Source organism: Pseudomonas sp. NPDC089569 (assembly GCF_050280625.1).
Lineage (GTDB): Bacteria > Pseudomonadota > Gammaproteobacteria > Pseudomonadales > Pseudomonadaceae > Aquipseudomonas.
Genome location: NZ_JBNNVQ010000024.1, coordinates 1 through 57,671 on the forward strand (window position 1 = coordinate 1; position 57,671 = coordinate 57,671).

Genomic DNA, 57,671 nt, shown 5'->3' on the forward strand with positions numbered 1-57,671 from the left:
TTGAATGTCGTCTGCCGATTCAAAGACGATCAGCCCGGAGGGTTTTGGCATGGGGGATGCTCGGTTGCTGGGGTTGGAGACATCTTGAACTTGGGGGCCGTCGTTACGCCTGGGTCGTGGCCCTGCGTGCCGTGGAAACCATCGACTTCATGACGGCGCGTTGGGCACACTTGCCTTACGAGCTGCTGGAAACCGTTTCCGGCCGCATCATCAATGAAATCGACGGCATCTCCCGCGTTACCTACGACGTGTCGAGCAAGCCGCCGGCGACCATTGAGTGGGAATGATCGTTGTTGAGCCTGTAAACGCCGGCTCGATGCGATAACCACAAGAAAGCCCCCGGTCGTGAGACCGGGGGCTTTTTGCATGTGGCGTAGTGGCAACAGACACTCAATCAGAGCGGCAGCCGGCCTTCGAGTGCCATGCCCATCCGGCTCAATGCCCCGGACATTTCGGCGACAGTGGGGTAATGCACCTGGTGGATATCCGTCCATGACGGGCGATTGATCAGGTAGTGGCCGTCGAGGGTGCGCTCCACCAGCGTTCGCGCGATCCGGTTGTCCCTGCCGCGATGAATCAATGTCCAGGTTTCAGCGGATTTTTCGAAGGTGAACATGCCCTGGCGCAACAATAGCCTTTCGAGCGCCTGCTCGGTTCTTTCAATGGGCGGCATTGGCATTTGCAGGCTCAGGTCTGCGTACAGGGTTTCCAGGTTTCCGCTGGGGGTGGAGGGCAGGTTGGAGTATCCACGGCCAACTTCGATTCCGCGGTCCATCTCGATCAGCAAGGAGTCTTGCGGTTGAATCTCTTCGATGCGCAAACCCACACCGCCGTGCAACTCACTGATGCCGGGCATGCCCCGAAAGGTATTGATGTTTTCCTGGTCGGTCAGCACTACCCATTTGCCTGAGTCATTGATTGATTCGTTGGCCTGCATGATCGTGTGGGTGAGGTAGTTCTTGATGGTTTGCTCCTGTCGCTCGGGATACGGTGGCCCCGGATAGCGGTAGCTTGCCAGGCAGTCGGTGGCTTGAACGCGAACCCCGTTGAGTCGGGCGGCCCTGACCACTTCCAGCGGTGTGTAGCGCCCTGACGGGTCACTCTGCAGCTGTTGCAAAAACGCTTCGAGGTCGTCGGACATTGTTCCGGTGCTGGCGAACGCGTTCAGATCAACCTGACTGAAGTCGTTGAGCAAACGATGGAAATACAGTGTCCTGACTCCGTGTCTGGACAGGACCGGCATGTTCTCGATGAGAAAACGCATGCTGGCGATTCGGTCCTGACTCTCACCCACGACCAGGCCCGGCGCCTGGTTCAAAATACGCTCGATCAGTTCCGGGGCGGTGGTCGCAGGTGTTACGACAGGCATGGCCGGGCGCGCAGGCAAGGACGCGAAAAGGTCAGTGCGAGTGAAGAAAGTGTTGGCATCACGTGACAACGCCAGACGCAGGGCAGCGACATGTTCGTCGTAAGTGGTTATTCCTTTCATCGTACCGTCGGGCAACCGCATGAGTTTGATGTGCGTTTCCCGTATGCCCAACGCCAGTTTCCTGAGGCTATAGCGTTTGGGGGCATCGTAGCGTGTGAGGGGGAAGCGCAGGGTGATGGGCGCCGAATGTTCGGCAGCGCTTGTCGACAGGCTCCCCACATCATTGCCGCCGCCCTTCAGATCACCCCGCGGTGCCAACTCCCATTCACCGTTCTCGTTCAGGCGCACCGGCAATGAGCCTGAAAAAGCGTTCGGGTTTTGCGGGTCGATGATGGCCCAGGTGCCGGCGCCGTTGGCGTCGGATTCATAGCGCACATAGAACGCCTTTTCGTCGAGCAGGATGGCCGTCGATGGATTGGAATCGAGTCGGTAGATGCCCCGGAATTTTCCGGGCTCGGTGACGGGTGTCATGCCATCGAGCACTTCATTGGCTTGCCAGTTGTCGAGAGTCGCTAGCCCTGACCCCGTCGGCGCCGGTGAACGTTCACCCGATAGCGAAGTAGGAGGCCATCCCATCGGCCGCAGGCCTTTTTCCACCAATGCCTGCTTGAGCTCGTCGAGACTGTCGACGGTCATGGAGTCGTAGGCCGGCCGCATTGGCGTGTCCAGATTGATTCGGCCGCCGGGTGTCGTGCGAATGACACTGTCCGCCATTCGATGTGCGTTGTCGCGATACACCACCAGAACGCTGTTTCGATAGCGTTGAAAGGTGAACATTCCCGGTTCCGGCAACAGCGCTCGAAGTTCTTGCGCAGTCCTGTAAGCCCAGGGTGTTTCCATCTGTACGCGCCAGTTTCCCTGGATCTGCGCATGAATGGCGTCGAAATCCGGCGTGCTTTCAACGGCGTCATAAACGGCAGAACCGGGATAATCGGAGTACTCCACCATCACACCCGGATCGGCGCTGATGGGCGCTGCCTGACCTGGCGCTACATCATCGATGCGAATGCTCAGGGCGTCGCTCTGTTCAGCGATGCCCTGGTAGCCTCTGAAGGTGGTCATGTGCTCCCGATCCACCAAGGCGACCCATTTTGCCGGGGCTTTCATTTGCTGGTTGAGACGAATGATCTGGCTGGCCAGGAATCGCCGGGTCATTGGCGCGTCCGGTTCCGAACCGAAAGGTGCCCGGTTGATGTTGTAGGTGGTGGACGTGTCCAGCGCCTGTACGCGTATGCGCTGGGTTTGGGCGGTTTTGACCAGTTGCGTGAGCGTAAAGCGGTTGTCGGGGTCGTTACCTGCCATGAAATCGAGCTTTTGCAGGTAGTGCTCCAGCTCCGTGGGCATTTCGCCGGTACGGGCGAACGTGTCCAGCCCGGACTGGTTGACGTTGACCAGCAGCTCTTGCACGTACAACGTCTTCACGCCTCGTTGGGCAAGGGCCGGCATGTTTTCGATCAGGAACTGTTTGCTGCCGATACTGCCTCGGCTCTCGCCGATGACAAGTCCCGGTTTCTCGGTAAACGCAGCATCGAACAACTCGCCGGGTGACTCGACCGGCGCCGAAGAAACGAAGGGCAGGCGCGGCGAGAGTGGATTGGCCTGATACCAGGCACGGGCATCGCGAATCAGCGTGTCCCGTTGCACTTGCTGGCTCGAGTCGAAGCGGCTCGTTACGCCTGAGGTGTCGGAGGTGCCTGGCGTGGGTTCCAGGTCATCCGCGCCGCCGAGGGCCCAGGCTCGCAATTCGGGATCTTCGATTTCCGTGACATCAATCGTTGCGCCCGTGTTGTCTGTCGGCTCGACAGGCGTGGGCTCCGTGTCTGTCGCCGGTTGCGTCGCCTCCTTCAATTCAGCCACTTCTTCGGCCTCGGCGGCGTCGATTTCGGGGCCTATTTCTTCCAGTGATCCCGGTCCCTTGAGCACCAGCACATTGAACAGCATGTCGATGCCGCTGAGCACCGCGCCGAGAATGCCCGCCTTGCGCTCTTCGGAATTTTTGCCATTGACCGCCTGATCGATGTTCAACCCCATGCTGGCGATGCTGGCGCCGATCACTGGCAACGCGACAGGCCACCCGATGACGGCCATCGGCGCGAATACTTTCACACCGGCGCTGAGGTAACCGATCCAGAGTTTTTTGCGCAAATCTGCGTTGGAGGTCAGTGCCAGCGCGGCTTCGGCGAACATCGCCGATTCGGTGGAGGTTTGCAGCCAACTGAATACGTCGCCGGCAATGACCTGGTTGGCCTGATTGATCAGGTGATGGTCGTAGTGGCCCCAAGTGCTGACCAACCGGTTCATCAGGTCGGTGATGCTGTCTTCGATCTCCTGACGTTCAGCGAGCGGGAAGTGCGCCATGAACCCTTGGCGCACTTCCTTTTTGTTCATCTTCACCAGCATCCAGAAATGCATGTCGGTGGCGGTTTCCAGTACCTGGAAAGCATCGGTTTCACCGGGCAGATAAAGGATCTGCCGCCCCTTGGGAGCAACAAAACGGAGAATGTTGGTCGCGATGTATCCACCGACATCCAGGGTTCGAACACAGTCGGCGCCAGTGGCTTTCGATTGCAGGAACTGCAAGCTGAGCGGCCAGGTGAGCGGGCCAACGGCCGCCTGGGTGACGAACCGGAAATCTTCATCGCTCAACTGCCGCTTATCCCGTGCCCGAACGGCCTCGATGAGGAAGTTGCATTTGGCCAGGGTACGGAAGTTATCGCCGGAGTCCTTCCAGAACGCCGTCAGGCGCTCGTTGTAGCGCGAGCTGAAGTCGATGCTCCAGAAATCCTTGAGCACGTCGTTGCCGTGCAGGCGAACTTCGTTGGTCTCATTGAAAGTGCCGGCATTCGGCCCGGCGGTGTAGAAGCCTGCGTACACATCGAGCAGATCGGCGTTGTCCTGATCGGCGACGCGAAACCGATGAATGACAAGCTGTGTCAGGGTCAGGGTTGATGTCGGCGTCGCATTGACGTGTTCCCAGCCGGTGAACGCTTTCGAGCTGCTTTGGGCTGCATCGAAACGATGGAAATACACCCGGTCCGGATCGAGGCCGGTGATGCCGTATTTTTTCAGTAGGTCTGCGGCGACCTCATGGGCGGCGTCCTGCAAGCTGGGACAGGTTTGGACGATGCTAGTCGCAATCGCCTTCAGCGCAGCCTTGTCGGCGGCATTGGGCAGGGGGCGGGTTTCGTTCGGGCTCATGCATTCTCACTCCTTGAGAGACGGGCGCCGAGGATGCACGTTCCGTTCAGGGCGGGTGCACTACATAGTTATTGCCCCGAATGATCAGACGTGCGTCCCCAAGTCACCCTTACTGTTTCGCAGTTGCAGGTGTATCGTATTCGCCTTTTCCAGGCCGCCGGCCTGTCGTTGATTCGTGAGGTAGTTGAGTTCATGTCCTTTACCCGTCGCCAAATACTCGGTGGCCTGGCCGGTCTTGTTGTCGTTGGCATGGGGGCCGGCGGCGCGTCGCGCTATTGGCTGGGCAAACGGGCGGAGGCTGATGCCGGCCACGATTATGAGCTGATCGCGGCACCGCTGGATGTCGAACTGGTGCCGGGGCACAAGACGCCGGCCTGGGCGTTCGGCCCTTCGGCGCCGGGTACGGAATTGCGTGTACGCCAGGGTGAATGGCTGCGGGTGCGATTCATCAACCACCTGCCGGTTGCCACCACCATTCACTGGCATGGCATCCGCCTGCCGCTGGAAATGGACGGCGTGCCTTATGTCTCGCAGTTGCCGGTGCTTCCGGGCGAGTATTTCGATTACAAATTCCGCGTACCGGATGCCGGCAGCTATTGGTATCACCCGCATGTCAGCAGTAGCGAGGAGTTGGGGCGCGGGCTGGTCGGGCCATTGATCGTTGAAGAACGCGAGCCGACCGGTTTCAAGTACGAGAAGACCTTGAGCCTGAAGAGCTGGCATGTCGATGACGAGGGCAATTTCGTCGAATTCAGCATTCCGCGCGAGGCGGCACGCGGTGGTACGGCGGGGCGTCTGTCGACCATCAACGGTGCCCCGCAACCGGTGATCGATCTTCCGGCCGGGCAGATTACCCGTGTGCGCCTGCTCAATCTCGACAACACCCTGACCTACCGCATCAATATTCCCGGTGTAGAGGCGCAGATTTATGCGCTGGATGGCAATCCCGTCGAGCCACGGCCGCTGGGCAAGGAGTACTGGCTCGGGCCTGGCATGCGCATTTGCCTGGCGATCAAGGCTCCGCCGGCCGGTGAGGAGTTGCCGCTGCGTAATGGCCCGGTACGACTGGGCACCTTGCGTTCGGTGGCCAATACCGATGCGCCGACCGAATGGCCACCGGCGCTGCCGGCCAACCCGATCGCCGAACCGGACCTGGCCAATGCCATCAAACTCAACTTCAATTTCGAATGGGTCGGATCGGTGTCGGTCAACGTCGACAATGGCAAGCCGCCAAGCCTGTGGCAAATCAACGGCAAGGCCTGGGACATCACCGACAAGACCTGTGCCGACCGCCCGATTGCCAAGCTGGAGAAGGGCAAGAGCTACATTTTCGAATTGAAGAACATGACTCAGTACCAGCACCCGGTTCACCTGCACGGCATGAGCTTCAAGGTCCTCGCCTCGAACCGCAAAAAGATCGTCCCGTACTTCACCGACACTTACCTGTTGGGCAAGAACGAGCGTGCACAGGTGGCGCTGGTGGCGGATAACCCCGGTGTCTGGATGTTCCACTGCCATGTGATCGACCACATGGAAACCGGCCTGATGGCCGCCATCGAGGTGGCGTGATGCGTCAAATCCGCCCCGCTGCGATCATCGACCGCAGCCGTGACCGCGATTTCATGCGCGAGGCCCTCGCCATGGCCGCTCAAGGTGCTGCACTGGGTGAAGTGCCGGTCGGCGCGGTGCTGGTGCAGGATGGAGAAATCATCGGTCGTGGCTTCAATTGCCCGATCAGCAGCAGTGACCCCAGTGCACACGCCGAGATGGTCGCCATCCGTGCCGCCGCCCAGGCAGTCAGCAACTATCGCCTGCCGGGCAGCACGCTGTACGTCACGCTGGAACCGTGCAGCATGTGCGCCGGGCTGATCGTGCATTCACGGATCACTCGCGTCGTTTACGGCGCCCTGGAGCCCAAGGCCGGTATCGTTCAGAGTCAGGGACAGTTCTTCACCCAGGGTTTTCTCAATCACCGGGTGCTGTACGAAGGCGGGGTGCTGGCCGAAGAATGTGGCACGGTGCTGACCGAGTTCTTCAAGGCGCGGCGGGCAAAACCACAATCTGAATGACAACACCAACCTGTGGGAGCTGGCTTGCCAGCGATGGCGTCGGCACATCAAACATTGATGTCGACTGATTCACCGCTATCGCTGGCAAGCCAGCTCCCACAGGATTATCTAGTGTCTGGAAGACTGGGTTATTTCTTCGCCACGATGACAGCCCGCATCGGCGCCGGCAGCCCTTCGATGGTTTTGCTGTGGTCCTCAGGGTCGAGGAAATCGCTCAGCGACTGGTACTTCATCCATTCGGTGCTGCGCTGTTCTTCGACCGTCGTGTGGCTGACGTCCACGCAACGCACATCCGTGAATCCCGCGCGACGCAGCCATAGTTCGAGGGCCGGTACCGACGGCAGGAACCACACGTTGCGCATCTGTGCGTAACGGTCTTCCGGCACCAGCACCTGGTGCTGATCGCCTTCGATCACCAGGGTTTCGAGCACCAGCTCGCCGCCCTTGACCAGGCAATCCTTGAGCGCCAGCAAATGCTCGATCGGCGAGCGGCGGTGGTAGAACACGCCCATGGAAAACACAGTGTCGAAACCTTCGAGGTTCGCTGGCAAATCTTCGAAGGGGAAGGGCAGGTGCCAGGCATTGGGCTGTGACAGGTAACGCTGCACGGCCTGGAACTGGCAGAAGAACAGCCAGTTCGGATCGACACCGATCACGCTGTCGGCGCCGGCACCGAGCATGCGCCACATGTAATAGCCGTTTCCGCAACCGACATCGAGGATGCGCTTGCCTGCAAGGTCCAGGTGCGGGGCGACCCGCGACCACTTCCAGTCCGAGCGCCATTCGGTGTCGACGTGCACGCCGAACAGGTCGAACGGCCCTTTGCGCCAAGGGGACAGTCCCATCAATGCGGTGCGCATTTGCGCACGGGTTTCATCGTCGCAAGCGGTGTCCAGCTTCAAGCCGTCGAGCAGATCGACTTCGCTGGGCTGAATGTTCGGCAGGGCATCCAGCGCACTTTGCCAGCGCTCGAGGTCGCCATGGCCTTTTTCCATTTTCCTGTCGAGCTGTGCTTGCAGGGTGTTGGCCCAATCGGCCAACGGTGTACCGGCCAGGCGGCGGGCGAGGGGGGACAGATCAATCATGGCAAGGCAATCAACGAGGCAAAATTAAGGCACTGGAACCACGGCACGACTTTCGAGAAACCGGCGGCCAGCAGGCGTTCACGGTGTTCTTCGAGGCTGTCGGGCTTCATGACGTTTTCGATGGCGCTGCGCTTCTGGGCGATTTCCAGTTCGCTGTAGCCGTTGGCGCGTTTGAAGGCGATGTGCAGGTCGGTGAGCAGGGCATGCTCTTGCGCGTCTTCGAAACGCAGTTTCTCCGACAGAATCAGCGCGCCACCCGGCAACAGCGACTGGCGGATACGTCCCAGCAGGGCCAGACGCTGCTCGGGTGCAATGAATTGCAGGGTGAAGTTCAACGCCACCACCGAGGCCGGTTGCAAGGGCAGGGCAAGAATATCGCCCTCGATCACCTCCACCGGCAGCAGTTCCTGGAACATCGAGTCCTGTCCCTTGAGGTATTCACGGCAGCGTTCGACCATGGCGGCGGAGTTATCCACAGCGATGACCCGGCAGCCGTCGGTCCGTACATGCCGGCGCAGGGCCTGAGTCACCGCGCCGAGGGACGCACCGAGGTCATACAGCACGCTGTTGGGCTGGGCAAACTGCGCGGCGAGCACGCCGAGGTTTTCCACGATGGTCGGATAACCCGGCACCGAACGCTTGATCATGTCCGGAAACACCCGCACCACGTCTTCGTTGAAGGCGAAGTCAGGCACCTGGGCCAAAGGCTGGGCGAAAAGGCGATCGGGTTCTTTGCTCACGGCGGTTCCGGCGGTGTGGGGGGAAAAGGCCGGCATTTTAGCCAAGTTGGCGCACTGATGCGCGGGTTGTCTGATAAACCGGCGGGCAGGTCCGCAGATGTGGTTGTCATTGAGACTGCTATCGTCGGAACGCCGCCCGGAACAGGCTCGCTCCCACAAAGGGGGCTCAGTCAGACACAAGTGTGTGTGCGGCGCAGATCAAATGTGGGAGCGAGCCTGCTCGCGAAACGCCGAGGCGGTAATTCCCCATTGCCCCAACCAGTAACTGAGGATGATTACATAGGGTGCTGCATCGAACGGCATCACGAAGCGGCTGATGCCAATCACACTGTCAGAAAACACAAATGCCAGCGCTCCGCCTGCCGCCAGTAGTGCCGAACGCTTGGACACATCGGTGCCGAGCCGAGCCAGCGCCCGCCAGAGCATGGCGCTGATGGCGCAACCGTAGACGATCACCGGGACCAGCAATGGGCCCAGGCCATGGGCAATCAAAATGCCCAACAGCACGAAGCCGACACATGAGGCGAAGATCAGCGGTAATGGCGCCAGGCGTCGGCAATCGCTCAGATAGGCTTTCAGATAGGCCAGGTGAGCGACCAGAAACGCGCCCAGGCCGAACACGAACAAGTCCCCCGGCCATGCCAGCAACACATCGCCGAGCAGGGAGAAGATCAAGCCAAGACTGATCCAGCGTCGATAGTCGCCGGGCGGCGCGTCATGCAGCCAGCCGAGCAGGGCCAGGACAGGCAGTGGCTTGACCAGCAGGCAGAGCAGTGCAGACTGCATGCTCAGCCCGTAGAGAAAGGTCACCGCGCCCATCAGCGCCAGGATCAGCCAGCCCATGGTCAGTTGACCGAGATTGCGCAGTCGAACGACTCCACCGGCAGCACTTCCGGTGCCCAGGGCTGTTGCGAGGTCAGGCGCAAGCGGCCGGTGCCGGTCGCGAACGCCTGGAAGCGCCAGGTCGAAATCCCGGCCGCGCCGACGATGCCTGCATCTTCCGGGTTGCTGTAGACCTCGGGGCCGAGCGCGCGCAATACACCGCCGGCCGAATCCTGGATCGCCCAGCGGTAGCCGGTGGTCGGGTTGCTGGGCAGGGTCAGAATCAGGTTTTGCCCATTGCTGAGCGTGACCGGGCATTCGCTTTGTTTTTCCACCGTCACGTTGTGCGCAGGTTGTGTGGCGCAGGCGGCCAGCAGGGCCATCGACAGCGGGACGAACAGGCGGATGGGGGACATGGGGTCAGTGGCTCCTGCGTTCACGACGAACGGCGAGCATAACCGAGATGAGACAAAATGTGACAGGGTCGCAAATGGATGTTGTCAGTGCCGACGCCATCGCGAGCAGGCTCGCTCCCACACGGTTTTGCAGTGAACACAGATTTTGTGGGCACCACTAATTACTGTGGGAGCGAGCCTGCTCGCGATAGCGGTAGTTCAGTCGCTACAAGCGCATCAGAACAACACCTTCGCCACATCCGCAAACCGCTTGGCGAAATGCACGGTGATGCCTTCCTTCAGATACTCCGGCAATTCCTCGAAGTTGCCGCGGTTGGCTTCCGGCAGGATCAGCTCGAAAATTTTCTGCCGCCGCGCCGCGATGACTTTTTCGCGCACCCCGCCAATGGGCAGTACATGCCCGGTCAAGGTCAGCTCGCCGGTCATGGCCACGCCCTTTTTCGGTGGCTGATTGCGCGCCAGCGACAACAGGGCACTGGCCATGGTGACGCCGGCACTCGGGCCATCCTTGGGCGTGGCGCCTTCCGGTACGTGCAGGTGGACAAAGGCTTCGTCGAAGAATTTCGCGTCGCCGCCGAACGACTTCAGGTGCGAACTGACGTAGCTGTAGGCGATCTCCGCCGACTCCTTCATCACATCGCCCAGTTGCCCGGTGAGCTTGAAGCCGCGATTGAAGGTATGGATGCGCGTGGCTTCGATCGGCAGGGTTGCGCCGCCCATGCTGGTCCAGGCAAGCCCGGTGATCACGCCCGTGCCCGACAGTACTTGCTCGTTACGGAACACTGGATGGCCAAGGGACGCTTCGAGGTCTTTGGGGCCGAGTTTGATCACCGCGTTCGGATCGTCGATCAGCCTCATCACGGCCTTGCGCACCAGTTTGCCCAGTTGTTTTTCCAACTGGCGCACGCCGGCCTCACGGGCGTAGCCGTCGATCAAGGCCTTGAGGGCGCTGTCGCTGATGCTCAGGCTGCCCTTGGAAACGCCCGCTTTTTCGAGCAGCTTCGGCCAAAGATGACGCTTGGCGATGGCGACTTTCTCTTCGGTGATGTAACCCGACAGGCGAATGACTTCCATGCGGTCGAGCAAGGGACCTGGTATCGAATCCAGGGTGTTGGCGGTGCAGACGAACAGCACTTTCGACAGGTCCATGCGCAGGTCGAGGTAGTGATCGAGGAATTCGACGTTCTGCTCCGGATCCAGGGTTTCGAGCAGCGCCGAGGCCGGGTCGCCCTGGTAGCTCTGGCCCATTTTGTCGATCTCGTCGAGCATGATCACCGGGTTCATCACTTCGACGTCTTTCAACGCCTGCACCAGTTTGCCCGGCTGCGCACCGATGTAGGTGCGGCGGTGACCCTTGATCTCGGCCTCGTCGCGCATGCCGCCGAGGCTGAAGCGGTAGAACGGCCGGCCCAGGGACTCGGCGATGGATTTGCCGACGCTGGTCTTGCCCACGCCTGGCGGGCCCACCAGCAACACGATGGAGCCGCTGATCTCGCCTTTGTAGGCACCGACCGCGAGGAATTCGAGGATGCGGTCCTTGATGTCATCCAGGCCGGCATGGTGCTTGTCCAGCACCTTGCGCGCGTGCTTGAGGTCGAGCTTGTCTTCGCCGTAAACGCCCCACGGCACCGACGTCGCCCAGTCGAGATAATTGCGGGTGACGGCATATTCGGGCGAGCCGGTTTCGAGGATTGACAGCTTGTTCATTTCCTCTTCGATGCGTTTCTGCGCCTGGGACGACAGCACCTTGCCGGTCAGCCGCTGCTCGAACTGTTCAAGGTCGGCACTGCGATCGTCCTTGGTAAGCCCCAGCTCCTGCTGGATGACCTTGAGTTGCTCCTTGAGGAAGAACTCGCGCTGGTGCTCGCCGATCTTGCGGTTCACCTCAGCGGAAATTTCCTTTTGCAGGCGCGCGACTTCGACTTCCTTGCGCAGCATCGGCAGGACTTTTTCCATGCGCTTGAGCATCGGCACGCAGTCGAGCACTTCCTGCAATTCGTTGCCGGTGGCCGACGTCAGCGCGGCGGCGAAGTCGGTCAACGGCGACGGATCGTTGGGGCTGAAGCGGTTGAGGTAATTCTTCAGCTCTTCGCTGTACAGCGGATTGAGCGGCAGAAGCTCCTTGATCGCATTGATCAGCGCCATGCCGTAGGCCTTGACCTCATCGGTCGGCTCGCTGGGCTGATGCGGGTATTCGACCTCCACCAGATACGGCGGGCGATGGTGCTTGAGCCAGGTGCGCAGCCGCACGCGGGTCAGGCCCTGGGCGACGAACTGCAGCTTGCCGTTTTCCCGGCTGGCGTGGTGCACCTTGACCAGCGTGCCGTACAGCGGCAAGGCCGAGGTGTCGAAGTGGCGCGGGTCTTCCTGGGGCGTGTCCATGTAGAACAGGGCCAGGGAGTTGTGTTCGGACTTGGCCACCAGATCCAGGGTTTCCGCCCAGGGTTCTTCATTGACGATGACCGGCAGCACCTGGGCCGGGAAGAACGGTCGGTTGTGGATCGGGATGATGTAAACCTTGTCCGGCAGGTTCTGGCCAGGCAGGGCGAGGCCTTTGCCGGCGGTGTGGTGCGGGGCGTTTTCCGGGTCGGCGTATTCGCTCGGGTCTTCGGGGAATTCTTGCTGGTCGCTCATGGGGGCACCTGCGCAATGGGTATGGGGCTTAGATGGGGCAGGTTGGCGCTGGTTTCAATGATGGGGTGGCGTTGAAGCTGGATTCAGCAGGGATTCAGGTTAGCTGGATTTCGGACTGTAGGAGCGAGCATGCTCGCGATGGTAGACGGGACACCGCGGGGCATCAGGTTCCCCGCGTTATCGTTGACGACCATCGCGAGCGTGCTCGCTCCTACAGGGGACGGTGATTATTCGGACAGCTTGTACGTAATCACATAGTCACCCTGTTTGGTGCCCAGCGAACCATGACCGCCGGCGACGACCAGCACGTATTGCTTGCCGTCCTTGCCGGTGTAGGTCATAGGCGTGGTTTGTGCGCCGGCCGGCAGGCGGCCTTCCCACAGTTGCTTGCCGTTTTTCACGTCGTAGGCACGCAGGTACTGATCGAGTGTGCCGCTCAGGAACCCGACGCCACCGGCGGTGGTGAAGGTGCCGCCAAGGCTTGGCACGCCCATGCTCAGCGGAATCGGGACCGGCGAGCTGTCGCGCACGGTGCCGTTCTTGTGCATCCAGATTTTTTCATGGGTGGTCAGGTCGATGGCGGCCACATAGCCCCAGGCCGGCGCCTGGCACGGCAGGCCCATCGGCGACAGCAACGGTTCGAGAATCACGCCATAAGGCGCGCCCTTGTTGGGCTGTACGCCTTCGGTTTCGCTCTTGCGCGGGCCCTGGGCGGCGATTTCGGCAGCCGGTATCAGTTTCGATTTGAACGCCATCCAGTCCGGGTTCACGAAAGCGATCTGACGTACGGGGTCAACCGAGATGCCGCCCCAGTCGAACACACCGAAGTTGCCCGGATACACGATCGAGCCTTGCAGCGATGGCGGCGTGAACGGGCCGTCGTAGCGCATGGATTTGAAGCTGATCCGGCAGATCAACTGGTCGAACGGTGTCACACCCCACATGTCGCGTTCGCGCAGTGGTGGAGGCATCAGGTTCAGGTCGGATTTCGGCTGGGTAGGCGACGTATGGTCGCCTTCCACCGCGCCTTGTGGCACCGGTACTTCATTGATCGGCACGATGGCCTTGCCGGTGGTGCGGTCCAGCACGTAGATGCTGCCTTGCTTGGTGGAGGCCAGCACGGCCTGCTTCACGCCGTCAGGGGTTTTGAGGTCCATCAGGGTTGGCTGGCCACCCACATCCATGTCCCACAGGTCATGGTGGGTGAACTGGAAGTGCCAGCGCACCTTGCCGGTGGCGATGTCCAGGGCGGTCAGGCCGGCAGAGTGCAATTCCGATTCCGGGGTGCGCGCGCCACCGAACTGGTCCGGTGTCTGGTTGCCCATCGGCAGATAAAGCATGCCCAGTTTTTCATCGACGGCGAACATCGACCACATGTTCGGCGAGTTGCGGGTGTAGGTCTTGCCTTCGGCAATCGGCGCGGTGTCGTCCGGGTTGCCGCTGTCCCAGTTCCACACCAGTTTGCCGGTGTGCACGTCGAAGGCGCGAATCACGCCGCTCGGCTCGTCGGTGGAGACGTTGTCGGTGACGTGGCCGCCAATGACCACCAGGTCCTTGGTCACGGCCGGTGGCGATGTGGAGTAGTAGCCGCCAGCGGCGAAACTGCCGATATTGGCGCGCAGATCGACCTGGCCCTTGTCACCGAAGTCTTCGCACATCTTGCCGGTGTCGGCATTGAGGGCGATCAGACGGGTGTCGGCGGTCGGCAGGAAGATCCGGCGCGGGCAGACACTGGCGACCGCGGCACTGGCGCTGCCGGTCGGGCTCTGTGCAGAGGCATACACGGCGTCATCGTGATAACTCACGCCACGGCAGGTCATGTGCGCCCAACCCTTGAAGTTCTTCGCGTTTTGCGTGGAGAGCTTCGGATCGAAACGCCAGATTTCCTTGCCGCTGTCCGGGTCCAGCGCGATCACCTGGCTGTGCGGCGTGCAGACGTAGAGCATGCCGTTGACTTTCAGCGGAGTGTTTTCGGCGGTGGTTTCACCCGGATCGTTCGGCCCTGGCAGGTCACCGGTGCGATAGGTCCAGGCCGGCACCAGTTTGTGCACGTTCTGCGCGGTAATCTGCGTCAGGGGCGAGTAACGATCGCCGTGGGCGCTGCGGCCATAGGAGTTCCAGTCACCGTCCGGCATCGCCGGGGCGGTGCTGGTCATGCCCGGCACGCTGTCGCGGTCCAGTTGTCCCTTGATTTCACCGGGGTTGGTGAACTGGCTGGCCAGCGCGGTTGCGCCTGCGATCACCACGGCCACGCTCAGCGCACCGGTGCCCAGCGGCGCCGGGCCTGTGCGCAGCAGCGGACGACGCCACCAGGGCAGCAACATGACGATCCCCAGCGCAAACAGCAGGGCCAGGCGCGGCACCAGTTGCCACCAGTCCAGGCCGACTTCCCACAGCGCCCACAGGGTACTGGCGAACAACACCAGTGCGTAGAGACCCAGCGCGGCGCGACGGGCGGCGATCAGCAGCACGCCGGTCAGCGCCAGGCCGATACCGGCCAGCAGGTAGTACAGCGAGCCGCCGAGCAGGCTCAGCTTGATCCCCCCGGCCAGCATGGCCAGGCCCATCAGCAGCAGCAGAATACCGAGCAGGCTCGGCAACAGACGGCTTCGACTCAAAGCACCTTCAGTGCTCATAGTGTGGTTCTCCGTGATGTTTTGGTGAGACCCGCGCAAGTTCACTGTAGATGATGATCCTGTGCGGGCCTGGTTCAGATAACCCCCTGTAGGAGCGAGCATGCTCGCGATGGTAGACGGGGCACCGCGGGGCATCAGGTTCCCCGCGTTATCGTTGACGACCATCGCGAGCGTGCTCGCTCCTACAAGGGTTTGGGGTGTTGGTTAGAACGATGATTGGACCTTGATCCCGCCGATCAACGCGTCGTCGACCTGATCCACGCCACCGGGATGGCGGATGTATTGCAGGTTCGGGCGTACGGTCAGCCAGTTGGTGACGTGCACGCCGTAATTGAGTTCAGCGCTGTATTCGGTGTCCTGCGGCGGCAGGAAGGACGGGGCGTCGTATTCGAAAACGCCATGCGCCTGATTGATCGCCTCGGCGTTTTTGCGATAGGCCGGGTTGACATGGACGCGGGCCAGGGCAAAGCCAATGTCGTCGCGGGCGCGGCTGTCGAACGGGCCCTTGTAGACCACGCCGGCCTGCACGTAGTTATCGATGGCGTTGGTTTTCTTGTCGTGCATGGTGCCGTTGGCAAATACGCTCAGGCCACGGGAATGGTCGCTGGCAAGGCTGGTGAGCTGTTGCGTGACGCCCAGCCACATCCCGTGTTTGCTCGATGCACTGCGGTAAGCCTGGCCACTCAGGGCGGCGGGCTGGCCGTTGCTGTCCTTGTAGACATCGGTGGCGCTGGCGCTGCTGTAGTAGTAACCGGCGCGGTATTCACCCGGCAGGCCATTGAGCTTGGGCGACCACACCAGTTCGACCGGCAGGACGGTGCCCTGGGTGCCGCTGCCGCTGAGCTTGAAGCCGTTGTCGCGATCGAGGTTCGAGGGGTTTTGCTCGTAGGCGCCGACCTGCGCGTAGAGCTGCGGCGTCAGGTGATATTTGACCCGCATCGCCCATTGGCTGACCGGCCAGTTGTACCAGATGCCACCGGCCCAGTTGCCTACCTGAGAGCCACAGAACGCCAGGTTCTGGAAGTCGCAGGGGAAGCTGTTGAAATCTTCGCCTTCGCCGAATCGGCCAGCCTTGATGTCGAGCTTTTCATCAAAGAATTTCTGCTGATACCACATCTGCGTCAGGCGCCAGGTCTGGCCCCGGCCCCAGACTTCCTGGGCCGAGGTGAAGCCGCCGACACGCGGATCGTTGATGCGGTCGTTGCTGATGTTGTTGCCGCTGCGTTCGGTGACGGTCAACTGAAATTCGGCGGCGTCCCAGCCGAGGATTTTCTGCAGGTCCAGATGCGTACCCAGGCCAAACTGGTCGCTGTACCGCGCGGTCCGGTCGTGGTCGTAGCCACCGTGAAGATTGCTGCCCATTTCGCCGGTGTAATCGACTTTGAAGTCGTAGCCTTTTTCCGCGAGTTCGGTACGCGTGCCGTTCCAGTCGCCGAGCATCCAGGGGGAATCGCCATCGAAGGCAGACGCCGCCTGAACGCAGGAGACCAGGCCCAGCGCGGTGACTCCAGCGATCAGCGTCAAGATGTTTCGACTGGCAGCGGGTGCTGAGACAGCGCTGTCTCTCGGAGTTTTAAAGTCAGGCATAGAAAGGGAATTCTTGATCTTTTTCTGGGAAATAACGAAAAACAGCGGACGCAAGGGGTTGCGGAAGCGTTTCAGCTAAAGCGGGCGCAAGGATAATGTTTTGTTACAGATAGACAAAGGGCTTTTGCTGACATGCATCCTTTCGGATTCGGTAACAGTGCAGGAAGCCGCAGGGTTTCTGTAGGAGCGAGCACGCTCGCGATGGTAGACAGGACACCGCGGGGCATCAGGTTCCCCGCGTTATCGTTAACGACCATCGCGAGCATGCTCGCTCCTACAGGTTCACCTACATTTGATAGATCGCTTCCCCCCGACGAAGCCCTCGGCTAAGGTGCGCGGCGTCCCATTCCCTATCACTGAAGGCCCGGCATGACCGATTACAACCCCGACCCGCTGCATGGCGTAACCCTGGAGCAGATCCTCAACGCTCTGGTTGAACACTACGAGTGGTCCGGATTGGCCGAGCGTATCGATATCCGCTGCTTCAAGAGTGACCCCAGCATCAAGTCGAGCCTGACGTTCCTGCGCAAGACGCCCTGGGCGCGGGAGAAGGTCGAACGCTTGTATGTGAAACTGATGCGCACCAAGCGTCCGCTCTGAACATGGTCAACCCTTCGGCGCCCGGGATTGCCGTACGGCGTCGCTTTGTGACCGTCGCGGCCGTATTGGGCTGGGTTGGATTGAGTATCCAGCTGTACCTGATTTTCTATTCACGCTGGACATTGTCGGCCAGCCTGCTGGGCGGGCTGATGAGCTTCTTCAGCTATTTCACCGTGCTGAGCAACACGCTGGTGGCGACGGTACTGACCTGCGAAGTGACGTCCCGCGAATCGGCCGCACGGCGCTGGTTTCTGCAGCCTTGGGTCAGCAGTGGCATTGCCGTGAGCATCATTGTGGTCGGCGTGGCCTACAACCTGTTGCTGCGTCACCTGTGGCACCCCGAAGGCTGGCAGCGGCTGGCCGATGAACTGCTGCACGACATCATGCCGCTGCTGTATCTGGTCTATTGGTGGTGTTGCGTGCCCAAAGGCCAGCTACGGTGGCGGCACATTGTTTTGTGGGTCATTTATCCGCTGGCTTACTTCGCCTATGCGTTGCTGCGTGGGCATCTGCTGGCGACTTATCCATACCCGTTCATCGATGTCGGCAAGCTGGGTTATCCACAGGTGTTCATCAATGCGAGCGGGTTATTGGTGGGGTTTGTTCTGGTGTCGCTGGTGTTGATCGCGCTGGATCGCCGCCGCTAATCCAAACCCTTAGGAACGACACACCGTTATTTTGTGGGGGGCCCATTTCTGTAGGAGCCAGGCTTGCCGGCGAAGGCGTTTTCGAATGTGTCTCATGACGTGAGGCCGCCTTCGCGGGCAAGTCGGATCGCCGCACCGCTCGCTCCTACAGGTCGTCGGTGTCATCCCGCCGCCAATAGCCCACAGCCTTCACGAATTGCTCGTCCAGGCCGTGTTCATCAAGCAGCACCCGGCGAATCTGCCGGGAGGCTTTGCTTTCGGTCGCGACCCAGGCATACAGGTTGCCCGAAGGCACCTTGATCTGCCGCACGGTGGTCAGCAAATGATCCTTGCCACCCTCGCGCAGCACCCAGATCACATTGACCTGTGCGGCGCTTTCCAGCACCTGCTGTTCCTTGCCGTTTTCCACTTCCACGATGACCAGCGCCCGGCGATTGGCGGCCAGGCCTTCAAGGCGACGGGCAATGGCGGGCAGGGCGGTTTCGTCGCCGATCAGCAGATAGCTGTCGAACATGTCCGGCACGATCATCGAACCCCGCGGGCCGCCGATGTGCAGGAACTGCCCGGGCGTGGCCTGTTCGGCCCAGGTCGAAGCGGGGCCGTCGCCGTGCAGCACGAAGTCGATGTCCAGTTCCAGGGTTTGCGGGTCGTAGCGGCGCGGCGTGTAGTCGCGCATGGCCGGCATCGGTCCGTGATCCTTGCCGGCACCAAGCTCCAGGGTTTCCAGCGTGGCTTGTTCCTGGGCGTTCTGCGCGAACAGCAATTTGACGTGGTCGTCCGTGCCAAGGCTGATGAAGCCGGCCAGCTCGGGGCCGCCCAGGGTAATCCGGCGCATGCGCGGCGTCAGGTCGACCACCCGCAGCACTTGCAGACGGCGGCGTTTGATTTCATGCATCACGCGGTGGATGCCTTGGGTCTGTATGACAGTCATTCGCTTTTCTCCGTGGCAACTGGAACGGCAGGGCCATCGACGATGGCTTTGGCGGTGTTGTTGAGCAACGTGGCCACACGCCGGATTTCTTCGGGGCTCCAGCGGCCATGGTGCATTTGCAAGGCATGACGCAGGTTATGCACCGCTTCGTGGATTTGTGCCGGGCGGTCATGTCCGCGCAACGAGCGTTTGCTGACATCGATGCGCACCCGCACGCCTTCGAGGGCAACCGCTTGCTCGGCCAGGGACTGGCGTCCGGCATCGGTCACGCAATAGCGTTTTTTGCCACCTTCGGCATCGCCCTGAATCATCTCGCTCTCTTCCAGAAAGGTCAGGGTCGGGTAGATCACACCGGGGCTTGGGCTATAGGCACCGTCGAACATGCCTTCGATCTGGCGGATCAGGTCATAGCCGTGACAGGGCTGTTCGGCGATCAAGGCCAGCAACAGCAATTTCAGGTCGCCGGGCGCGAATACCCGTGGGCCGCGGCCGCCGCGTTCGCGGCCGGGGCGTTTTTCGAAGCCGTCACCGTGTTCGCGGTGGGGAGAATGATGGTCTCTCATTTTTGCCTTCTCTCGTCGTGTTTAGATACAACTTAAGATATATCTTGAGTGGTAGGCAAGGCTGACCGACGGACGGCTGAATCTTCACTCCGCAGAACGACAGGCAAAATCGTCGTTGAAAATGGCATATTCACCCTCTCGAAATAGAGCTTTGCCATGGGTGAAAAAGTTGAAATTAGTGTTAACTCTCTAAATGTTCGACTCGCGCCTTTATTTATTGGAAGTGTAATATCCGTCCTACAGAAGTTGCTGAGGCCTAGTTGGACTTTATTCCTCGTGCAGTGGCTTGATGTAGTCTCTCTCTTACAGGCGAACAGCAAGTTTTTCATTATTAAAGTATTTTTCTTTCCAGGGTCGTAGCACTTTGGCTACGAACTTTAAGGAACTTGCCTGCTTACTTTCCAGATGCATTGCCTGATCATTGTTCGGCGTTGAAAGTTCTGCGGCACACAAAACTGCTCGTGACTGTTTTCTGTTCCTGCAGAAGTTTCAATGAATCGAAAATTGATAAAGACAGGTACTGAATGATGTTCAAGAAATTCGCGATTGCTGCTCCACTGGCTGTTCTGGCTCTGGGTTCTTCCGCCGTGTTCGCCGCGGGTGAGGCCCGTCACTCCATCAGCCTGGTCGCCCATGTACCGACCAATGGCTTCTATGTGGTCCCGGTCGACCCGGATCTGGTCAACAAGGACCAGGACATGAGCTACAGCCCAACCACCGGGAGCATGGGCCAGGTCAACGGTTTCTTCGACGTGCGCAACAACAACGGTTCGGTGCACGCCAGCCTGGAAAGCGTACCGAAGCTGATCGCCGGTGCCGACACCATCGACCTGAAAGTCGAGTTCAACAACAAGGAACTGACCACCACGCCGCAAATGGTCGTGGGTGAAGCAGAGTCCGATGTCAACTTCCGTGCACCGCTGCGGATTTCGGCAAAAGGCACTACCTTCGCGCCGGGTGATTACACCGGTGCCGTCACCATGATGTTTGATGCTGTTCCCCCCGTTGCTCTTTGAATTTGATCAAAAGTCATAAGCGTTTACTGGTTTGAGTAACGCGACCGGTCGGCAGTCAACTTGCCGACCGGGATTCAATTTCTATGTAATCAGAGTATTCGTTCATGTTCCCGATGACGCCCATCGCGGCAGCGCTTGCGTTGCTGTTATGTAGCAGTGCATTTGCGGCGCCCACTTCCACTGATAATACGCCGAGAAGTTTGTTGGCCCAGGCCAAGGGGTTGCCGGCGGATTTCGAGGAGCACTTTTTCGATGTGCCACTGGCGGTTCGGGTCGAACTTGATCAACAACCGCTGGGCGAGGCGATGATTGTGTTGTCCCGCGATGACCGGGTGACCTTGCTCGATTTCACCGATACCAGCGAGAGCCGTTTCGGCACCAGTGAGCGTCAGACCTGGGCCGACATTCTCAAGCCCGGCGTGGCGCTGGGTGCCTGCACCGGCCAGTGTCCGGAACAAATGCTGGCGGTTCACTACAACCTGGAAAACTCGTTGCTGTCGATCGTCACCGAAAACGCCGAGCGCGACAGTGAGGCCCGGCGTTTCTACGATCAGCCCGAGGGCGGCAGCAGCGGCCTGATGCTGCGCAACCAGGTCAATCTCAACGGTGGCCAGGACCAGGACCTGGGCGGACGTTTCGGCCTCGAGGCCAGCGGCAGCCTGGGCAACTGGAGCCAGACCTTCAACATGCAACTGGCGCGTCTGGGCGGACCGGACGACAAGACCTTTCACGCCGTGCATGAGCTTTACTCCCAGCGTGAACTGCAAGGCAGTTTTTTCCGCCTGGGCTACTTCACCCCCAATTCCGAAGGGCTGACCCGTCAGCCCCGTTCGTTCGGCACCAGCCCCGACACCGCCGTGGGCGTGATGGTCGGCAGTTCCGACAGCCTGGCGATCGACAGTCCGAAGCCCAGCGTTTACCCCATCTACGTCACGGCCAACCGCCAGGCCTCGGTGGAAATTTTCCGGGATGGTTTGTTGATCAACACCCAGTCGGTGCCGGCCGGTTTGCAGACCCTCGACACCCGGCCATTGCCCGGAGGCATTTACGAGGTGGAAGTGCGCTTGATCGAGGACGGTCAAATCACCTCGACCACCCAGGAGCTGATCTACAAGCCCAACAACTGGCGCAATCTCGATGAACGCTGGCGCTACAACCTGTTCGCCGGCCAGGAAAGCAAACTGCTCAGCAACTGGGACCAGCAAGCCAGTGGCTATGCCACGTTCGGCGCATCGGCCAATTACCTGTTGCACCCCAGGGTGATTCTCGGGCTTTCGGCGCGCCAGGAGCGCGAGAAGATGCAGTTCGGCAGCTCCATCGACTGGTCACTGGCCAACAGCACCAGCCTGTACGCCAACGTCTATCAGACCCAGGCTCATGGCACCGGCATGGATCTGCAGGGCCTGTACAACTATGGCTCAGGCAGTCTGGTGGTCAGCCATAACCGCAGCTGGCTCGACACCACCTACATTTACGACACGCTGCCCGACGGAACCCGCGTGCGTCAGCGCAACGTGTTCACCGGCCAGACCAGCAACTCTTCGCTGGCGCTCAACCATCGGATTAACCGCAGCAATTCGCTGAACGCGCGGGTGTCCCACAGTGAAGGCAACGTCGAAGGTATCGGTGCAGACCTGGGCTGGACACAACGCACGACACTGTTGGGCAGCGATGCCAACTGGCGGCTGTCGCTGTTCGACCGGCCGGGCAGCTTCAGCAGCGGCGATGCGCGCAATCGCGGAGTCGACCTGAGCCTCAACGTGGCGCTCGGCGGCAAAGGCCAGCAAGTGTCCGGCAGCATCGGTTCGCGCACCGCCCGCGATGGCAGCCGCGATACCAATGCGTCCCTCGGTTACCGCAAGGACTGGCAGGATCACGTCCTGCAAAGCGTCTCGGTGACCGCACTGACCGACACCTACGGCGTCGGCCTGTCGAGCCTGGGGAGCTTTGGCACCGATGCGGTCAACGGCGACGGCTTTATCCAGCGTTCGTCCTACAACAGCAATTTCACCGGTGGCCTGAACCTCGACAGCACGTTGGTGGTGGGCGCCCGACACATGACGCTGACCAGTCAGCATCACGGACGCGGTGCCGGGATGATTGTCGACGTCGAGTCCGATATCGATGGCATCGCCCTGCGCGCCGACGATCTGAGCGGCGGCAGCGCAGCGCTGCGTCCGGGGCGCAATTTCATCCCGCTGACGGCTTACCGAAACAGTTCGGTGAGCTTCGACTTCGAAGGCAACCATGCGCCGGCGGCCACCATCGAACCGGCCCGTACCCGCTACCACCTGAACAAGGGAGGCGTGGAGTACCGCAAGGTGCGGGTCATGAAGACCCTGACGGTGCTGGGACGTTTGCTTGACCCGCAAGGCCGGCCGCTCAAGGGCCATCACGTGATCAACCACGCCAGTCGCGGGGTGAGTGAAGTCGACGGGTTTTTCTCGATGGAAATGAACGCCGGTTCGCCGACCCTGGAAGTGCGCTTCGCCGACCAGTTGCTGTGTCAGTTCCGTCTCGACGTCGACCAGCACCGCAGTGAAAACAATGTGTTGATGATTGGTGATCTGCGTTGCAGTCCCGAGACCCTGGCCGATGCCTCGTTCAACCCGCAGAAGGCCGGGTGAAGGGCCAAAGCGATTTTTTGGAGAGTTCAATCATGAGTCTTGCAAGGGCAGTGGCCCAATTAATGTCATGTGGCCGCTGGCTGGGACTGCTGGCCGTGCTGGGAGCACCCGGAGCGCAGGCGGTGACCCAGGAAATCCGGGCGTTGTTCACCCCCGATCCGGCCAATCCGCAGAACAACAGTTTCATCAACAAGACTCCGGAGAGTGGGTACTGCCTGGACAATCCCGTCGAATGCCGCAACAACAAAACGTTCAGCATCCGGCTGCCGATTACCTTTCGCTCGGTCACGGCGATTCAGCCCGGTGCGATCGAGCGCGAAGGTCCGATGTTCCGCACGCCGGCGCAGTGGCGGGCGTTGACGGTGACCAACACCCAGACCGGGGAATCGGAGCAGGTCGAGTTTCGTATTGCCGGCATTGGCTCTCAGTATGTGCTCAGCGATACCGCTGCCAATCTGACCGGTGCGGCCTCGGCGCTGGAAGGACACCAGAATTTGTGGGGTGGCCCTGGCCATAGCTGGGTCTATGCGCCTGCCAACTGTCAGTACAGTGGTGTGGGGTTCTATGGTGACAGCTACTACCGTTTTTTCTGGAAGACACCGACGCCTTCGATCTGCGCGAAGACGGCGAGCTTTCTGATTCCCGAGATGAGTTACAACTATCTGGATTTCGCCTACGAACTGCGCACGCCCAATCCGCTAGGCATGTCATCAGGCCAGTACACCGGCACCATGAGTTATCGCATCGGTTCCGGTGGCGATTTCGACATGGGCGACAACATGCAGCCCGATGACCCGGATCTGACCCTGGACTTTGTGCTGGATGTGCAGCACACCCTGAAAGTCGACATTCCGCCCGGCGGCGAGAAAGTCCAGTTGGTGCCCGCAGGCGGTTGGCAAAGCTGGTTGCAGGCGGGGCGCAAACCCGTGCGCCTGTTCCGTGACCAGACTTTCCATATTTCGGTGTCGTCGCGTTTCAAGATGCATCTGATATGCGAGATCAGCGGTCTGTACGACTGCATGATTCGTGACCCTGTTTCGCAACGGGCTGCCGCTGTAACGGTGGCCGTCAGTCTACCCAAGGGTTTGATGGACCTTCAGGGGCAACCGGTCGAACGCCGGCCGTTACGTCTCGGGCAAAACAATGCTCAGCAGTTCCAGCCCGGGATCTATGTGGATCGGGGCCCCGGGATTCTGCACTTCGAAATATCCCCCTCTTACGTGGACTACATCACCCGTCCCGGTGTGGCTTCCAGTTATTCCGGAGATATCACGGTGATCTGGGATTCGGAAGTCTGACCGGCGCTGCGTGGGTGGCAAGGGAGCGCATCATGTTCAATGGGATGAGGTTCAAAGGTATGAAACGTCTGGTGTTACTGATGGGGTTGAGCGGAGTGTCCCTGGGGCTTCAGGCCGGGCCGCAAATCAACGTCGGGACGGTGTACGACTATCTGGATGGCGACAAGAGCACCTACCTCAAACGGGTGTTCAACAGCGGCGATGCTACCGCGTTCGTCAAGGTCAACATTCTGGAAATCCTTTACGACGCCGACGGCAGCTCGCGTGAGGTCGAGGTCAAGACCCAGGCCGATGCCAGCGCCCGCGATGGCTTGATGGCCAGCCCGGCGCGACTGATCGTACCGGCCAGCGGCATGCAGGGCGTGCGTTTGCTGCACATGGGCAGTCGCGATACCGAGCGCTATTTCCGCGTGCGCTTCGTGCCGGTGGTGCCGGAAAAGGAAGATGAGTTCGCTGTCTCCGCAGAGGAGCGTGACGAGTACAAGAAACATCTGTCCGCCGGGGTCAACGTCATGACCGGGTTCGGCACAGTGTTTTTCGTCCGCCCAAGCCAGGCCCGTTACGACAGCGTGGTCGAGGACAGTGCCGGGCGCTATCGATTGAGCAATAACGGCAACACCGTCGTGGTGGTCGATGAGTTTCGCAATTGTTCGCTCAAGAACGAGACCGACTGCGAACCCGTCACCAAGCACCACATCCTGGCGGGCAAGAGCTTCGAGTTCGAGAAGAAACCCGGTCGCGAATACCGCTTCAATCTGGTCGAGGGCAGCGAGAAAAAAACGCTGCGCATCGCCAGCAAACCATGAAGGCAGGGAGCCGAGATGAGCAAGCAATCAATCCTGATCGGCTGCGCAGGCGTCCTGACGCTGATCAGTGCCTGCGCCTTTGCCGCGCGGGAGGAGCATACCTTCGAAGTGTCCGTGGATATCCCGACCCTGGGCTTCTACGTAATACCCGCCGAAACGAACTGGATCCATCTTGAGCAACAGTTGCCGTGGAATCCCGGCACCTCGACGCTGGGCGGTTTGCGCAAGAACTTCGACGTGAAACATGACACCAGCGCCATTCAGGCCCGCCTTGAAACCGAGCCGTATCTGTCCAATGGCCGTGACGAGCAGAACATTGCTTTGCGAGTCAGCTTCAATGGCATGGAATTGAGTCATGACGCGCAACCCCGGCAAGTGGTATCGGCTGAACAGGCGCAGGCGGGCGGGCGTTTTGCGCTGGAGATTCAGCCGCAAGTACCGGCGGGTGGCTATCAGTCTGGCCATTACTACGGCAGTGTCCATCTGGAATTCAGTGCGGCGGCGCCCTGAACCCGGTCCGATACTCACCTGACAGCGAGCACTGCCAGGTGGGGGCGGGGGGCTTACACACCGGCCTTGTTCATCGCGGTCCGGGTCAGGGTCCGGGCCAGTTGCTTTTCCTCTTCACCCAGTTCAACCAGCAGGCGATCGATCAGCGATTCGCTGATCGGCTCGTCGCAGAGCACCGCAGTCTGCGGGATCGAGAAACCTTCCATCAGCGTCGTGAGCCGTTGCTTGAGGGCTGCGCGTTGTTCCTCCGTGAGCCTGGTGCCAGCCCAGCGCCGTTGTGCGGTTTGCAGGTCATCGAGCTGCTCGAATTTGTTCTGCATGCCTCGCTTGTTGCTTTCCATCCGTACGGGATAACGTTCCTGCAGCCAGTCTTGCCAGAACGCCTGCTCAAGCATGCGGTTCACCAATCCATCCCCCTCGCTCAGCGCCAGCACCGTATCACTGGCCTGATCGATCATTTCATCACTGACCCCCGATACCGGCCGAAACAGCATGCGCTGCGATTGCCATGGCAGATCCAGGCGGCGTGCCAGGCCGGTCTGATAGGCCAGATAGACCTCCACTTCATCCGGGTCGCCGGAGCGACTGGCCATGTCGGCCCGGGCAATCTCGTTGACCATGTCCAGGCGCGCCGCGCCTTTGGCCAGGGTCACCAGTTTTTGCTCTGTTTGCTCGGCACTGATGGAGTAGGAGCGCGCCTCCGAGGCCAGCACTTCGATGCCCATGTTGTTGAACAACTGCGCCCCGGCGTCGGCGCAGCGCACCGGATCGATGGCCATGAGGAACAGCTTTTGCCGAAGACGGGTGTCGATGTAGACCGCGTCCATCGTTCGCCACACGCGTTGCAACAGATTCTCCCTGGCTTGTCCGCCAGCCCTGAAATCAGCCGAGTTCTGGGTTTCAATCAGCGTGGATACAAACTGTCTCGCATCCGGTTCGTCGATCAGTTCCAGCCAAAGAACGTCGCGATCGATACCCCAGCCCGGTACATCGTTCCACTGCGAGGCGGTGGGAAATTGATTCAGTGATGGATTCTGCTCGGTGGAGTCCACAAAAGGCTCGGCGGGCAATCCGTTGGAGCGGCGCAGGGTTTGAAACACCAGCCTGTCTATCTCTGACAGGTGCTCGACGCTCAGACGCGTGTTGGCAATGATCAGCGCTTGCGGTGAGCCAGGCACTGCCTCGGGTATCCGGGCCAGCGGGTTATCGCGCAGATCAAGGAAAAAGCCACGGGGTCGGGGCTTGGCAAATGTGCCTTCGGGCCAGGTCGACAGACCGGTGTTTCTCAGTGCCACCACCATCAGCCGCGGCATGCGGCCAATGTGCGGCGCCAAGGCCAGCGGATTGTTCTCCAGCCTGAGAATTTCCAGGCGGGTCAGGTTTTTCAAGCGCTCCACCGCCGAGGCATCCAGCACGATCAGGTTGTCGCTCAGGCGCAAGCGCTCCAGTTTGGGCATGGTGCCGATGTTCTTGGGCAATTGTGTCAGTGCACAGCCCTTGGCACTGAGTTCACGCAGGTTCGGGAAGTCCTTCAGCAGGCCGAACCATTCGCTGGAAAAGCGAGTGTTGTCCAGCTTCAGTACGTGGACCTTGTCGAGAAATTTCTTCAATACCGGGCGTTTTGACCAATACGTTTCCAGATCCAGCGGCAGCAACTCTCGGGACAGGTCGAGCGTATAGCTGTCCGGATCGGTACGGCTGCCGAGTTCGGTTGTCTTGCGCTCGAAACACTCGGTCAGGCGCTCGACGATGTGCCGTCCGCCGCCGTCGCGAAAGGCGCTCGCGCCGGGTCCCCATACTTGCGGTTGCTGGTATTCCCAACGATTGAGCGTCACACGCAATTCGTCGAGGTCGTCTTCATGCTGTTCGATGGCCTTCATCGGCTCACCCCTGACGATCAAGGCGTCGGCAAATGCATCGACTTCGCTCGCGCTGAAATGCGGGTACAGATCCTCGATGCGCTCATGCAGGGATACGCCGCCTCGAGTGAGGGCGCCGCCGCGCAGCAGCAATTCGGTTTCACGTTCGGCAACGGCGCGGACCGGCGGTTGTGCGAGCAGGATTCGGCGCTCGGCGGGCGGCGCTGTCTTGACGATGATCCACTGTCTGAACAGGTCTGCGTCCGCTGGCCCGTAACCCAGTGTGCGTTGCCCGTCGACACCCAGGGCATGCAAGACCGCGGGCAAGAAAAACTCGGCGTCATGGTCGGGTTGCTCTGCGCCATCGAGCACACGATAGGTGCCCGCGTCGTCGCGAACCATCACATGCCTGCGCGAAGCCCCTTCAGGCCCGATACGGCAGCGCAGTTCTCCATCGAGGCTGCCCTGGCGGACTTCAAGGATCAGGTCGGCGAACACATCGCTGTGCACGACCAGGGTACCGAGCACCAATCGTTCAGTATCAGGATTGGCCAGGGTATCCCGGTACAGGCCATGGGCGGCGCGTACCGACAGGGTTTCGAACTGGAGCTCGTGGGCACGGTGCCTCAGGCGCAGCGACAGGCGCTTTCTCTGCGTGATGTGTTCACGTTCCGCTTCAGTCGTCTCTGCGATGACTTTTTCCGCAAGGGATACCGGCAGTTCGGGAAAGTCTTCGAGCAACAGGGCGACGCCGGCGGATGGCGTTGCAACGGCGGTCTCGGCAGAGGTTCCAAGGCGTTGCAGGGTATCGGCCAGCAGCGGAGGCGGTGGGGCGTTTTCCAGGTGCATCCGGCGCAGTTCTGCTTCCTCGGTGCCGCTGATCAGGCGAATCTGTTCCAGTTGCGTATCGCTGAAGGCGTCCGTGGCGTGGCCAAGACGACGCATCAAAACCGGGCCTTCCCACTGGCGCGGGTTTTCCGTTTCGCTGACCCAGGCACCGTGGCCGTTATGGCGCAGGATCGGTGCATAGGCATCGGCTCGTCCGGGGTGCCTGATTCGCTGTTGTGCCGTGACCGGATCTTGATCGACTTCGAAGAGTTGATTGTCCAGGCGCAGAATACGCCGGCCCTGATGCAGGTAAACCCCCGATGCGTCTGGCCTGGCGTCCGCCGGCAACGTCAGGTTCGGTTGGCGGTAGGGAGCAAGGTCCGGGTTCCACAAGCGGGTCCTGCCATCGGCCGACTGCACGGGTTTGAGCCCCTCGAAAAATGGCGAAAGTTTTGTTTTTGCGACGTTACCCAGCGCGCCCGCCGCCGCAAATGCGCCCAACTGGACAACGCTCTCTAGGACGCCGAGGGTCTGTTCACCGGCTTCAAGCAAGCGACCCTGGGCCAGATCGACAATGCCCTCGATCACCTCATCGGTCAGCTGATACGCGGTGTAGGCCAGCATCAGCTCGCCCAGACCCGGCACGAAGGGCGTCACTACCAGCAACGCGACATTGAGGATGTCCGAAAGCATCTTTTCCAGGTTGTCCCACCACGCCCAGCGCGCCATGCGGTCGGCGTAAGCGGTGGAAATCGCAATCTCCCGCGCGTCGTTGAAAATCTTGTTGAGTTTGCATTGGTAGAGCCAGTCCCAGAGATCGCCGGTGTATCGGGTCTGGCGATCATCGGCGAGCCGCGAAAGGCAAAATTGAAGATTCGGGTTATCCAACGGCGTTTCCCGCCAACTGGGCAAGTTGCTCCCGGCAGGAGTCTGGTGCCATTTCACCTGGCTCAAGCGGTTGTTGAGCCCGGCAAAGAAATGACCGCGTTGGTGTTGCGCGACGAATTGGCTGAAAAACATCTGGTAGCTGTTGGTTGTGGCGGTCTGTGATGTCGAGCCGTCGCGCAACTGTCGGGTGAGTTCGGTGACGAATGCCAGTCCGGAGGAATACTCCTTGAGCGGGTGTTGCGGGTCATGGGGTACATAGGCAATCAAGGGCACGGGCGTTGTCGCCGATAACACGTCGGCGCAGATCACCAAAATGCCGGTCAGCGCGGTATCCATCATGCTCAGGCTGTAGCAGTGAACGGGCTGGCCGCGCCAGTGCAATGGCTGGCGATCGTCAAGCAGGCCGAGGATCACACCGTGGGCTTGCTCGCCGATGTCGCCTTTGAGCAAAGCCATGCCGGCAGCGACTCTCAGGGTTGCCTTCTGGCTTTGGATGACCTTCAGGCGCAAGAAATTCCGCGCCAACGGGTTGTCAGGGAGCAAGTAATCCTTGAGATACCGTGCGTACTGTCCGCCGATGTCCAGTTCCCGACAGAGTGCCGTGAACTGCTCTATGTTCACCGGCTTGCGCAAATGTATGGAGGTGAAGTGGCCACGGGCGTCGGGCGCAGTGATGAAGGCCGAGTCGGCATGGAATGTTTCATCACTGGAAAAGTTGTGCAGTGCTGCATCGAGCACCGACACGGTTCTGCTGCGTGTGCCCGATGCGAAGTCGTGGACCCACCAGCTATCGCTGCTCGCCGGTGAGTACAGGTGCAACCAGAGGTCCTTGACCTGATTGTCGATGCCGAAGCGCTCTTTCAGGGCCCTTTGCAGCAGGGGCTCGGCGAAGGCCTGCACATCCAGCAGGCCGCTGAGCATCTGATCGACTTTGTTTTGTGCAAGCCAGTGTTGCCGGACGGCGTTCTTCAGGTGTCGGTGTTCAGCCGCTGAGGCCCGGTGGTGCCAGTCGGGCAGGGTCAATCGCACCTGGGTCAGCGGCGCAATGCGGTGGGGCGCAGCTTCGGACAGCCATGGCGGGATGGCGCTCTTGACCAGGTCGTGATGGATGCTTTTCTCAGGGGAAGAGTCAGTGGAGGAAGGCATGGCTGGATCGTCCGTGATCAATGAATGGACGATCAGCCTAGGTAAGACGATGGTCGAAAAAAAGCGCAAATAGCCATTTGAAAGGACGGTTACGTCGGCATTTCGTACTCAAAATTGAAGAGTGAAAAATGCAGGGTTACCGCCACTGTTTGTCCGATCCTCGTTCAGTGTCCGGCCGATGCCACCGTCCCCTGGCACATAGTATTGGTGCCCGGTTGCAGGTACGGCATCAGGATCGGCGCCATGCCCTTGAGCACTTGCACCGGCAGCGCCGAGGTGAAGGTGAAGCTCTCGGCCGAGCGTCCCGGCACGAAGGCGGTCAGGGTGCCGAAATGGTGATCACCGATGTAGAACACGAAAGTGGCCGTACGGTTGAGCGATTTGGAACTCAGGATGCGTCCGCCGGAGCCGATGGCTTCGATGCGGTTGTCACCGGTCCCGGTCTTGCCGCCCATGGCCAGCGGCTTGCCATCGGCCAGTTTGAAGCTGCCGGACACCCGTTTGGCGGTCCCTGCGTCCACCACTTGCGACAGGGCTTCACGCATGGCCGCGGCGACCTCGGACGGCATCACCCGTTTTCCCACGTCCGGATCATTGATCAAGCGGGTTTCGTAGGGTGTATCCGCGGCAAAGTGCAGGCTGTCGATGCGCAGCGTCGGCATGCGCACGCCATCGTTGAGGATGGTGCCGATCAATTCGGCCAACGCCGCCGGGCGATCACCGGAGCTGCCGATGGCGGTGGCCAGCGACGGTACCAGATGGTCGAACGGATAGCCGACTTTCTGCCAGCGCTGATGAATATCGAGGAAGGCTTCGATCTCCAGCATGGTGCGGATACGGCTGTCGCGGGCCAGCTTGTGCCGGCTCTTGAACAGCCAGCTGTAGACTTCCTGGCGTTCGAACTGGCTGGCTTTGACTATGTCCTTGAAGGTGGCATCCGGGTTGTTGAGCAGGTAGCCCATCATCCACAGGTCCAGTGGGTGAACCTTGGCGATGAAGCCCTGGTCCGGCAGGTCATAGTTGCCGGGCCCATAGGCCTGATAGAGCTTTTCCAGACGCTCGTCGGTGAGTTTTTCGGTGAGCTTTTCACCATCCAGGTGCGAACGTACGAACGTGTTGAAGCTTTCCTGACTGGCATTGGGCAGCAGGTAGCGGTGTACGGCAGCCATGCGGATGGGCGTCGCGCGAATGCTGTCGAGGAAGGTTTCCAGCCGCGCCTGTGTGTCCTTGTTGCGGTATTTCTTCCAGAACTTGAGCAGGAACGAAGTGCCCTCGCGGTCGGCGAAGGAGGCCAGGTACTCCTGCCGGCGCGGGTCGCGGTCGTCCAGGAACAATTCGGCGCGGTTGTTTGGACCCGAGTAGGTGGTGTAGCGCACCAGGTCGCGCATCAGGCGAATGAAGGGCAGGTTGATAGATTCGCGCAAGGCATCGCGCAGGGTTGGCATGCGGCCGTTGTCTTCCTTGCGGAAGTTGTGGAACACGTGGAGCCCGCCGCCGGTAAAGAACGCCTCGCCGGGGCTGGCGGAGTATTTGCGGTCCAGCGCGGCGCCGAGCATGGGTGGCAGGCTGCGATCCTTGGCCTGGATCAGGTAATCGACCACCCAGCGGCTGATATGGTCCTGCTCCGGTACATCGACCTTTTTCAGTTCCGGCACGCTCATGCCGGCATATTTGTCGTGCAGCTCGGCGACGATTTGCAGGTAGGTGGTGAGCACGCGCATTTTCGCCGTGGAGCCCAGTTCCAGCTTGCTGCCTTCGTTGATGTCGAACGGCTGGTCGGTGCTGTCGGTCTGTACCCTTACTCGCGAGCCGTCCGGTGTCAGTTCGAACAAGGTGAAGCTGTAGCGCACCTGGGTGGTGCTGGTGGGGGTCAACAGGCGTTCGCCCAACAGGCCGAGCTGCGCGGCATAAACCGGGTCGGCGAGTTTTTTCAGATAGGCCGTCGCCTCGGTTTGCAATTCACCTTGCAGGGTGCTGGTGGCCGAGAGATCGAGGCGGTCCAGATCGTAGAGTGGACGATTGAGCATTCCGGCCAGCCGACTGCGCGCCACGCTGATGCCCTTGTTGGTTTCGATCGGTTGAATGGTCGGCTGGGTCGCCCAGTCGCGGTAGGTGACCTTGCTGGCCAGTGCCGCGGCGGCAAAGGGGGCGTCGATCACGTTGTTCTGAGCGAGCAGGCGAATATGGCTGTCGGTCAGTTCGGCCAGCTCATCGCGACCCTTGGTCAGGTAATGGGAAGGGCGGCGCTGGGCAATCATCAACGACAGCATTTCGCGCAGGGCCAGGCCTTTTTCCGCCAGGCTTTGCGGATCCGTCGCATTGCTGGCCAGGCGTTTGTTGGCCTCGTTGAAGTCGGCGCCGTACCACACGCGCAAACCTTCGGCCATGCCATGCACTTCACCGTGACCGGGTACGGCCGACAGCGGCACGCTGTTGAGGTAGTCACGCACCACGTTCTGCCGGACCACGAGGGTGTCCGGCCCGGACTGATAGGCCCGCACGCTGGCGGAAATCATCTGGCGAATTTTCTCCCCGCCCGACACGGTCAAGCCATCGGGGGAGTGCCGGTACTTCTCCAACTGCGTGGCCAGGGTACTGCCGCCCGCCGACTGGCCGGGCAGGTGCAGCATCTTGGCGACCTGGGTGTAGGCCGCCATGCCGAACCTTGGCCAGTCCACCGCCGGGTTGGCCAGGGGCTGGCGGGGGTCGAGCAGGAAGCGGTTTTCGATGAAAAGCAGGCTGTTGACCACCACCGGAGGGATCGACTCGAAGCTCGAGTAGAGTTGCTGCGGATAATTGAACTGGTACAGGGGCGCCGCACGGCAATCGGTGATCGACAGACCGGCCTGGATTTTCTCCGCATAGGGTACGAAAAAGCCTTTGTCGCTGTATTTCATCAGCGCCGGGGAAAAGCGGGTCTGGGCCGAAATCACAAAGTCGCGTTTGAGCAACCTCGGCAGAAACTCGTCCAGGGAGCTGTAGCCCAGGCGCTGATCGAACGGGCCAGCGCCCGGGTAATGAATCGCATCGCTGGGCCCGGGCTTGAGTTCATAGCCCAGGGTGGCGGCGAACTTGCTGACTTCCCGGGATTGAAACCTCGATGTACGCATTTCCTTGGCGGCCGCCAGGCCCACCACAATGGCAATGATCAACAAGAGCAGCCAGAAGGCTTTCCAGCCGTGTTTGGAGCGACGGGGTTTTACGGGTACAGGCGGCTCTTCATCCACACCTTCAGTCGGGACCACGGATTTACTCGAATCGGTTTGCCATAGAGCGCCCATAGACGACTGATCCATACATGCAGATTGATCGGACTTGTCTGAAGCTTAGACGGTGGATGGCGTTGGTGAAAAAATTGTAAACCGCCAACCATCGGTTAATGGCAGCAAAAGGGCATGGCAAATGGCCCCGCTGGCCACTGTAGGAGCGAGCAAGCTCGCGATGGACTCAAGGACACCGCGGGCATTCAGACAGCCAGCGTTATCGTTGACGACCATCGCGAGCTTGCTCGCTCCTACAGGACTGGGATGGGTTTTAGGTCCAGGCGTTTGTTGAATTCCAGCCACACCGCCAGCAATGCCATCAGGCCGGCGCCTGCCAGGGCGGTGAAGATCTGCATGGCGAAGGCATCATCGGTCAGGGCGTTGAGCATGTCCGCCAGGGGCGCCAGCAATACACCCAGGCAGAAAATCTCCAAAGAGAAGCGCCCCATGCGACAGCTTTGCCGTGCCAGCCAGTTTTGTGTCCAGCCGGTATCGGGAAGCAGTTTTGCGGTGACATAGGCCAGCGCCAGAAAGTGCAGCAGGCGCGCAGGGGAAAGATTGGTCTTGCTGATCGGGTACAGCAGATCGCTCAGGATGGCCGGCATCAGCGCATCGTGAATGTGCGGCCAGCGCCACGACAGGGTCAGCATCCCGGCGAACACCGCATACGCCGCTGCCATGATGAACAGCGGCTGGCGCAGCAGCGGCCGGGTATCGGGCTGCCGTGGGCGCTGTGCATGGACCGCTGCGGCACCGCCGAGGACAAACAGCAATTGCCAGGCCACCGGGTTGAAGTACCACACGCCATCCTTGATGGCAGCCAGGTTCCAGCCCAGCCATTGGGCCATCAGGTAGAGGGTCGTCGATACCGCCACCACGGCCCAGGTCTTGCGCACCATCCAGGGCAGCACCAGCGGCAAACCGGCCAGCAGCACGATATACAGGGGCAGCGGATCCATCAGGTTCGGCTTGAAGCGCAGCAGCAGTTCGTCAATCAGAGCCTGTTGAGGGCTGGCGATGAAGTGGTGCATGCCCATTTCCTCTACCAGGTCGCGGGTTTCCACATGGCTGTTGGCGAAAAAGACGATGCCCATCAGCATCGCCAGCAGGAAGATGTGCACCACATACAGGACCCAGGCGCGCCGCAGGATTTTCACGCAGGCGATCAGGTAGCCGTCGCGCGCAAGGATCTTGCCGTAGGCCAGCACGGCCGCGTAACCGGCCAGGAATACGAACACTTCGGCGGCATCGCTGAAGCCGAAATTGCGCAGGGTGATTTGACCCAGAGGGTTGTGGGGCACGTGATCCCAGAAGATGAAGATCAGTGCCAGACCGCGAAAGAAATCGATCCGGTGATCGCGCGCTGGTGTCATGACGGCGGGCTCGTAAACGGGGGTTGAACAGAACGGCGCGCAGGGTGGCCTCATTTGTCGCCAAATGCAAAAAAACGGGTGTTTCGGAATGTCTCCCGGCGCCCCCCGAGTCCCTGACCGCTGGTCTGAAAGCCAGGCAAACCTGCGATTTATGACAGTAGACAAGCTCAAATATTCATGGGGGGCACACTATCCGTTACAGGATCGTCAGCATGAGACGGTTGTGGAAAGGGTTGTCCAGCTACACGGTCATCGGGGTCGCCAACACGCTGATCCATTGGCAGATTTTTTTCCTGCTCAGTGTGGCGGCAGGGTTGCGCCAGGCGATCAGCAATCTGACGGCCTTCTGTGTTGCCGCCACGTTCTCGTTCTACATGAATGCGCTCTACACTTTTGACGGCAGGCTCTCGGTCGGCGGTTATCTGCTGTTCATGGTGGCAATGGGGGCACTGAGTTATGGCGTTGGCCATGCCGGTGACCTGTGGCGATTGCACGGTTTGCTGACGGTGGTGATGTTTTCGGCGTTGAGCCTGGTGTTCGGTTTCCTGTTTTCCAAGTACGTGGTGTTTCGCGAGCGTGACACATGAGACTGTCGCTGATCGTCCCGGTCTTCAATGAGGAACAGGCCATCGAGCTGTTCTATCGCGCCGTGCGTCACGAATTGAATCTGGGCGCCGCCGAGGTGGAGATTGTCTTCATCAACGATGGCAGCGCCGATGGCACCGCCGAGCGAGCGTCCGCCCTGGCGCAGGTGGACGATCAGGTGATGCTGATCAACTTCTCGCGCAATTTCGGCAAGGAGCCGGCACTGTTCGCAGGTCTTGAGTATGCCACCGGCGATGCGGTGATCCCGATGGATGTCGACCTGCAGGACCCGGTCAATGTGATTCCGCAGTTGGTCGAGCAATGGCAGAAGGGGGCGGATGTGGTGTTGGCCAAACGCCGTAACCGTACCACCGACGGTTATCTGAAACGCCACAGTGCCTCCCTGTTCTATCACCTGTTGAATCGCATTTCGTACACCCGCATCGAGGAAAATGTCGGCGATTTTCGCCTGATGGATCGCCGGGTGGTCGACGTGATCCGCACACTGCCCGAGCATCAACTGTTCATGAAGGGGGTGTTGTCCTGGGCGGGGTTCAACACGGTGCTGGTGGAATACGAAAGGGCTCCGCGCGTGGCGGGGAGCAGCAAGTTCAACGGCTGGAAGCTGTGGAACCTGGCGCTCGAAGGCGTGACGTCGTTCAGCACCTTGCCGCTGCGTTTGTGGACTTACATCGGCGGCGTGATCTCGATTTTCGCGGTGCTGTACGCGGTCTACATGGTGCTGGACAAGATTTTTTTCGGTAACAGCGTGCCGGGCTATCCCTCGCTGATGACCGCCATTCTGTTTCTTGGCGGCGTGCAGCTGATCGGTATCGGCATCCTCGGCGAGTACATCGGCCGGATCTACATCGAGGCCAAGCACCGGCCGCGCTATGTGGTCAAGGACATCGTCGGCGGCAGGCCGCGAGGCGGCCCCTGATGGGCAGGTTCAGCGACACTATCACCCGTGAGCTTGGGCGCCGACAGGTCGGGTGGTTTTTCCTGCTCGCGACCTTTGCCTATGTCGTGCCGTTGGTCCTCGCCGACTATCCCTACATTGATGACAACTGGCGTTCGCTGTCGGCCGGGATGGCCTGGGCGGAACAGGGCCGATTGTTCGCCGAGCTGTTCTACAACGTGCTGACCTTCACGGGGGCAGCCCCGAACATCTTTCCATTGCCTTTGCTGATCGCCACCCTGGCCATGGCCTGGGCACTCACCAGCCTGACATTTCACTATTTCCGCCAGCCAACCATGGCCTGTTGCCTGGTGCTCTTGCCGCTCTGGTACAACCCGTTCCTTTTGCAAAACCTGTCGTATCAATACGATGGTGCGCCCATGGCGCTGAGCCTGGTGACGATGATTTTCGCCATTACGTATCGCCACCCTTCGCGCAACATGCAATGGCTGGTGCCGTCGTTTCTGATCGCCCTGGCATTGGGGCTGTATCAAATCAGCCTGAATGTATTTCTGGGGCTGTGTTGCCTGGAGCTGCTTCGGGCTGCGAACGACAGATTGCCCTGGCCGCAGTGGGGGGCCCTGATCGGTGGAAAACTCGCTCAGCTTGTACTGGGCGGGTTGATTTACGCTGTCACGGCTTATCCCTTCATGGGCAACGATCGCGCGTTGTTTGTGCAGTGGTCGGCGCATCCCTTGCTGCAAATCGACATCAACATCGCCCGCGTGCTGGAAAAGGTCCTGTTACTGTTTCATGGCGGATTCATCTGGGTATTTGCCGGGTTGCTGCTGTGCGCCCTTGTCGGTGCGGTCCGTTTGGGGAGCCGCGTCATCGAACGCAAGGAAGGCGGGGCGAAGCGGCTGTTGATCGGTCTGTCATGCCTGCTGAGCGTTGCGGTTGTGACGCTGTTGGTGTCGGGGGTGGCGCTGTTCTTTCGTGACTTCAATGAAGGGGCCAGAACCCTGATGGGCTTCGGTGTGCTGCTGGTGCTGCTGTTCTATCTCGGTTACCTGGGATTGGCGCCGTTGCATGAGCGATTACCGCTGCTGTTGCTGGTGCCGCTGTTGGCAATGCTCTCGTTGTCATTTGCCTATGGCCGGGTCCTGACCGTTCAGAAAACCTTTCACGCCAATGCGCTGTACAACCTTGGGCGCGATATCGACAGCCATCCGGCCCTGCGCCAGGCCAAGCGCATTTACCTGTCGGTGACCTATTCCGACCACTGGCTGCCGGCGGCGGCCGGTTCATTCCGGCAGTTGCCGGTGCTGCACTATCTGCTCAACACCGACTATTACATGCTGGCGGAAAACCTGCCCAAGGTAGGCATCACCAATGTGATTCTGGAGCGGGAGCGGCGTAATGCGACGCACGTGGGTTATCAACAATTCCCGCCGCTGGTGGAGACCCCGTCCTACCGCATCTACCTGATCGGCGATTACGGTTTCATCGTCATGAAGGAACCGGCCCCGATCAAGGCGCTGCGTTGGTGAGGCGCCATGCCGGGGCCTGTCGGTTCAGGCGGCGGCTATTTCATTGGGCTCGAAACTGTCGGCCCGCGCCATCTGCCACATCCGCGAGTAGAACTCGCCATTCACTTCTCCCGTCAGCAATTCACCGGGTTTGAGAAACACATGCAGCTGCGAGAACAATTTGATCTCGGTCGCCGACATGCGCCGCACCAGGTGTTTGGCCGACAACTGCGAGGGGTGCTCAAGACCGGCGGCGGCGAGCATTTCGGCCAGGGTCTTGAGGGTGTTGCGGTGGAAGTTGTAGACGCGCTGGGCCTTGTCCGGCACCACCAGGGCACGCTGGCGCAGGGTGTCCTGGGTGGCCACGCCAGTTGGGCATTTGTTGGTGTGGCAGCTCTGCGACTGGATGCAGCCGATGGCGAACATGAAGCCGCGCGCCGAGTTGGCCCAGTCGGCGCCGATGGCCAGGACGCTGGCGATATCGAAGGCGCTGACGATCTTGCCGCTGGCGCCGAGTTTGATCTTGTCCCGCAGGTTCAGCCCCACCAGGGTGTTGTGCACGAACAGCAGGCCCTCGCGCATCGGTACGCCGATGTGGTCGGTGAACTCCACCGGCGCAGCACCGGTGCCGCCTTCCTTGCCGTCGACGACAATGAAATCCGGGAGGATGCCGGTTTCCAGCATGGCCTTGGCGATACCCATGAACTCCCATGGATGACCGAGGCAGAACTTGAAGCCCACCGGTTTGCCGCCGGACAGCTCACGCAGTTGCGCGATGAAATGCATCATTTCGATGGGGGTGGAGAACGCGGTGTGACGTGACGGTGAAATGCAGTCCTGGCCCATGGGGACGCCACGCGTCTCGGCGATTTCCTTCGTCACCTTGTGCTTGGGCAGGATGCCGCCGTGGCCGGGCTTGGCGCCCTGGCTCATCTTGATTTCGATCATCCGCACCTGCGGGGTTCGCGCTTGCTCGGCAAAGCGCTGCGGGTCGAAGCGGCCGTCGGCGGTGCGGCAACCGAAGTAGCCGCTGCCCAGCTCCCAGGTCAGGTCACCGCCGTGTTCCCGGTGATACGGGCTGATGCTGCCTTCGCCGGTGTCGTGGGCGAAGTTGCCGAGCCTGGCGCCCTGGTTCAATGCGCGAATGGCGTTGGCGCTGAGTGAACCGAAACTCATGGCCGAGATGTTGAACACCGAGGCGGAATACGGTTGGGTGCACTGCGGGCCGCCGACCGTGACGCGGAAGGTGTTCGGGTCGCTCAACGGCGCCGGGCGCATGGAGTGGCCGATGAATTCGAAACCCGACTGATAGACGTCGATCAGGGTGCCGAAGGGTTTGTCGGCGGATTCATTCTTGGCCCGGGAATAGACCAGCGAGCGCTGGGCCCGGGAAAAGGGCAGGGCATCGCTGTCGGATTCGAGCAGGTATTGGCGGATTTCCGGGCGAATGCCTTCGACCAGATAACGGATATTGCCCAGGATCGGGTAGTTGCGGCGCACCGCGTGGGGGCTTTGCAGCAGGTCGAACACGCCGATCAGGCTGAGGACGCCGGTGACGGCCGTGATCGGCCAGAGCCAGTCATAGTCGAGAAAGGGCAGGCTGATGAGGGTAAACATCACGCAGGCGACAAAGAAGGCGTAGCGGCTCAGGAGTGACAGGCTCATACGGTTTCCTTGGGTTCGGACTTATCAATGACCTGTAGGAGCGAGCAGGCTCGCGATGGTCGTTAACGATAACGTGGGGAACCTGGCACCCCGCGGTGCCCTGTCTTCCATCGCGAGCGTGCTCGCTCCTACAGTTTTCAATCAGGCATTTTGGGCCTGAAGAAAAATCGAAAACAGCTCGGACTGGGACTTGATCCCCAGCTTGCTGTACATGTGTTTCTTATGGACTTTCACGGTTTCGATCGAGATTTCCAGTTTGCGGGCGATTTCCTTGCTGGAGCAGCCGCTGAGCATCAGGCGCCCGACATCCAGCTCCCGCGCGGTCAATTGCGCGCCCTTGAGTTGCTGTACCGACGCTTCCAGCTGCACCCGCCAGTCGGCCTGAGCCGGTGCGGGGGCCAGCGCCACCACTTCATTGATTTCATAGGGTAGTCGCTGGCGCAACAGGCCGAGTACCCAGGGTTGAATCAACGACAGCAAGGCGATCTGTTGCGCGCTGAAACGCTGTTTGCTGCCCAGCGACAGGCACAGCGTACGATCGCCTTCGAGTTGGCAATTAAACTGGATTTCATCGGCCACGACATTTACACGAAAGTATCGTTGATAGTACTCGGTCAGTTCGAAGTGCTCCGGCGCCACCTCCGACAGACGGTACAGGCCGGTGCGCGATTGCTCGCGGCAGGCGATGTAGAAGGGGTCGAGCAGGTACAGGCCGCGCAGGTAGTCCTGGAACAGCTGATCGGGGCTGCCATCCTCACCCGGGCATTCGGCGAACACCTGCGGGTGCTGATCGGCGCTGAACAGCAGCGCCACCCAACTGTCGCAGGGCACGTACTGATCCAGCAACCGGACCAGTTGGGTCCAGAAATTGGGCTTGTCCAGGGCATCGATCAATTGCCCCACCGAGCGGTGCCAGGCGATGTCGTCCAGCGAGAGTGTCATGCCTCTACCCCTATCGTGTTACCCCGGCGGCGTGATTTCCCGGCCGCTTGCTTGCTGCGCATACTGGCGCACAGACAGCGACCGGGCAATCTCTCCGGCGCTCAGAACAAGGACAACCCATGAAAGTCGAACTCGCCCAACTGGCGGGCCGTGACAACGACACGGCTTACAACCTCGAGCGCGCCCTGGCGGCCATCAACGCCTGCGCTGCCGATACGCAACTGATCATGTTTCCGGAAAGCCACCTGATGGGCTTCCCTTCGGCGCAGTCCGTGGCCGAGGTTGCCGAACCGCTGGACGGCCCGACCGTCAGCGCCATTGTCGCCGCCGCCCGTGAGCGCGAGATTGCCGTGGTCATCGGCACTGCGGAGAACGATAACGGCCGCTTCTACAACACCACGTTGCTGATCACGCCAGAAGGCATTGCGCTGAAATATCGCAAGACGCACCTGTGGGCCTCGGACCGTGGCGTCTACGAGGCAGGCGACCGCTACGCCACCTGCCTGTGGAACGGTGTTCGCGTGGGCCTGTTGATTTGCTACGACATCGAATTCCCCGAGACCGCCCGCGCCCTGGCGCAACTGGGCGCCGAGTTGCTGCTGGTGACCAACGGCAACATGGACCCTTACGGCCCTACTCACCGCACCGCGATCATGGCCCGCGCCCAGGAAAACCAGGCGTTCGCGCTGATGGTCAACCGGGTGGAGGAGGGCGATGGCGGGCTGCTGTTCGCTGGTGGCAGCGCGCTGGTCGATCCGGTGGGCACGCTGATGTTCGAGGCCGGTCGCGATGAAGGACGGTTTGCCGTGGAACTGGACCTGAACCGCTTGGCGGCGGCGCGCCAGGATTACCGCTATCTGGACGATCAGCGGCTGAAGTTGCCGGGGGAGATGATTGAACATGCCTCCGGATTGCGTGAACTGCTGATTCCTGCTCGCTAACTGATCGTTCCCACGCTCTGCGTGGGAACGCATCAACGGACGCTCTGCGTTCGGCTTTTGCTTGGGGACGCGGAGCGTCCCTGGCTGCATTCCCACGCGGAGCGTGGGAACGATCAACCCGAAAACCCTGCGCCGAACTCGGCTCTGCCATAAAACCAATAATTCCGGAGTAGTCGCTCATGGCTCGTTTGCAACGCACCCTGTCACTGGGGTCGGTGGTGCTGTTCGGCATCGCCTACATGACGCCGATCATTGTGCTCGGCACCTTTGGCATCCTCGCTCAATCCACCGCCGGCATGGTACCGGCCGCGTACCTGGCGGCGCTGGTGGCGATGTTCTTCACCGCCATGAGCTACGGGCGCATGGCCTCGGCCTTCCCCGTCGCGGGTTCGGCCTACAGCTATGTGCGCAAAGCCATCAGCCCCAAGCTCGGTTTCATCGCCGGTTGGGCGGTGCTGCTCGATTACCTGTTCCTGCCCATGGCGATCTGGCTGATCGGCGCGGCCTACCTCAACTCCGCCTTCCCGGCGGTGCCACAGTGGATCTGGGTACTGGCCTTCATCGGCATCACCAGTGCGATCAACATCGTCGGCCTGAAACTGGCCAACGGCATCAACGCCCTGCTGATGCTGGTGCAGTTCCTGGTGCTGGTGGCGTTCGTCGCCTTGTGCGTGCACTACGTCGGCGGCGATGCCAGCACGCCGTTGTGGTCGATCAAGCCGTTCCTCAACGGTGACATGCAGATGCCAATGATCATGAGCGGTGCGGCCATCGCCTGTTACTCCTTCCTGGGTTTCGACGCGGTCAGCACCCTGACTGAGGAAACACGCGACCCGCGTCGCACCATTCCGCGGGCGATCATGCTGATTACGTTGATCGGCGGGCTGATTTTCGTCGGCGTGTCCTACTTCGTACAGATCGCTCATCCGTCGTTCCAGTTCGACAACGTTGACTCGGCGGCCTATGAAATCGCCCGCAACATCGGCGGCGATCTGTTTGTCTCGATCTTCCTGATCGGCCTGATCGTCGGCCAGTTCGCCTCGGGCCTGTCGGCCCAGGCCAGTGGCTCGCGCCTGTTGTACGCCATGGGCCGCGACGGTGTGCTGCCCAAATCGTTCTTCGGCACCTTGCACGAACGCTTCGGCACACCGATCAACAGCATCCTGCTGTGCGCGGTCGTGGCCTTGCTGGCGCTCAAACTCGATGTCACCACCTCGACTTCCTTCATCAACTTCGGCGCGTTCCTGGCCTTTTGCCTGGTGAACCTGTCGGTGATCTTCCACTACTGGATCGGTGGAGATAAAAAAGGCCCTCGCGAGCTGGTGCTGTTCCTGGTCTTCCCGTTCATCGGCCTGGCGGCGGACCTGTGGCTGATGGTCAGCCTCGATCATCTGGCGGTGTATCTGGGCCTGAGCTGGCTGGCGATTGGCGTGGTGTACCTGGGCGTACTGACCGGCGGTTTCCGTCGTCAGCCTCCGGAAATGGATTTCCAGGAAGCGACCTGACCCACCACCGATCCCTGTAGGAGCGAGCAAGCTCGCGATGGACTCAAGGACACCGCAGGCATTCAGACAGCCAGCGTTATCGTTGACGACCATCGCGAGCGTGCTCGCTCCTACAGGGGGTCTCATGCGATCCTTGCGCCATTTCCCCAAGGTCCGCGCCATGACTCTTTCGCCCCGCATCATCCACATCGCCGCCGCCCTGTTGATCGGCCCCGACGGTCGAACCCTGCTGGTACGCAAGCGCGGCACCCAGGCGTTCATGCAGCCGGGGGGCAAGATCGAAGCGCATGAGCAACCGGTCAGTGCGCTGGCCCGTGAGCTGGACGAAGAGCTTGGGTTGGTCATCGACCCTGAACACGCGACCTTCCTGGGGCAGTTCTCGGCACCTGCGGCCAACGAACCCGGTTTTGTCGTCAAGGCGGAAATCTTTCTACTGAGCATCGATGCCGACGTCACGCCGGCGGCAGAGATCGAAGAGGTGCTCTGGATCGATCCGGCCACTGACGGCGGGGTGATCCTGGCGCCATTGACACGTGACCTGATCCTGCCGTTTTATCGGGCATCGCTCAGCGCAACCGCCTGATCATTCACGCCAAGGATTTCGCCCATGATCCCGCTTCAGGACCTGCTGATTTTCGCCGCTGCCGCGCTGTTGATGGTACTGACGCCGGGGCCGAACATGATCTACCTGATCTCCCGTTCAATCTGCCAGGGGCGCAAGGCCGGTGTGACGTCGTTGCTGGGTGTGGTCTCGGGATTCTTTGTGCACCTGTTCGCCGCCGCTGCCGGTTTGACTGCGGTGTTCCTGGCGGTGCCCATGGCTTATGAAGTATTGAAATGGGCCGGTGCGCTGTACCTGTTGTGGCTGGCCTGGCAGGCGGTCAAACCTGGTGCGCGCTCGCCGTTCGAAGCTCAACAGTTGCCGCCGGACTCGCCGCGCAAGCTGATCACCATGGGCTTTCTGACCAGCGCCCTGAACCCGAAGATCGCGGTGTTCTACCTGTCGGTGTTTCCGCAGTTCATCACGCCGGAGCATGGCTCGGTGTTCAGTCAAAGCATCGTGTTGGGCCTGACCCAAATCAGCGTCAGCTTCAGCGTCAACCTGTTGATCGCACTGTTTGCCGCCGGCATTGCCTCCTGGTTCGTCAACAACCCGACCTGGCTGGCGATGCAGCGTTATTTCATGGGCTTCGTGCTGTCGGGGCTGGCCCTGCGGCTGATGCTTGAACAGCGCCGGATGGCCTGAACATGTGGATCGAACGGCTGGATGCCAGCCATGCCCTGGACTATCGGGCGCTGATGCTTGAAGCCTATGACCGTCATCCCCAGGCCTTCACTTCCAGCGTGCGCGAACGGGCCTGCATGCCGCTGAGCTGGTGGGAGTCGCGCCTGACCGGCAAGCTCGATGTGGTGTTCGGTGCGTTCGAGGAAGGCCGCTTGGCGGGCATCGCCGGGTTGGCCCTGGAGCCTCGGGAAAAGGCCCGGCACAAGGCAACGCTGTTCGGCATGTACGTGACCGCCGACGTGCGCCAGCAGGGACTCGGCTATCAACTGGTGCAGGCGATTCTGGCCGAGGCACGGTCCCGTCCGGAGCTGCGCCTGATCAAACTGACCGTCACCGCCGGCAACGATGCCGCGCTCAATCTTTACCAGCGCTGCGGCTTCATCCAGTTCGGCCTCGAACCGATGGCGGTGCGGGTGGGCGAGGACTACTTCGACAAAATCCACATGTGGCGCGAGATCTGACTCCACCGCATGACTTGTAGGAGCCAGGCTTGCCGGCGAAGGCGTTTTCATGGCCGCCGCATGACGTCAGCCCCCTTCGCCGGCAAGCCTGGCTCCTACGATCCACAAAATAGCGGTGTGTCGCGAGCATGCAGGGGCGAGACTGTGAGGTGTTACCGGACCGCGCTGACCCCATCGAGCGTCGAAAACGAGGTGTCCTTGGCCGTCAGCAGGAAGTCGCGCATGTACGGCGCATCCAGCATGTCGGCGCGAACCGCTGCGTACAGCGTGGCGAACAAGCCTTTTTCGCCCAGGCGCTTGGCCTTCACGTAGCCTCGTGAGCTGTATTCATGCAGCGCCCAATGGGGCATGCCGCAGACACCGCGTCCGCTGGCCACCAGTTGCATCATCATCACGCTCAACTCCGAGGTGCGCACCTGCGCCGGCTCGATGTCGGCGGGTTCCAGGAAACGGGTGAAGATGTCCAGCCGGTCCCGTTCCACCGGGTAGGTGATCAGGGTTTCGCTGAGCAGGTCCTCCGGGACGATATAAGCCTTGCTCGCCAAACGATGCTGGTTGGCCACCGCAAGCATCGCTTCATAGGTGAACAGCGGCACATAGGTGATGCCGATCAGATCCACCGGGTCGGACGTGACCACCAGATCCAGGTCGCCACGGGCCAGGGCCGGCAGCGGGGCGAAGGAAAAACCTGACGCCAGGTCCAGTTCGACCTCCGGCCAGGCATCGCGGAACTGGTCGATGGTCGGCATCAGCCACTGGAAGCAACTGTGGCATTCGATGGCCATGTGCAGGCGCCCGGCAGTGCCGCCGGCCAGGCGGCCGATGTCACGCTCGGCGGCGCGCAGCAACGGCAAGGTGGCGTCGGCCAATTGCAAAAGGCGCAAGCCTGCGCTGGTGAAACGCACCGGTTTGGTCTTGCGCACGAACAACGCCATGCCCATGCGCTCCTCCAGTTCCTTGAACTGGTGGGACAGCGCCGATTGGGTCAGGTGCAGGCGGTCGGCCGCGTCCACCAGGCTATCGGCTTCGCGCAAGGCGTGCAGGGTCTTGAGGTGACGGATTTCAATCACCGTGGGCTCCATGAGTAAAATTTGTGATCAACACGAAAAGGTTGAGTTTGTCTCATGTTTGCCGGTCTGTCGACAATAGCACCATCTTTTACACAGGAACTCATTCGACATGGCCGTAGCCCACACCCTTGGTTTTCCGCGTATCGGCGCTGACCGTGAACTGAAAAAAGCCCTGGAATCCTTCTGGAAGGGCGATATCGATCAGGCGGCACTGCAAAGCGTCGGTCGCCAGTTGCGCGCCACCCATTGGCAATTGCAGAAGGACGCGGGCATCGAGTTGCTGCCGGTGGGTGACTTTGCCTGGTACGACCAGGTGTTGACCCATTCCCTGACCTTCGGCGTGGTCCCGGAGCGTTTCGACAGCACGCTGGACGAACGCGGCTTGCCGACCCTCGATACCCTGTTCGCCATGGCCCGTGGCGCCACGGCCAGTTGCTGCACCGGTGAGCATGGCCAGTTGCAGTATGCCCAGGAGCTGACCAAGTGGTTCGACACCAACTACCACTACCTGGTCCCGGAATTCAGCGCCGATCAAACGTTCAAGCTGAGCTGGGAACAACTGTTCGATGAGGTCGAAGAAGCCAAGGCTCTGGGACACACCATCAAGCCCGTGATCATCGGCCCGCTGACTTACCTGTGGTTGGGTAAAGCCAAAGGCAACGACTTCGACAAGCTCGACTTGCTCGAGCGTCTGTTGCCGATCTACGGCGAAATCCTCGGTCGCCTCGCTGCCCAGGGTGTCGAATGGGTGCAAATCGATGAACCGATCCTCACCCTCGATTTGCCGCAAGTCTGGAAGAATGCCTTCGAGCGCGCCTACCACATCCTGCAGTACTCGCCCCTGAAAAAGCTGCTGGCGACCTATTTCAGCGGCCTGCAAGACAACCTCGGCCTGGCCGTCGGCCTGCCGGTTCAAGGCTTGCACATCGACGCCGTGCGCGCGCCGGATCAACTGCTGCACGTGCTTGATCGCTTGCCGACCTACAAGATTCTTTCGGTAGGGCTGGTCAACGGGCGCAACGTCTGGCGCTGCGAACTGGAACCGGTGCTCGCGCAACTGCAATTTGCCCAGGAACGTTTTGGCGACAACCTGTGGGTCAGCAGCTCCTGCTCGCTGCTGCACAGCCCGGTGGATCTGGAGCGCGAAGACAAGCTCGATCCGGAACTCAAGAGCTGGCTGGCGTTTGCCGTGCAAAAGTGCGGCGAAATCGCCGTGCTGCGCGATGCCCTGAATGATCCGCAAGCGCCGAAAGTTCAAGCCGCCCTGGCCGAAAGTCGTGCAATCGCCACAAGCCGCGCCGAGTCGCCACGTATTCACAAGGCCAACGTGCAAGCACGCGTCAATGCCATTGGTGCAGCCGACAGCCAGCGACAGTCACCCTTCGCCGAGCGCATTGAGCAACAGCGGGCACGATTGCAATTGCCGGCATTCCCGACCACCACCATCGGCTCGTTCCCGCAGACCGGTTCGATTCGCCTGGCGCGCCAGGCCTTCAAGCAAGGCAAGCTGTCGGCCAACGATTACCACGACGCCATGCGTCACGAGATCCGCCACGCGGTGCAGGTTCAGGAGCGACTGGGGCTGGATGTGCTGGTGCATGGTGAAGCCGAGCGCAACGACATGGTCGAGTACTTCGCCGAGCAACTCGACGGTTATGCGTTCACCCGATTCGGCTGGGTGCAGAGCTACGGTTCGCGTTGTGTCAAACCGGCAATCATTTATGGCGATCTGAGCCGTCCCCAAGCTATGACGGTGGACTGGATCACGTATGCACAGAGCCAGACCGACAAGATCATGAAGGGCATGCTGACAGGTCCCGTGACCATGCTGATGTGGTCATTCCCGCGCGAGGATGTGTCGCGCAAGGTCCAGGCGCAACAACTGGCCCTGGCCCTGCGTGACGAAGTGGTGGATCTTGAAGCCGCCGGCATCAGGATCATCCAGATCGACGAAGCGGCGTTCCGCGAGGGGCTGCCGCTGCGCCGGGAGCAGTGGCGCGAGTATCTGGACTGGGCCGTGGAAGCGTTCCGCCTCAGCGCCAGCGGTGTGCGTGACGAAACCCAGATCCATACGCACATGTGCTACAGCGAATTCAATGACGTGATCGAGGCCATCGCCGCCATGGATGCCGACGTGATCACCATTGAAACTTCGCGTTCGGACATGGAACTGCTGGACGCCTTCAAGGCGTTCGATTACCCGAACGACATTGGCCCGGGTGTCTACGACATTCACTCGCCACGGGTGCCGGACACAGACGAGATGGTCAAGTTGATGAGCAAGGCGGCCAAGCGCATCCACGCCGAGCGTCTGTGGGTCAACCCCGACTGCGGCTTGAAAACCCGAGCCTGGCCCGAGACCGAGGCGGCGCTGGTGAACATGGTGGCGGCGGCGCGCCAGCTGCGCAGCCAACTGGCCTGATCCCTGCCCCCCTGTAGGAGCGAGCAAGCTCGCGATGAATTCAAGAACACCGCGGGCATTCAGACAGCCAGCGTTTTCGTTGACGACCATCGCGAGCATGCTCGCTCCTACAGGATTGTTCAGAGTTCGGAGAAGTGTTTGATCCCCAGCGGCTTGCCTATATCGCCGCGCCAGATGGCATCGACCGTGGCACCGCTGCTGGCCTGGGCCTGTTGCCATTGCAAACCGAGGTTGCGTTGTTCGGGCAGTTTCAGGTGGCCTTTGACGAAGTCGCCGAATTGCGGTTTTGCCGAGTTGTAGTGAAAGTGCGCATACCACAGGGGGCGAGGCGGGTTCATCGTCAGGTCGCGTACTTCATATTCCTGCAGAAAGTCCCGGCGCCCGTCGGCGCGTTTTCCCAGGTCCCGCAGTGCGCCCTCCCTGCGAATGTCCACCACCCGCTGTTGCAGCAGATAGTCCAGATAACCTTCAGTGGGCGTCTTGCTGTTCAGGGATTGTTCGATTCTGAGGGTGCGCCCGGTTCGCAAAAACGTATCCGAGCGATTTCGTAACTGCAATACCAGTGGATCGGTGGGCAACAGCCGTTCGATGGCACGGGCTCGATTGCTCAGCTCCATGGCTTCACTGCTCATCATGTGCTCCAGATCGATCGGTAGCATGTTTTGCTGCGCATAGCCTTCGACCTTGTTTTTGTAGGCGTCCGCGCGCACCAGTCGGCCCCGGGCTTCGGCCAATAGAGGTTGAACGTCATCAGGCAGCTGAGGCTGTGCCGGATCCCGCTGTCCACTCAAATGGTATTTGCCGCTGTTGCGCGGTAGCCAGGTTTCCGTTTGGCCTACGCCTTCGAGGGTGAAACGCTGCTGCCGGGTGACGGTATCGGTGCTGGCGATGCCGATCAGCAACTGATTGTCTTCGGTTTCGAAGAGCCGCCTGGGGCTGTTTGCGTCAGGTGCGACAGGGGCGCGATGCTTGATGGCATGGCGCGCCAGTTCTTCGAGTTTCTGCAGATTGTCGAGAAAGACTGCAACCTGTTCCAGGTCCAGGTGTTGTGGGTAACCCAGCGTCCAGGCCTGAAGGTTGCGTCGGAATTCGGCGTAGGTGGTCAGGCAATCTTCAACAACCCTGTTGCGTTGAGTCGCGCTGGAGTGGACGTCCGGGAGATGGTGCTGGGTGAGCATCGAACGACCCATTTTGTTCTGGGCCGTTTTGAATTGTGTGTGAAAGTACAACCAGGATAGATCGTCGACGGCCTCATAGCGGGCAACGGTTTCCAGGCTGTGGGCGGTTTTCAGATAGTAATAGTTGGCGTCGTTCAGTTTTTTATTGAGGAGGGCCATGTCATCGGCCAACCTCGTTTTTTGTGCGCGAAAGGTGATCCGCGCGTTCCAGTTGTTGGCTTGTTCGACGAGCAGGTGCTGCTGATCAAGCTCGGTGAGGAAGGTTTTGCGAAGGGGCTTGCGCTGCGCCATCAGGTTCAGGTGTACCGCCGTCTGGTCGGGAGGTGTTGCATTCGAACGGGCCGAGAGTTGATCGAGCCGGTCGAGATACTGCAATAACCGCTCTTTGATCATGTCGATACGACGTATCGAGCGGTCAACCACGATCCAGGCGCAGCGGCTTTGGATATCGTCGAGTTTTACGCGCTTGCGCGAATGGGTCAGCGGCTTGAGTTCTTCAAGGGTTCGGTATTGGTTCTGAGCAATCTCGATGTCGTTCTGACAAGCCGAGTCGAGTGCTGCCCGATACGGCTGACGCTGCCCTCGTTCCAGGCTGTAGTAGTGATCCAGCAAACCGTTGGTCTTTTTGGTGTGCGTTGCGAGCTGCCGGGTCAAGGCATCGGCTGTGTTGGTCAGGGTCAATTGGCGACGCAGGCCGCGATCTGTCCACCAGCGCGGCAACCACTCGCGAATGGCGGCGGGCCATAACGGGTCGAGTCCGTCGGCCATGTGCCCAAGCACGCCACCGCCGCCGGTACCACCTCCTTCAATGATCGTGCCGTACACCGCGTAGTGGGTGTTCCAGTTGCCGGCTTCATCAAGGGCAATGGGTTGCTTGTAGGGCCTGGCCCAGGTTCCGCTCAATCGCCATTGGCGGGCGTCGGCGTCCAGTTCGATGCGGTAGAGGCGCCCGTTGCTGATCATGAAGTCGCCATCGTTATGCCGATAGACATTTCGATAGACCCCATGGTTGGCCGGTTGCAGACCGGCGAGGGAGATTTCGTATTCGTACTCATACCCCTTGAAACGCTCAAGGGTGCGCCGTGCCTGCTGCGGATTCGAAACCTGCAAGGCGCCCGGATGCTTCGCCAGGGCGCGCAGTTGGCGATGGCGGGTAATGCCACGGACGTTGCCGGGCGCGACGCTTGCACCGGGCAAAATGTCCATCGCGGCGTCGATCAATGACAACAACACTGCCTCGACTTCTGCCAGCCCATGGCCGACTTTGCCACGCAGAAACGCCGCCACCGCCAGGTTGGCGCTGTTCCAGGCGTCGTACAGGGCAACGGCGGCACCCACGAAGGGCACCATGCCCAGGGCCATCTTCAGGTAGTTGAACACTGCACCGGACTTCAGTGCGGCCTGTTCCAGGTACAACGCATCGTTGGAGCGCGATGTCGCGCGATGGGCTTGCAGCAAGCGGCCCATATGACAATTGACCAGATGGGCCGCCAGCGAGGTGGTCGCCGGCCAGGCCGGTCCTATACCGATCAGCGCGTCATAATGCTTGAGCAGTGCCTGATTGATTCGGCCGACATGTTGGGCGATGTCGCCATGCACGGCGCGGTTGGCCAGATAGTTGGCCATGTCGGTGCGCAGGCACAGATTGAACAGCGCCTTGCGTGCCCGTTCGAGGCTGTCGAACTGGCGCACACATGTGCCGTCGGGACTGTCGGGCAGATAGAGCAGGGTCAGGCCGCTGTTGTGCTCCACGATAAAAGTGACACCGGATAACGTGCTCGGCCCTTGCCCGGGGGTATCGGAGCCCCCCACGCTCAAGTGCGCGGGCAGCAACGCAATGTTCTTTCCATCGAGGGTGTAGGCCTGACGGCTATCGGCATCGATGGCGATGTCCAGTAAACGTTGCCCGTTGCCATCGATGTCCCGTTGCAGCACGGCGAACTCGCCTTGCAACTTGAGCATCAGGCGCCAGGGCTCGCTCAGGCATTCTCGGCGGTGTTCATTGCTGAAGGCCGGCTCGGTTGAGGTGCCAAGGAAGGTCTCGCGGATCCGCGCCTCATATTTACCGGCCAGGTCCAGCTCCGTGGCCAGCTTGCGCAATGATTGTTGGGTCAGTGCGTTTTTGAGTTTCTCGCGTTCGCCTTCATTGCCACCGCTGATCTCGATTTTCATGAACGCCAGGCGATTCATGATTTCATCGTTGATATTACCGAAGGCAAATTCGACCAGTGACAGCTTGCTGCGCTGCTGGCTGGGTATCAACACATGCTTGAAGGGGATGCCTGGGCCGGCGTGCTGATCTGCAATTTCGCGCCGCAAACTGGTGGAGACCGGCAAGTCGAACACCACTTCAACATTGGAGGCGATACCAAACGCTTGGCGCAAATGGCTGTTGATCAGCTTTCGACCGAAGTCGTCCCTGTGTGGCAGCTCGCGTTCCAGCAGTTCGTGGGAGCGCTTCATGGCTTTGATGCAGGACGTGAACAGCGCCTTGAGCCGCTTGCGCTGTGCATCGGGCATTACGCCATGCCATGTGGGCAAATGGCGGGCCAGGGCACTGCTTTGGTTTTGCTGGACAAGTTGTGCGAACGCCAGCTCCCGGGCGGCGGCCGTCGGTACCGCCAGGCGGGCCAGTGTCTGTTCGCGCAGCTTCTCCAGTTCCACCGCGCGCAGGGAAGCACGAGAGGGAACAGGGTTGTCGGCAATCAGTCGCGCCGCCTGCTGTTCGCAGCGGTAAAGCTGACTCTGCAAGGCATATTCGAACGGATTGCCGCTCAACGCCAGGATCTGCAACGACAGGCTGGTGTCGTTGGCCGACCTTTTGAACAGCGTTTGCTCCATGTCCCGCTGCGAGGCGAAGCGTTGCAGGCCGCCCTGGCGACCGGGCCAGTAGAGCAACAGACTTTGGTCTTCAGCCCGTAACAAAGCGTTTGGATGAGCAAACAGCAACACGCCAACGAGCTCTTCGGACAGCTCTTCGCCATCGTCACCTTCGGCGCCAGTCAGTATCAGGCGAGCGACGACGACATCATCCGGAGGAGGGCCTGCGGGGTTATCCAGCACACAGCTGAGCCAGCGATGTTCTTGCGGGTTGATCTGATTGAGGCTCGACTGCAATTGCGCCTCGGCGCGCAGACCGCTCAGGCGCGCCTGATACAGGGCGGGGTAGTGAGGATTGGACGAGTGGGTGAGCTCCAGCATCTTCAGCGCATTGTCGCTTTGCAGCAGTAATGTCGCGGCGGTGTTGGCGGCCTGTTCGGCCGCCGCAAGGGTGTCGAGTTGCTGTTGCAACCGGAGCAGGCGTGGTTCCTCGGGGTGACCTTGAAAGTCCTTGCCGAGCAGACTGTCCAACGCAGCCTGTTGCTGCGCCAGGGCACTGTGACGCAGATTCAACGGAATGTCGGGGCTCAATTGGCCGAACGGGATAACGAGGGCGCTTGTGTCCGTTTCCGGCCGCTCGGGAGGAGGGGCAAGGGCCGTTTCGTTGCGTTTGCGACCCGTGACATCAATCGACAGTCCCGCCAGCAAGGATTCGGCACCTGCTTGCAGCACCGGTTTGTCCGGCACGGTGTAATCGACGCGGACAGTGCCGGTTAAAAGCCGCAGATGATTGAACAAATGCGGTTGCTGTTCGATCAGCCAACGCTCCAGTTCCTGGCGCCCGGAAAAACTCATCCAGGAAGGTTGTACGCAAGGCAAGTAAAGCAGCTCGGTTGAATCAAGGCCGATCACCCATGCCCCCGACAGTTCGACCTGTCGGCCCTCAGTGTTTCCGAGCGCCGGCCGTTCGATCCGGACACTGTCTGCTTCAGTCGTTCCCACGTGCAGGGCGGGCTCGATGATCGGCAGCAGCGCGTTCATTTGTTCGCCAGTCACGTGCCCCTGCGCATAAGCCCATTGGCAGGATGCCTCGAAGTGGTGGCGATACAAGCGTGTTGCCTGCGCGCGACGTGAAAGGTCCGTGCCGCGCGCGCGGGTACTCCACCAGTGTTCATCAAGCGGCGACCGAGGACTTTGCGCCATCAGTTCGAGCCATTGGGCGTGGCATTCCTCCCAGCGTGCGTGCGCGCTCAGGAGCAGGCTTTGGTCTGTATTGGAAGGCAGTGGATGAGCAAGGTCGAAATCGACCGGTTGGGTGAAAGGTTCGTCGAACATGACGACAGATCTCCAGAAGGCCGGGCCATGCCGGCGTTGCGGCCATTAGAGGTCAGTCGTCGCGAGGGCCTGCGGTACATAGTTATCGTGTGCGGCGCCAGGTGAAGCTGATGACCGCCCGGCACTCTTCATCAAACTGTCATGGAACTGTGGCAGCGCGCCTGAACAAAGTTCATCAGACTCGCGCTCTACTGGGGTTCTGCGTTTCGGTGTTTTTTCATGTGTGGACGATTTCTTTCGGTGGCCGTTTTTTTGGCCACGTTTTTGTTTGGCCTGCCGTCGTTTGCAGCGCCTCGTTGTGATGTCAATGTTCCGACCGAACGGGTCGAACTGGACCAGGTCAGCCTGGCGTACCAGAGCATCGGCCGTGCGTCCGACCCGGCGTTGCTGCTGGTGATGGGCCTGGGCGGGCAATTGATTCATTGGCCCGACGAAGTGGTGGTTGCCCTGTGTCAGCAAGGGTTTCGGGTGATTCGTTATGACAATCGCGACGTGGGCCTGTCGACCTGGCGGCAAGCACCGGCAGAGGCCAACCTGACCTTCGAAGTGGTGCGCTACAAACTCGGTTTGCCGGTGTCGGCACCTTATTCGCTGACCGACATGGCGCAGGACGGACTGGGTCTGATGGATGCATTGCACATCGAGCAATTCCACGTATTGGGCGCGAGCATGGGCGGGATGATCGCCCAGCATATGGCGGCGATGGCGCCACAGCGGGTCGAGAGCCTGACGCTGGTCATGACCAGTTCCGGTGCCGAAGGCTTGCCGGCACCCAGTGCGGCACTGGTGCAGTTGCTCGCACGCCGCGGGGCGCCGAATCGTGAAGCCGCGCTGGAGCAGCAGGCCGACCTGCTGGCGGCGCTGGGCAGTCCGATGGTCAGCGATGATCGACAGGCACTGTTGCATCAAGCGGCGGTGTCCTATGACCGGGCGTTCAACCCCGAGGGTGTCAAGCGACAGATCATGGCGATCCTGGCCGAGCCGAGCCGGGTAGCGCTGCTCAACCAGTTGCGGGTTCCGGCGTTGGTGGTACATGGTACGGCTGATCCGTTGTTGCCGGTGATGCATGGCGTGCATTTGGCGGCGCATCTGCGCGGTAGCCAGTTGAAGTTGATTCCGGGGTTGGCGCATCGTTTTCAGGAAGCGTTCAAGGCGCCGTTGCTGGCGGCGGTGCTGCCGTATTTGCGGGCGCATCGGGAAGACACGTCGCATTGGGCGCAGATCGAGCCGGTGGCCGAGCACAATTTGCTCTGACACCGCGATTCATGCGGGCGCGACCTATCCTGTAGGAGCCAGGCTTGCCGGCGAAGGCGATTTCAACGGCACCCGTATGACGGGAGACCGCCTTCGCGGGCAGCCTCGCTCCTACAGGCGAAGGCGATGTCATTGGCGCTGCAAGGCGCGAGGCTGCCTTTGCCGGCAAGCGTGGCTCCTGCGAATTGGGTGTATCGTTCTACTTTTCCTGCACGATCCAGCCAACGAGGTGTGCAATGAGCAATACCCTGAAAATCGATTTCGTCAGCGACGTCTCTTGCCCCTGGTGCGTTGTCGGGTTGTACGGGTTGACCAAGGCCCTGGACATCCTGCGCGACGAAGTGCGTGCCGAAATCCGTTTCCAGCCATTCGAACTGAACCCGAAGATGGGTACCGAAGGGCAGAACATCACCGAGCACATCACCCAGAAATACGGCTCCACCCCTGAACAATCGCAAAAGAACCGCGAAATGATCCGCGCACGGGGCGCTGAAGTCGGGTTTGCCTTTCGCACGGACGGCAACAGCCGCATCTACAACACCTTCGACGCCCACCGTCTGTTGTTCTGGGCGGGGCTGGAGGGCCTGCAACTGCCGCTCAAGGAAGCCTTGTTCAAGGCGTATTTCACCGATGGCGGCAACCCGTCCGACCCTGTTCAGTTGGCGCAGGTCGCGCAAAGTGTCGGACTGGAGCGGCAGCGGGCCGAGGCAATTCTGGCGTCTGACGAGTTCGCTACAGAGGTCCGGGAAGAGGAACAGCTGTGGTTGTCGCGCGGTGTCAATTCGGTGCCCACCGTGGTGTTCAACGGGCAATACGCGGTAACCGGCGGGCAGCCGGTGGAAGCGTTCGTCGGGGCGATCCGGCAGATCATGAGTGAATCCCGTGGCGGAACGGTGAGCTGATTTTCAGCGCACGATCTTGTCCACATGAATCCCCAGTTTTTTCAGCCGGTACCAGAAGCTGCGCTCGGAGATGCCGATCAACTGTGCGGCTGCGGCCTGCACGCCATTGCTCTGTGCGAGTGCGGCCAGGATGTAGGCCTTTTCCACTTCCGCCAGCGCCGCTTCCAGGTCCGGTGGCACGCTGGTGACTTCGCTCGCAATGACGGGATTGCTGCCCGGCGCTGAGGCAAACAGATAGGCCGGCAAATCCGTGTCTTCAATTACCGCGCCGGAGGCCACGATGGTCGCGCGCTCTACGCAGTTTTGCAGTTCGCGGATGTTGCCCGGCCATGAATAATCGGCCATGGCCTGCAACGCCTCCGGGCTGAAGCCGGTGATGCGCTTGCCAGCCGTGGCACCCAGGGTATGGGCGAAGTGTCGGGCCAGCGGGGCAATGTCTTCGACCCGCTCACGCAGGGCCGGCAGGGGGATCGGGAATACGTTGAGGCGGTAGTAGAGGTCTTCGCGAAACTCCTTGTTGGCCACCGCTTCGAGCAGGTTTTTGTTGGTGGCGGCAATGACCCGTACATCGACCTTGCGCTCACGCGGGTCGCCCACCGGTTCGATGACCCGCTCTTGCAGGGCTCGCAGGATTTTCGCCTGCAAGGCCAGCGGCATCTCGCCAATTTCGTCGAGAAACAGCGTGCCCTTGTCGGCCTGCTGGAAGCGCCCGACCCGGTCGGTGACGGCACCGGTGAACGCGCCTTTGCGATGGCCGAACATTTCGCTTTCCAGCAGCCCTTCAGGGATGGCCGCGCAGTTCACTGCGACGAAGGGCTTGTCGGCGCGGTTGCCATGGTTGTGAATCGCCCGCGCAACCATCTCCTTGCCGGTCCCGCTTTCGCCCGTCAGCAGGATCGTTGCGTTGCTTTCGCGGACCGAATCGATCGCTTGCAGCACGCGCCGAAAGCTCGGGCTGTCACCGATCAGGCTGTCGATCTGCCGGTGTTCGTCCAGTTCGGCGCGCATGCGCTGGTTGTCTTTGAGGATGTCGCGAAACTGCAGGGCCTTGTTGACGGTGATATCCAGTTCGTCGATGTCGAAGGGCTTGGCAATGTAGTCGAAGGCGCCGTTGCGCATCGATTGCACGGCGTTTTTCACCGTGCTGTAGGCGGTCATGACGATCACCGGCAGCTGTGGATAACGGCTTTTGATTTCCGCCAGCAGTTGCGGGCCGTCCATGCCGGGCATGCGCCAGTCGCTGATGACCAGATCCATGTCCTCGGTCTCCAGCACCTTGAGGGCATGCAGGCCATTGCCGGCGGTGAACACGGTGATGCCGTTCTGACTCAGCGCCGAGGCCAGCAGGTCGCAGAGCTTGGGCTCATCGTCGACCACCAGTACGTTATGTGTCATCGCTGTCCTCGTCGAAGTCGTCGCCATTGGCCGGAATGTACAGGCTGAAGGTGGCGCCGGCATCTTTTTCGCTGGCGCATTCGATGCGTCCGTCATGACTTTCCATGATCGAGAACACCTTCGCCAGACCCAGCCCGGTGCCGCTGGCCTTGGTGGTGACGAATGGCGTGAAGATCCGTTCGAGCATGTCCGGTTCGATGCCTTGTCCGGTGTCGGCGATGCTGATCACCGTGTACGGCGACTCATTGCTGATGCCCAATGTCAGGCGGCCGCCGGCGGGCATGGCGTCGATGGCGTTGACGATCAGGTTCAGGCCGGCCTGCTTGAGCTGCCGGGCGTCGGCGTGAACGGTGGCGCCGGGGGCCTGATCATCGATGCGCAAGTCTATGTTGTGGCTGGCCAGTTCCGGCGCACAAAACCCCGCCAGTTCATCCACCAGCGGTCGTGCCAGTTGTGTGCAGCGTATCGGTGCGCTGGGTTTGGCGAAGTCGAGGAACTCGGTGATCAGGTCGT

The 57,671-nt window shown here is 60.7% G+C and carries 39 protein-coding genes and 1 pseudogene (1 of these 40 running past the window's edge); 21 read left to right on the forward strand and 19 right to left on the reverse strand.

Going from position 1 to position 57,671, the window contains the following annotated elements:
• A pseudogene (locus ACQKP2_RS12780) lies at nucleotides 1-287 on the forward strand (hypothetical protein); the annotation flags it as partial.
• Nucleotides 288-394: 107 nt separating this feature from the next.
• On the opposite strand, the gene ACQKP2_RS12785 reads toward ACQKP2_RS12780, so the two are convergent.
• Complete coding sequence (locus ACQKP2_RS12785; protein ID WP_427576861.1) at nucleotides 395-4,627, reverse strand: dermonecrotic toxin domain-containing protein; 4,233 nt, start codon at nucleotides 4,625-4,627, stop codon at nucleotides 395-397.
• A 192-nt stretch (nucleotides 4,628-4,819) separates the two neighbouring features.
• On the opposite strand from ACQKP2_RS12785, the gene ACQKP2_RS12790 reads away from it, so the two are divergent.
• On the forward strand, nucleotides 4,820-6,196 hold the full coding sequence (locus ACQKP2_RS12790; protein WP_427576942.1) for a multicopper oxidase family protein: 1,377 nt from the start codon (nucleotides 4,820-4,822) through the stop codon (nucleotides 6,194-6,196).
• Complete coding sequence (gene tadA / locus ACQKP2_RS12795; RefSeq protein ID WP_427576863.1) at nucleotides 6,196-6,696, forward strand: tRNA adenosine(34) deaminase TadA; 501 nt, start codon at nucleotides 6,196-6,198, stop codon at nucleotides 6,694-6,696. The genes ACQKP2_RS12790 and tadA overlap by 1 nt, the downstream gene beginning before the upstream one ends.
• Before the next feature lie 128 nt (nucleotides 6,697-6,824).
• On the opposite strand, the gene cmoB is transcribed toward tadA, so the two are convergent.
• The 7 genes from cmoB to ACQKP2_RS12830 all read right to left on the reverse strand — a co-directional run bounded on the left by cmoB (nucleotide 6,825) and on the right by ACQKP2_RS12830 (nucleotide 16,616).
• The gene (gene cmoB, locus ACQKP2_RS12800; protein WP_427576865.1) at nucleotides 6,825-7,781 is read right to left on the reverse strand and encodes a tRNA 5-methoxyuridine(34)/uridine 5-oxyacetic acid(34) synthase CmoB; all 957 of its coding nucleotides are present in this window, start codon (nucleotides 7,779-7,781) and stop codon (nucleotides 6,825-6,827) included.
• The gene (gene cmoA, locus ACQKP2_RS12805) at nucleotides 7,778-8,557 is read right to left on the reverse strand and encodes a carboxy-S-adenosyl-L-methionine synthase CmoA (RefSeq protein WP_427576944.1); all 780 of its coding nucleotides are present in this window, start codon (nucleotides 8,555-8,557) and stop codon (nucleotides 7,778-7,780) included. Before cmoA ends, cmoB begins: the two co-directional genes overlap by 4 nt.
• Before the next feature lie 162 nt (nucleotides 8,558-8,719).
• Nucleotides 8,720-9,364, reverse strand: a complete 645-nt coding sequence (locus tag ACQKP2_RS12810; protein ID WP_427576867.1) for a lysoplasmalogenase — start codon at nucleotides 9,362-9,364, stop codon at nucleotides 8,720-8,722.
• Nucleotides 9,365-9,366: 2 nt separating this feature from the next.
• On the reverse strand, nucleotides 9,367-9,759 hold the full coding sequence (locus ACQKP2_RS12815; RefSeq protein ID WP_427576869.1) for a protease inhibitor I42 family protein: 393 nt from the start codon (nucleotides 9,757-9,759) through the stop codon (nucleotides 9,367-9,369).
• 216 nt (nucleotides 9,760-9,975) lie between these two features.
• Nucleotides 9,976-12,393, reverse strand: coding sequence for an endopeptidase La (gene lon / locus ACQKP2_RS12820; RefSeq protein ID WP_427576871.1), 2,418 nt, complete (start codon nucleotides 12,391-12,393; stop codon nucleotides 9,976-9,978).
• 227 nt (nucleotides 12,394-12,620) lie between these two features.
• Nucleotides 12,621-15,029 carry a glucose/quinate/shikimate family membrane-bound PQQ-dependent dehydrogenase gene (locus ACQKP2_RS12825; protein ID WP_427576873.1) on the reverse strand — a complete coding sequence of 803 codons (2,409 nt, stop codon included), beginning with the start codon at nucleotides 15,027-15,029 and terminating at the stop codon, nucleotides 12,621-12,623.
• A 204-nt stretch (nucleotides 15,030-15,233) separates the two neighbouring features.
• On the reverse strand, nucleotides 15,234-16,616 hold the full coding sequence (locus ACQKP2_RS12830) for a carbohydrate porin (RefSeq protein ID WP_427576874.1): 1,383 nt from the start codon (nucleotides 16,614-16,616) through the stop codon (nucleotides 15,234-15,236).
• 369 nt (nucleotides 16,617-16,985) lie between these two features.
• Here ACQKP2_RS12830 and ACQKP2_RS12835 point away from each other — a divergent pair, with 369 nt between their 5' ends.
• Nucleotides 16,986-17,216: a VF530 family DNA-binding protein gene (locus tag ACQKP2_RS12835; RefSeq protein WP_427576876.1), complete on the forward strand. Its 231-nt coding sequence runs from the start codon at nucleotides 16,986-16,988 to the stop codon at nucleotides 17,214-17,216.
• Nucleotides 17,217-17,218: 2 nt separating this feature from the next.
• Nucleotides 17,219-17,863, forward strand: a complete 645-nt coding sequence (locus tag ACQKP2_RS12840) for a Pr6Pr family membrane protein (RefSeq protein WP_427576877.1) — start codon at nucleotides 17,219-17,221, stop codon at nucleotides 17,861-17,863.
• A gap of 145 nt (nucleotides 17,864-18,008) precedes the next feature.
• Here the strand turns inward: ACQKP2_RS12840 and ACQKP2_RS12845 are convergent, their stop codons facing one another.
• Nucleotides 18,009-18,794 (reverse strand): siderophore-interacting protein, encoded by a 786-nt coding sequence (locus ACQKP2_RS12845; RefSeq protein WP_427576879.1) that lies wholly within the window; start codon nucleotides 18,792-18,794, stop codon nucleotides 18,009-18,011.
• The gene (locus ACQKP2_RS12850) at nucleotides 18,791-19,357 is read right to left on the reverse strand and encodes a PadR family transcriptional regulator (RefSeq protein WP_427576881.1); all 567 of its coding nucleotides are present in this window, start codon (nucleotides 19,355-19,357) and stop codon (nucleotides 18,791-18,793) included. Before ACQKP2_RS12850 ends, ACQKP2_RS12845 begins: the two co-directional genes overlap by 4 nt.
• Before the next feature lie 527 nt (nucleotides 19,358-19,884).
• Here ACQKP2_RS12850 and ACQKP2_RS12855 point away from each other — a divergent pair.
• The 5 genes from ACQKP2_RS12855 to ACQKP2_RS12875 all read left to right on the forward strand — a co-directional run bounded on the left by ACQKP2_RS12855 (nucleotide 19,885) and on the right by ACQKP2_RS12875 (nucleotide 25,614).
• Complete coding sequence (locus tag ACQKP2_RS12855) at nucleotides 19,885-20,373, forward strand: CS1 type fimbrial major subunit (RefSeq protein WP_427576883.1); 489 nt, start codon at nucleotides 19,885-19,887, stop codon at nucleotides 20,371-20,373.
• 104 nt (nucleotides 20,374-20,477) lie between these two features.
• Entirely contained in the window at nucleotides 20,478-23,000 is a 2,523-nt protein-coding gene (locus tag ACQKP2_RS12860) for a CS1-pili formation C-terminal domain-containing protein (RefSeq protein WP_427576885.1), read from the forward strand.
• Nucleotides 23,001-23,032: 32 nt separating this feature from the next.
• Nucleotides 23,033-24,298, forward strand: coding sequence for a hypothetical protein (locus ACQKP2_RS12865; protein ID WP_427576887.1), 1,266 nt, complete (start codon nucleotides 23,033-23,035; stop codon nucleotides 24,296-24,298).
• A 59-nt stretch (nucleotides 24,299-24,357) separates the two neighbouring features.
• Entirely contained in the window at nucleotides 24,358-25,104 is a 747-nt protein-coding gene (locus tag ACQKP2_RS12870) for a molecular chaperone (RefSeq protein WP_427576889.1), read from the forward strand.
• A gap of 15 nt (nucleotides 25,105-25,119) precedes the next feature.
• The gene (locus tag ACQKP2_RS12875; RefSeq protein ID WP_427576891.1) at nucleotides 25,120-25,614 is read left to right on the forward strand and encodes a CS1 type fimbrial major subunit; all 495 of its coding nucleotides are present in this window, start codon (nucleotides 25,120-25,122) and stop codon (nucleotides 25,612-25,614) included.
• Nucleotides 25,615-25,667: 53 nt separating this feature from the next.
• Here ACQKP2_RS12875 and ACQKP2_RS12880 read toward each other — a convergent pair whose 3' ends face one another.
• The 3 genes from ACQKP2_RS12880 to ACQKP2_RS12890 all read right to left on the reverse strand — a co-directional run bounded on the left by ACQKP2_RS12880 (nucleotide 25,668) and on the right by ACQKP2_RS12890 (nucleotide 34,971).
• Complete coding sequence (locus ACQKP2_RS12880) at nucleotides 25,668-30,335, reverse strand: dermonecrotic toxin domain-containing protein (RefSeq protein WP_427576893.1); 4,668 nt, start codon at nucleotides 30,333-30,335, stop codon at nucleotides 25,668-25,670.
• Nucleotides 30,336-30,499: 164 nt separating this feature from the next.
• On the reverse strand, nucleotides 30,500-33,616 hold the full coding sequence (locus ACQKP2_RS12885; RefSeq protein ID WP_427576895.1) for a transglycosylase domain-containing protein: 3,117 nt from the start codon (nucleotides 33,614-33,616) through the stop codon (nucleotides 30,500-30,502).
• A gap of 233 nt (nucleotides 33,617-33,849) precedes the next feature.
• Nucleotides 33,850-34,971, reverse strand: a complete 1,122-nt coding sequence (locus ACQKP2_RS12890) for an OpgC family protein (protein WP_427576896.1) — start codon at nucleotides 34,969-34,971, stop codon at nucleotides 33,850-33,852.
• Nucleotides 34,972-35,183: 212 nt separating this feature from the next.
• On the opposite strand from ACQKP2_RS12890, the gene ACQKP2_RS12895 reads away from it, so the two are divergent.
• The 3 genes from ACQKP2_RS12895 to ACQKP2_RS12905 are packed head-to-tail and all read left to right on the forward strand — an operon-like array spanning nucleotide 35,184 to nucleotide 38,004.
• Entirely contained in the window at nucleotides 35,184-35,558 is a 375-nt protein-coding gene (locus ACQKP2_RS12895) for a GtrA family protein (protein WP_427576898.1), read from the forward strand.
• Nucleotides 35,555-36,496 carry a glycosyltransferase family 2 protein gene (locus ACQKP2_RS12900; RefSeq protein ID WP_427576900.1) on the forward strand — a complete coding sequence of 314 codons (942 nt, stop codon included), beginning with the start codon at nucleotides 35,555-35,557 and terminating at the stop codon, nucleotides 36,494-36,496. The genes ACQKP2_RS12895 and ACQKP2_RS12900 overlap by 4 nt, the downstream gene beginning before the upstream one ends.
• Complete coding sequence (locus tag ACQKP2_RS12905; RefSeq protein WP_427576902.1) at nucleotides 36,496-38,004, forward strand: glucosyltransferase domain-containing protein; 1,509 nt, start codon at nucleotides 36,496-36,498, stop codon at nucleotides 38,002-38,004. The genes ACQKP2_RS12900 and ACQKP2_RS12905 overlap by 1 nt, the downstream gene beginning before the upstream one ends.
• Nucleotides 38,005-38,028: 24 nt before the next feature.
• Here ACQKP2_RS12905 and ACQKP2_RS12910 read toward each other — a convergent pair whose 3' ends face one another.
• The gene (locus ACQKP2_RS12910; protein WP_427576904.1) at nucleotides 38,029-39,648 is read right to left on the reverse strand and encodes an FMN-binding glutamate synthase family protein; all 1,620 of its coding nucleotides are present in this window, start codon (nucleotides 39,646-39,648) and stop codon (nucleotides 38,029-38,031) included.
• 141 nt (nucleotides 39,649-39,789) lie between these two features.
• A complete protein-coding gene (locus ACQKP2_RS12915) occupies nucleotides 39,790-40,590 on the reverse strand; it encodes a response regulator transcription factor (RefSeq protein WP_427576906.1) in 801 nt (266 codons plus the stop codon).
• Between the two features lie 119 nt (nucleotides 40,591-40,709).
• Between ACQKP2_RS12915 and ACQKP2_RS12920 the strand changes: the two genes are divergently transcribed.
• The 5 genes from ACQKP2_RS12920 to ACQKP2_RS12940 all read left to right on the forward strand — a co-directional run bounded on the left by ACQKP2_RS12920 (nucleotide 40,710) and on the right by ACQKP2_RS12940 (nucleotide 44,782).
• Nucleotides 40,710-41,531 (forward strand): carbon-nitrogen hydrolase family protein, encoded by an 822-nt coding sequence (locus ACQKP2_RS12920; RefSeq protein WP_427576908.1) that lies wholly within the window; start codon nucleotides 40,710-40,712, stop codon nucleotides 41,529-41,531.
• Between the two features lie 179 nt (nucleotides 41,532-41,710).
• Nucleotides 41,711-43,036 (forward strand): APC family permease, encoded by a 1,326-nt coding sequence (locus ACQKP2_RS12925; protein ID WP_427576910.1) that lies wholly within the window; start codon nucleotides 41,711-41,713, stop codon nucleotides 43,034-43,036.
• Nucleotides 43,037-43,196: 160 nt separating this feature from the next.
• Nucleotides 43,197-43,619, forward strand: a complete 423-nt coding sequence (locus ACQKP2_RS12930) for an NUDIX hydrolase (protein ID WP_427576912.1) — start codon at nucleotides 43,197-43,199, stop codon at nucleotides 43,617-43,619.
• Nucleotides 43,620-43,643: 24 nt separating this feature from the next.
• The gene (locus ACQKP2_RS12935; RefSeq protein WP_427576913.1) at nucleotides 43,644-44,282 is read left to right on the forward strand and encodes a LysE family translocator; all 639 of its coding nucleotides are present in this window, start codon (nucleotides 43,644-43,646) and stop codon (nucleotides 44,280-44,282) included.
• 2 nt (nucleotides 44,283-44,284) lie between these two features.
• Complete coding sequence (locus ACQKP2_RS12940) at nucleotides 44,285-44,782, forward strand: N-acetyltransferase family protein (protein ID WP_427576915.1); 498 nt, start codon at nucleotides 44,285-44,287, stop codon at nucleotides 44,780-44,782.
• A gap of 152 nt (nucleotides 44,783-44,934) precedes the next feature.
• Here ACQKP2_RS12940 and metR read toward each other — a convergent pair whose 3' ends face one another.
• The gene (gene metR / locus ACQKP2_RS12945) at nucleotides 44,935-45,852 is read right to left on the reverse strand and encodes a transcriptional regulator MetR (protein WP_427576917.1); all 918 of its coding nucleotides are present in this window, start codon (nucleotides 45,850-45,852) and stop codon (nucleotides 44,935-44,937) included.
• A gap of 109 nt (nucleotides 45,853-45,961) precedes the next feature.
• On the opposite strand from metR, the gene metE reads away from it, so the two are divergent.
• Entirely contained in the window at nucleotides 45,962-48,274 is a 2,313-nt protein-coding gene (metE, locus tag ACQKP2_RS12950) for a 5-methyltetrahydropteroyltriglutamate--homocysteine S-methyltransferase (protein ID WP_427576919.1), read from the forward strand.
• A gap of 119 nt (nucleotides 48,275-48,393) precedes the next feature.
• On the opposite strand, the gene ACQKP2_RS12955 is transcribed toward metE, so the two are convergent.
• Complete coding sequence (locus ACQKP2_RS12955) at nucleotides 48,394-53,607, reverse strand: dermonecrotic toxin domain-containing protein (protein ID WP_427576920.1); 5,214 nt, start codon at nucleotides 53,605-53,607, stop codon at nucleotides 48,394-48,396.
• Between the two features lie 219 nt (nucleotides 53,608-53,826).
• Here ACQKP2_RS12955 and ACQKP2_RS12960 point away from each other — a divergent pair, with 219 nt between their 5' ends.
• Nucleotides 53,827-54,861: an alpha/beta fold hydrolase gene (locus ACQKP2_RS12960; protein WP_427576922.1), complete on the forward strand. Its 1,035-nt coding sequence runs from the start codon at nucleotides 53,827-53,829 to the stop codon at nucleotides 54,859-54,861.
• 236 nt (nucleotides 54,862-55,097) lie between these two features.
• Nucleotides 55,098-55,763, forward strand: coding sequence for a DsbA family oxidoreductase (locus tag ACQKP2_RS12965; RefSeq protein WP_427576923.1), 666 nt, complete (start codon nucleotides 55,098-55,100; stop codon nucleotides 55,761-55,763).
• 3 nt (nucleotides 55,764-55,766) lie between these two features.
• On the opposite strand, the gene ACQKP2_RS12970 is transcribed toward ACQKP2_RS12965, so the two are convergent.
• Both ACQKP2_RS12970 and ACQKP2_RS12975 read right to left on the reverse strand, forming a co-directional pair.
• A complete protein-coding gene (locus ACQKP2_RS12970) occupies nucleotides 55,767-57,158 on the reverse strand; it encodes a sigma-54-dependent transcriptional regulator (protein ID WP_427576925.1) in 1,392 nt (463 codons plus the stop codon).
• Nucleotides 57,148-57,671, reverse strand: partial view of an ATP-binding protein gene (locus ACQKP2_RS12975; RefSeq protein ID WP_427576945.1) — the 3' portion only. 1,249 nt of this gene lie beyond the right edge of the window; only the last 524 of its 1,773 coding nucleotides appear in the window; the start codon falls outside the window, past its right edge — the gene reads right to left on this strand; the stop codon is at nucleotides 57,148-57,150. The genes ACQKP2_RS12970 and ACQKP2_RS12975 overlap by 11 nt, the downstream gene beginning before the upstream one ends.

Coding starts and splice junctions, on each gene's coding strand:
- ACQKP2_RS12785 (WP_427576861.1), bottom strand. CDS start 4,627: ATGAGCCCGAACGAAACCCGCCCCCTGCCCAATGCCGCCGACAAGGCT.
- ACQKP2_RS12790 (WP_427576942.1), top strand. CDS start 4,820: ATGTCCTTTACCCGTCGCCAAATACTCGGTGGCCTGGCCGGTCTTGTT.
- tadA (WP_427576863.1), top strand. CDS start 6,196: ATGCGTCAAATCCGCCCCGCTGCGATCATCGACCGCAGCCGTGACCGC.
- cmoB (WP_427576865.1), bottom strand. CDS start 7,781: ATGATTGATCTGTCCCCCCTCGCCCGCCGCCTGGCCGGTACACCGTTG.
- cmoA (WP_427576944.1), bottom strand. CDS start 8,557: ATGCCGGCCTTTTCCCCCCACACCGCCGGAACCGCCGTGAGCAAAGAA.
- ACQKP2_RS12810 (WP_427576867.1), bottom strand. CDS start 9,364: ATGGGCTGGCTGATCCTGGCGCTGATGGGCGCGGTGACCTTTCTCTAC.
- ACQKP2_RS12815 (WP_427576869.1), bottom strand. CDS start 9,759: ATGTCCCCCATCCGCCTGTTCGTCCCGCTGTCGATGGCCCTGCTGGCC.
- lon (WP_427576871.1), bottom strand. CDS start 12,393: ATGAGCGACCAGCAAGAATTCCCCGAAGACCCGAGCGAATACGCCGAC.
- ACQKP2_RS12825 (WP_427576873.1), bottom strand. CDS start 15,029: ATGAGCACTGAAGGTGCTTTGAGTCGAAGCCGTCTGTTGCCGAGCCTG.
- ACQKP2_RS12830 (WP_427576874.1), bottom strand. CDS start 16,616: ATGCCTGACTTTAAAACTCCGAGAGACAGCGCTGTCTCAGCACCCGCT.
- ACQKP2_RS12835 (WP_427576876.1), top strand. CDS start 16,986: ATGACCGATTACAACCCCGACCCGCTGCATGGCGTAACCCTGGAGCAG.
- ACQKP2_RS12840 (WP_427576877.1), top strand. CDS start 17,219: ATGGTCAACCCTTCGGCGCCCGGGATTGCCGTACGGCGTCGCTTTGTG.
- ACQKP2_RS12845 (WP_427576879.1), bottom strand. CDS start 18,794: ATGACTGTCATACAGACCCAAGGCATCCACCGCGTGATGCATGAAATC.
- ACQKP2_RS12850 (WP_427576881.1), bottom strand. CDS start 19,357: ATGAGAGACCATCATTCTCCCCACCGCGAACACGGTGACGGCTTCGAA.
- ACQKP2_RS12855 (WP_427576883.1), top strand. CDS start 19,885: ATGTTCAAGAAATTCGCGATTGCTGCTCCACTGGCTGTTCTGGCTCTG.
- ACQKP2_RS12860 (WP_427576885.1), top strand. CDS start 20,478: ATGTTCCCGATGACGCCCATCGCGGCAGCGCTTGCGTTGCTGTTATGT.
- ACQKP2_RS12865 (WP_427576887.1), top strand. CDS start 23,033: ATGAGTCTTGCAAGGGCAGTGGCCCAATTAATGTCATGTGGCCGCTGG.
- ACQKP2_RS12870 (WP_427576889.1), top strand. CDS start 24,358: ATGAAACGTCTGGTGTTACTGATGGGGTTGAGCGGAGTGTCCCTGGGG.
- ACQKP2_RS12875 (WP_427576891.1), top strand. CDS start 25,120: ATGAGCAAGCAATCAATCCTGATCGGCTGCGCAGGCGTCCTGACGCTG.
- ACQKP2_RS12880 (WP_427576893.1), bottom strand. CDS start 30,335: ATGCCTTCCTCCACTGACTCTTCCCCTGAGAAAAGCATCCATCACGAC.
- ACQKP2_RS12885 (WP_427576895.1), bottom strand. CDS start 33,616: ATGGGCGCTCTATGGCAAACCGATTCGAGTAAATCCGTGGTCCCGACT.
- ACQKP2_RS12890 (WP_427576896.1), bottom strand. CDS start 34,971: ATGACACCAGCGCGCGATCACCGGATCGATTTCTTTCGCGGTCTGGCA.
- ACQKP2_RS12895 (WP_427576898.1), top strand. CDS start 35,184: ATGAGACGGTTGTGGAAAGGGTTGTCCAGCTACACGGTCATCGGGGTC.
- ACQKP2_RS12900 (WP_427576900.1), top strand. CDS start 35,555: ATGAGACTGTCGCTGATCGTCCCGGTCTTCAATGAGGAACAGGCCATC.
- ACQKP2_RS12905 (WP_427576902.1), top strand. CDS start 36,496: ATGGGCAGGTTCAGCGACACTATCACCCGTGAGCTTGGGCGCCGACAG.
- ACQKP2_RS12910 (WP_427576904.1), bottom strand. CDS start 39,648: ATGAGCCTGTCACTCCTGAGCCGCTACGCCTTCTTTGTCGCCTGCGTG.
- ACQKP2_RS12915 (WP_427576906.1), bottom strand. CDS start 40,590: ATGACACTCTCGCTGGACGACATCGCCTGGCACCGCTCGGTGGGGCAA.
- ACQKP2_RS12920 (WP_427576908.1), top strand. CDS start 40,710: ATGAAAGTCGAACTCGCCCAACTGGCGGGCCGTGACAACGACACGGCT.
- ACQKP2_RS12925 (WP_427576910.1), top strand. CDS start 41,711: ATGGCTCGTTTGCAACGCACCCTGTCACTGGGGTCGGTGGTGCTGTTC.
- ACQKP2_RS12930 (WP_427576912.1), top strand. CDS start 43,197: ATGACTCTTTCGCCCCGCATCATCCACATCGCCGCCGCCCTGTTGATC.
- ACQKP2_RS12935 (WP_427576913.1), top strand. CDS start 43,644: ATGATCCCGCTTCAGGACCTGCTGATTTTCGCCGCTGCCGCGCTGTTG.
- ACQKP2_RS12940 (WP_427576915.1), top strand. CDS start 44,285: ATGTGGATCGAACGGCTGGATGCCAGCCATGCCCTGGACTATCGGGCG.
- metE (WP_427576919.1), top strand. CDS start 45,962: ATGGCCGTAGCCCACACCCTTGGTTTTCCGCGTATCGGCGCTGACCGT.
- ACQKP2_RS12955 (WP_427576920.1), bottom strand. CDS start 53,607: ATGTTCGACGAACCTTTCACCCAACCGGTCGATTTCGACCTTGCTCAT.
- ACQKP2_RS12960 (WP_427576922.1), top strand. CDS start 53,827: ATGTGTGGACGATTTCTTTCGGTGGCCGTTTTTTTGGCCACGTTTTTG.
- ACQKP2_RS12965 (WP_427576923.1), top strand. CDS start 55,098: ATGAGCAATACCCTGAAAATCGATTTCGTCAGCGACGTCTCTTGCCCC.
- ACQKP2_RS12970 (WP_427576925.1), bottom strand. CDS start 57,158: ATGACACATAACGTACTGGTGGTCGACGATGAGCCCAAGCTCTGCGAC.